The following is a 56,294-nucleotide window of genomic DNA, read 5'->3' on the forward strand; positions in this document are numbered from 1 at the left end:
CCCTTGACCAACGGACCTTGAGCTTTTCAACTCTTTCTATTATATACACTTTTTTTATCTTGTCAACTAGTTTGACTTGTTTTTTTATCTTTTTGGCGAAAAATCTTTTAGTACATCTCTTAACTCTTTTAACATCGCTTTTCTTCCTTTGAATCTTTCATCAGCAATCAATCTCTCATAAAGTTCCAATTTGTCTTTCCCTAAACTATCTCGATATCCTTTAAGTATTTCTTGTAAAGCGTACGATTCATCTAACTGAAGTCCTCCTTCGCCTAATCGGTGGCTAATTTCACTGACCTCTTCATAAGCTTGTCGATCTAATCTTCTTTTATAGCTTTCTTGTTTTCGCACTGCGTCTAAAATTCGATTTCGGAACTTTGTTTTGAAGTAGGTGTAGAATTGTTTATCCCTTCTTTCCTTGAATTCCGGATAACTTTCTAATAATTCGTTTAGACAAATCATGCCCTCTTGATCCCAATCTTCTTTTTCCCATAGATGTAGGTAATACTCTTTTCGACACTTGTGCACGATAGCTTTTACTTCATGGTAATATTTTTCTAACATCATTACCCTCCTTTTCCTTATCCAGTATATCAGTGTTAAGCTCTCCAGATTTCTTTATTCTTTATTTTGCTTTTATAGTTGTCTGAGTTTGTGCTTTAGAATTTATGATATTTCTTTTAGAACATTTTTTAGTCTTTTCAGGATACAAAAAATGACAAGAAATGATTCTTGTCACTCGAGGTTTATTGGAATAAATCTACGATTGTATCCCAGATAGTTTTAGCTTTTTCTTTAATTTTAGCATCAGAAATTGCTCGTTCTGCTTCATCTATAAGATTTCGAGCGCGCCCTTGGATATCATTTATAGAGTCATTTGACTGCCCACCACCATTGTCAGTTGACTGATTCGGAACATTTTCAGGAGCAATTCCATTTATTTTATAAGCATTTTCAACTGTAAATGTACTTCCTGGGGTATAAGGAAGAATTGTTTCTGCCATACTTCTAAAAATATGAGCGGCGCCATTTGATGTTGATCCCGCTAGATAATGATTTTCATCGGTAGTCGGGAAACCAAGCCAGTGACTAATGACTACATCAGGTGTGTACCCAATAACCCACTGGTCACTTGTATACACCGGGTTGAAAGCTGCTTCTGTTGTACCTGTTTTCCCCGCCATAACATAACCATCTGGTGACGAACTTATTCCTGTACCATTTGTAAAAGTTCCTAGCATCATACTAGTCATTTTATCCGCTACGGATTTATCTATCACTCGTTTTTGAGAATTCTTATGCGTAGCAATGACTTGCCCACTTGCGTTTTCAATGCGGGTAATAAAATGTGCTTCAGGCATCAAACCTTCGTTCGCAAATGCTGCATAAGCTTGTGCCATCTGGAGTGGATTCGTTTCCACACCACCTCCCAGAGCAACACCTAAGACACGATCTACATTCGTCAAGTTTAGTCCGAATTTCTCTCCTGATTCAAAAGCCTTATCAATACCAAGTTCCTTAACTGTCGCTACTGCAGGAAGATTTAGCGATTCAGCTAAAGCTTGATACATCGGAACTTCTGGAGACGTCTTGATTCCTGCGTAATTATCTACCTTGTAATCGCCATACTCCATGGTATGATTATCCAACTCTTTATTAAGAGCCCAGCCAGCTTCAACTGCTGGCGTGTAGACAACCAAAGGCTTAATAGTTGAACCCGGACTTCTTTTTGATTGAGTTGCATAGTTGAAATTTCGGAAGCCAGCTTTATCATCTCCCGCTACACGACCAACAACTCCTCGAACTCCTCCTGTTTTTGGCTCTAAAGCAACACTACCCGACTCAGCATGAGTTCCATCTTCTGCTGTCGGAAACAGAGAAGTGTTTTCATAAATGACCTGCATGTTAGCTTGATAATTCTGATCTAGTTCCGTATATATACGATAGCCGTTGTTCACAATTTCTTCTTCTGTTAGATTGTACTTTTCAATTGCTTCATTAACAACTGCATCAAAATAGGATGGATATCGGTAGTCTGAAACTTTCCCTTCATAAGCATCTTGTAGCTGAGATGCCATGTCAACACTCGAAGCTTCCGCTTCTTTGTCCTTATCAATATAACCAGCAGCCACCATGTTCTGTAAGACTGTATCCCTACGATTTGTTGAATCTTCAATCGAATTCAAAGGGTTATACAATTCTGGTCCTTTGAGCATTCCGGCTAAGGTTGCGGCTTCATCAAGCGTCAGTTGAGAAGCTGAAACTCCAAAGTATTTTTTACTTGCATCTTCAACACCCCAAACTCCGTTTCCGAAGTAGGCATTGTTCAAGTACATCGTCAGAATTTCTTTCTTACTATATTTTTTTGTTAACTCCAAAGCTAAAAAGAATTCCTTTGCCTTTCTCTGAACAGTCTGGTCTTGAGAAAGATAGGCATTCTTCGCTAATTGTTGGGTAATCGTGGAGCCACCACCTGAGCGCCCGCCCGTTACTATTGCTAGGAAGAAACGGGCATAATTAATACCATCGTTCTTATAGAAACTTCTATCTTCTGTAGCAATGACTGCATTTTGTAAATCTTCACTAATATCAGCAAGCTCAACATAGGTCCCCTTTTGTCCTGACAGAGCACCTGCTTCTTTTTCTTCCCTATCAAAAATCAAGGTCCTAGTTTTTAAAGCATTTTGCAGGTCGGTAACATTTGTCGATTTTGCCAAAGCAAATAGATAGACCCCAACAAACAAGCTGGCACTGAGTCCTAGAATCAGAAAAATTTTGGTCAAGTGATAGCGACGCCAAAATTTTCGAACAGGACCAACTGCACTGGCCTTCTTTCGCCCCCCTCTTGAACGTCTTAAATTACTTGACTCATTTTCTTCATAGTCAACTTCGTTAATCTCTGTTTCTTCCATTTCAGATTCTTCTTTCTTAAATAAGGAAAGAAATTTTTCAAATAATGTATCTAATTTCATGCGTATATTTTATCATCTTCCCTATAGGAAGACAAGAATTTAGCTGCTTCCCCTGTCCAAACACACCATTTTTTGTTACAATATCTGTATGAAATTTACCTTTATAATCCCAGATTCTCTACCTGAAATGACCGTCAAATTTTTCCTAGAAGAACAGCTGTTAATTCCTCGAAAAATCAGACACTTTTTAAGAATCAAGAAACACATTCTCGTTAATCAAAAAGAAGTCCATTGGCATCAAATGATCAAGGCTGGAGATGAGTGTCAACTGATTTTCGATGAGGAAGATTATCCTACAAAAGAAATTGTCTGGGGAAATCCCAAACTTGTAGAGGAAATCTATCAAGACCAACATTTAATTATCGTCAATAAACCCGAAGGTATGAAAACACACGGAAACCAACCAGAAGAAATCGCGCTTCTTAATCATGTCTCAGCCTATGTCGGACAAACCTGCTATGTTGTCCATCGCTTGGATAAGGAGACAAGTGGGCTCGTACTGTTTGCTAAGAATCCATTCATCCTTCCTATCCTTAATCGATTATTAGAAAAGAAAGAGATTTCTCGTGAATATTGGGCATTGGTAGATGGGGAAATAGAGACTAAAGAACTTATCTTTCGAGATAAAATCGGTCGAAATCGACATGATCGCAGAAAACGGATAGTTGACTCCAAAAATGGACAATATGCTGAAACCCATGTAACTCGATTGAAGTCATTTCAAAACAAAACCAGTCTCGTTCGCTGTAGATTGAAAACGGGACGAACTCATCAGATCCGAGTTCATCTATCACACCACAACCATCCAATCGCCGGAGACCCCCTCTATAATCCAAGTTCTAGAACTAGCAGACTCATGCTTCACGCATATAAACTATCCTTTAGCCACCCTCTGACTTTAAAACAATTAAGCTTTACCGCACTCTCAGATACATTTGAAAGAGAAATAAAACAAAATGAGAGTGGGACAGAAATCGGTCATTCGTTATAATTCGATTTCGTCGTCCCACCTCCGCACAGTTGAGTAGGGCTGTAAAAGCTGATGAAATCAGCCTAGTAGAGCCCACTCAACCACTGCGTCTTGCTCGACAATCCAAAGACAATTGAGAGGCTAGGACTTTTGTCCCAGCCTCATTTTTTCCTATATACAAAAAAAGCAAGACCAGTTGGCCTTGCTTTTATCGACTCAGAAATTATTTAGCAATTTTTGCGAAGTATTCAAGAGTACGTACAAGTTGTGCAGTGTAAGACATTTCGTTGTCATACCATGAAACAACTTTAACCAATTGTTTACCGTCAACGTCAAGAACTTTAGTTTGAGTTGCGTCAAATAATGATCCGTAAGACATACCTACAACGTCTGAAGAAACAATTGGATCTTCAGTGTAACCGTATGATTCGTTAGCAGCTGCTTTCATAGCTGCGTTTACTTCATCAACAGTAACGTTCTTTTCAAGAACAACTACCAATTCTGTAACTGAACCAGTTGGAGTTGGAACGCGTTGTGCAGCTCCGTCCAATTTACCGTTCAATTCAGGGATAACCAAACCGATTGCTTTAGCAGCACCAGTTGAGTTAGGAACGATGTTAGCAGCACCAGCGCGTGCACGACGAAGGTCACCTTTACGGTGTGGTCCGTCAAGGATCATTTGGTCACCAGTGTAAGCGTGGATAGTAGTCATCAATCCTTCAACAACACCGAAGTTATCTTGAAGAGCTTTAGCCATTGGAGCCAAGCAGTTTGTAGTACATGAAGCACCTGAGATAACTGTTTCAGTACCATCAAGAATATCGTGGTTAGTGTTAAATACGACTGTTTTAACATCTGATCCACCAGGAGCTGTGATAACAACTTTCTTAGCACCACCAGCATGCAAGTGTTTTTCAGCAGCTGCTTTAGTAGCAAAGAAACCAGTTGCTTCAAGAACGATATCTACACCGTCGTTAGCCCAGTCGATGTTTGATGGATCGCTTTCAGCAGAAACTTTAACGAATTTACCGTTAACTTCGAATCCACCTTCTTTAACTTCCACAGTACCGTCGAAACGACCTTGAGTTGTGTCGTATTTCAACAAGTGTGCAAGCATAACTGGATCTGTAAGGTCGTTGATGCGAGTAACTTCAACACCTTCTACGTTTTGGATACGACGGAAAGCAAGACGTCCGATACGACCGAAACCGTTAATACCAACTTTAACTACCATTAGTGATTTCCTCCTTATGAAAATCATGAAAATTTTATTGTGAAAAGAGTAACTTGAATCACTACAAATCACCTTTCAACAAACCTATTATATAACTATTTGAGTTTAATTGCAAGTGCGGGCGTTGATTTTCACTTTAGTTTTATACTTTTCAATTACTCTAACTTTACTAAGCTACCATAGTTAAAAGCGTTTACTCTATTTCATTCTAATTCCTAAAAAATCTTTTGATTACATAAAAAGAGACAGGAAATTCCTGCCTCTGGCTGATAATCAATTATTTACGACGTCCTGGTCTTTCTTTGTAACCATAGTAAGCATCTTCGATGATTTCTTGCATATGGTCAACCATTGGAAGACGTGGGTTTGCAGGTGAACATTGGTCTTCATAAGCAAGGAAGGCCAATTCACGTGAATGTTCTTTCCATTCTTTCTCGTCAACACCTTGTGCTTTGAAGTTCATTTCGATACCTACGCGCTCACCGAGTTCGTAAACAGCTTTTGCGAAAGATTCAACCCCTTCTTCTGGTGTAGAAGCTGGAAGACCAAGCATACGAGCGATATCTTGATATTTCTCGTCTGCACGGTAGTAATTGTACTTAGGCCATGTAGCTGTCTTAGCTGGGCGAGTACCATTGTAACGGATAACGTATGGAAGCAAGATTGCATTTGTACGTCCGTGAATTGTGTGGAATTGCGCACCAATCTTGTGAGCCATTGAGTGAGAAATACCTAGGAAGGCATTCGCAAAGGCCATACCAGCGATTGTTGAAGCGTTATGCATTTTCTCACGTGAGTGGAAGTCTGCATTCTTAACTGAACTTTCAAGGTTTTCGAATACAAGCTTGATGGCTTGAAGAGCAAGACCGTCAGTGTAGTCGCTAGCCATTTGTGATACGTATGCTTCAGTCGCGTGAGTCAATACGTCCATACCAGTATCAGCAGCTACAAATCCAGGAACTGTCAATACCAAAGCAGGGTCTACGATTGCCACAGTTGGTGTCAATGAGTAGTCAGCGATTGGGTATTTACGGTTGTTTGCTTTATCAGAGATAACGGCAAATGGAGTTACTTCAGATCCTGTACCAGATGTAGTTGGAATCGCAATGAATTTAGTCTTCTTACCAAGTAATGGGAATTTGAAGGCACGTTTACGGATATCCATGAATTTTTGTACTAGGTCACGGAAGTCCACTTCTGGTTGCTCATAGAAGAGCCACATTACTTTAGCAGCATCCATCGGTGATCCACCGCCAAGAGCGATGATTGTATCTGGTTTGAAGGCACGCATAATCTCAGTACCACGTTCAACTGTAGTGATATCTGGATCTGGTTCTACATCAGCAAAGATTTGGTAAACAACCTTATTGCGACGAAGGTCAAGTTGTTCGATGATACGATCTAGGAAACCAAGCTCTACCATAGCGTGGTCAGTAACGATCATGACACGCTCAACGTCACGACATTTTTGAAGGTATTGAATTGAATCACGTTCAAAGTATGTTTTTGAAGGAAGTTTCATCCATTGCATGTTATTTCTCCGTCTTCCGACTTTTTTGATATTCAAGAGGTTAATGGCGCTAACGTTATCCCCAACTGAGTTACGTCCGTAAGAACCACATCCGAGTGTCAATGATGGCAAGAAGGCATTATAAACGTCCCCGATACCACCGAAAGTAGAAGGTGAGTTACAGATAACACGAATAGCTTTAACAGCTTTACCAAATTCTTTGGTCAATTCTTCATCAGCAGTATGGATGGCAGCTGAGTGTCCAAGACCGTTAAATTCAACCATTTGACGAGCTTTAGCAATACCATCTTCACGGCTTTCAGATTTCAAAACTGCGATAACTGGCGACAATTTTTCACGAGTCAATGGCTCGTTTTCACCAACTTCTTTACATTCTGCAGCAAGAATGTTTGTTCCTTCTGGAACAGTAAATCCTGCTTGCTCTGCAATCCAAGTTGCTGGTTTCCCAACGATGTCAGCGTTCAATTTTGCACCAGCACAGTTTTTGCTGTTTGCTTTCACACCGAAGCAGAATTCTTCAAGAAGAGCTTTTTCTTTTTTGTTAACAAAGTAAGTATGGTAAGATTTGAATTCTTCAACAAACTCATCGTAGATTTCTTTATCGATGATGACCGCTTGTTCAGATGCACAGACCATACCGTTGTCAAATGATTTAGACATGACGATATCGTGAGCAGCTTGGCGAATATTAGCTGATTTTTCAACATAAGCTGGAACGTTTCCGGCACCTACCCCAAGAGCTGGTTTACCACATGAGTAAGCCGCTTTAACCATGGCATTACCACCTGTTGCAAGGATTGTCGCAACACCTTCGTGGTTCATAAGTGCACTAGTTGCTTCCATAGATGGTTCAGTAATCCACTGTACACAGTTCTCAGGAGCTCCTGCTTTAATCGCTGCATCACGAACGATTTGAGCAGCGTGAGCTGATGATTCTTGAGCCGATGGGTGGAAGGCAAAGACAATCGGATTACGAGTCTTCAATGAAATCAATGCTTTAAAGATTGCTGTTGAAGTTGGGTTAGTTGTCGGAGTGATCCCACAAACAACACCAACTGGTTCTGCGATAAGAGTCAATCCTGTTACATCGTCTTCTTCGATAACACCAACCGTTTTAGTGTGGCGCATGTTGTTTACTACGTGCTCACAAGCAAATAGGTTCTTGGTTGCTTTATCTTCAAATACTCCACGACCTGTTTCTTCAAAGGCATGTAAAGCCAATTCTCCGTGGGCATCAAGTGCTGCAACCGAAGCTTTAGCTACGATGTAGTCAACTTGATCTTGATCCAACTTACGCATTTCTTCAAGAGCAACCAAAGCTTTTTGTACCAAACCATCGACATGCTTTTCAGCAGCGAGTTTCTTTTCCTCTGGTGTTACAGTTTTTTTATCAGCCATATTTTCCTCCATAGCTTTCAAGGATCGGAAATCCTTTGTTAATTTTTTCACAATCTTATTATAACTCTTTCTTCAAGATTTGTAAACAGTTTCATAGAAATTTCACAAACTTTTTTTATTTGCTTGTGAAAACAGTTTTGAACACACCTACACATGCACTTTTGCTCATATACTTTGTGAATAATTCAATAAAATTTTTATTTTTCACAAACTTCATTGTAAAAAGGTATTGGAAAGCATCTTAATTTCCATGTAAGCGCTTTCTGTATACGCGGTATACTACCCCCTCTAAGAGGAGGTTATTGTGTTTGTTGAAAGAGACCTTGTTTAAAATCACCCTCATAGACAACATCTTGCTCGGTAGTCAGTTTTCCTTTACCTTCAGCCTGGCCATTAACAAAGTCACCTTCATAAACCCAGCCTTCCTTAGCTTGGTAGGTTCCTTTACCGTTAAATGCGCCATTTTTAAATTCCCCAGTATAGGTATCTCCGTTTGAGAAAGTCATCGTTCCTTTGCCATTCATTTTCCCACGAACGATACTTCCATCATATACTAGTGAATCGCCATCCAATTTCAATACTCCTTGCTTAGGCATGCTCCCTACAAATACAAAGATCGCGCAAAGAGCCATGACCACTACTGTCGCAATTTCTAAACGAGGACGTGTTATATAGACGCTGTATCTATCATAGAGTTTCTTTAAATTATCCATTTTTTGCCTCATTTTCTAAACGTGTTAACCAAGCTTTACAACCTGTTAAAACCCGATCATAAGTTTCATCAAAATCCCCTGTATACCAAGGATCCGGAACACTTTCAGAAGCGAATGCCTCTATCTTGTGCTTCTGGCTTTGAGGACACATGCGAGTCAGATCGAGAAGATTGGACTCATCCATTCCAATGATATAATCAAAATATTCAAAATCATTCTTAGTAATTTGTTGTGATGTTTTTGATGAATCATAAGGAATCTCGTGAGATTTAAAGATTTCTTGAGTCCCTTCGTGAATTGGATTCCCGTGTTCCCAAGAAGAAGTTGCTCTACTTTCAATCTCATAATCATCGGTTAAAGATTTCATAACAAATTCTGCCATAGGACTTCGGCAAATATTACCAAGGCAAACAAAAACAATCTTTTTCATCATTATTCCTCATCTTCATAGAAAAACGGGAATGAGATTCACCCCGTTTTATTCTTCAATCGCACTTTCACCTTCGACAACTGTACCTTCAGGTGTGACAGCTTCTTTAACTGGCAAAACTGTTCTAATTGCTCCTAATTCGAAAGTCAAGTAAACTCCGTCTACATCAAGTACGATCGTTCTGTTTTCGGTATCAACTTCATCAACTGTACCGTATAAACCACCGATAGTAATGACTTCATAGCCTTTTTGAAGTTTATTGAGACTCTCCATGCGTTTTTCAGCTTGTTTCTTTTGAGAACGTTGCATAAAGAACATCAAGGCAAACATCCCTACAAGCATAATCACAAATGTTAAATTTGGATTCATTGTATTTTCTCCTTTGTAATTCAGATAAGACTACTATATCAAATTTAAACTGTTTTTACAAGATTACACCTTGGTTTTAGGTTAATAAAAATCAGAGCAAAGCTCTGATCTTTATTATTTCAAGTTGTTTACGATTTCTACTAAGTTTTCAACTGTAAATCCATATTCTGCTAAAACTTTTGGAGCTGGTGCAGACGCTCCAAAGGTATCAATACCGAGAACTGCTCCATCAAGGCCAACATATTTGTACCAGTTTTGAGTTGCTCCCATTTCGACTGCCACACGACGACGAACTGCATTTGGTAGGATTTCTTCTTTGTAAGCTGCATCTTGCGCATCAAAGACGTCTGTAGATGGCATGCTAACTACGCGAACTTTCCCACCTTGACTTGCCAATTCCTTAGCAGCTGCAACAGCCAGATTCACTTCTGAACCTGTTGCAATCAAAATCGTGTCAAAATCTGCTGCATTTTCATAGACAACATAAGCACCTTTCGCAACTTTATCAAAGTCTGTTCCTTCCTCAACAGTCAAGTTTTGACGAGTCAAGACGAGGGCAGTTGGTGTTGTCTCACTCTTCACTGCTAGATACCAAGCTGCTTGAGTTTCACGCGCATCTGCAGGACGGAAAACATTAAGGTTTGGAACCGCACGGAGTCCTGCCAAGTGTTCAATTGGTTCATGAGTTGGACCATCTTCACCAACTGCGATTGAATCGTGTGTGAAGACATAGGTTACAGGAAGGCCTTGCAAGGCTGACAAACGAACCGCTGCTTTAAGATAGTCTGAGAATACGAAGAAAGTTCCTCCGTAAACACGAAGACCACCGTGAAGGGCCATTCCGTTCAAGACAGTACCCATTGCAAATTCACGAACACCAAATTGGATGTTACGATTCAAGCGATTTGCATCGTCTTGAAGCCCGTCTGTTTTGATGTAAGTCATATTTGAATGAGCAAGGTCGGCTGATCCACCCAAGAAGGTTGGTAACTTAGTTGCCACAACATTCAAAGCATCTTGGCTTGAGTTACGAGTCGCTTGAGAGAAGCCATTTTCTAAAGCTGGAAAGTCTTCTGGAGTCAATTCAACTGGATCGCGCCCTTCGATGATTGCTTCCACTTCTGCAGCAAGTTCTGGGTGAGCTTCTTTATAATCTGCAACTAGTTTTGTCCATGCTTCATAAGCTGAAGCACCACGGTCTGCAACATTCTCTTTAAAGTCTGCGTATACTTCTGCTGGAATTTCAAACGGTTCGTAGTCCCAACCAAGTGCTTGGCGAGTAGCGGCAGTTTCATCAGCTCCAAGAGGGGCACCGTGTACGGCATTCGTTCCTTGTTTGTTTGGCGAACCATAACCAATAACAGTTTTTACTTCAATCAAAGATGGTTTCCCTGAAGCCTTAGCTTCTTCAATAGCCACATGAATTGCTTCCAAGTCTGTCCCATCTTCAACCAAGGCTGTATGCCAACCATAAGCCTTGTAACGATCACGAACACTTTCTGTGAATGAATCTTTTGTCTCACCATCCAAGTTGATATCATTTGAATCATAAAGAACAACCAACTTGTCAAGTTTTTGCAAGCCTGCATAAGAAGCAGCTTCGCTTGAGACACCTTCCATCAAGTCGCCATCTCCACAGATAACATATGTATAGTGGTCAAAGATATTATATCCTTCACGGTTATACTTAGCTGCAAGGAAACGTTCTGCTTGTGCAAAACCTGTCGCAGTCGCGATCCCTTGTCCTAGAGGACCTGTTGTTGCATCAACCCCTGCAGTATACCCAAATTCTGGGTGACCTGGTGTTTTTGAACCCCATTGACGGAAGTTCTTTACCTCATCCATGCTCACATCTTCAAAACCAGAAAGGTGAAGAAGGGCATAAAGGAGCATTGAACCATGACCTGCTGAAAGAATAAAACGGTCGCGGTTGATCCAATTTGGTTGAGCTGGATTGATTCGAAGTTCTTTAGTAAATAGGCTGTATGCCATCGGAGCAGCACCCATCACCACCCCTGGGTGACCTGAGTTTGCTTTATTGATAGCGTCAATACCTAGAAAACGAATCGCATTAACAGATAAATTTGACATAGAATTTCCTTTCTCTTTGAGGTGATAAGTATACCACGTGTCCTATTTTACTATTATATGAAAAAATACCTAGAATAGCAATAAAACGATTTACTATAAAATGACTCAGCCGATTAGGTTAATTTCTAGTCGCTTGATAGTAAGGTAATAATGTTTCAAAACTTCTATCAAGTTCATTTAAAACCTTAGCTAGAGATTCTTCATTGGTTACTGGAACATCAGCTTTTACTAGAACCTTACGAATTTCCCGACTGGATAATTGCTGCCTCAAAAGCTGTCTATTGTCCTCAGTAGCCTCCACTCGATAACTCTCATCGTTTTTCTGAACCCAATAATAAATCCCCTCAACCACCGGCACATCCAAGACTTTAGCCTGTTTTGACAAGGTTCCTTCATCTTTCTTTCTCTCTATAAAGCTGACTTCTAGGGAAATTCCAAAATCATGCGGATTTCCGAATAAACGGAGCGCCATCATTGGCTCTGATACTTGACCTTCTCGCTGTAGATAAGCCCAGAAATGTGGTCGTAATCTTTGCGCTTGATTCATCCATTGACTGGTTGGATGTAAATCCCAATCAGAATGCCTCTCTTGAAAAAATTTGGCTATTTGCGTAAACCTTTTTCGTGCTTCCTGCCCTTTTTTACGCAAGGCAATCATTTTATCCTTTTTATCTCCAGCTTTGTCGGGATTCCGATACTGCTCCCCTTGATAAGTGAGATAATCCTTTATTTCTTTCATTTGATTCCTTCTTTAGTTAGAAAAAAATCAGGAAAAACCTGATTTTTCATTTTTTATTCTGTGTCAACTACAACGTAACGATTTGGTTCATCACCTTCAGAGTAGCTGGTAACACCTTCCATTCGTGAGATGATACGATGGATAATTTTACGCTCGCTGCTTGACATTGGATCTGTCATCTGACTACGGCCTTCTTCCAAGACACGTGTCGCTAATTTCTGGGCATAGCTCTGCAAAACTTCTGCACGATGCTCTACATAATCATTCACGTTGATAGTAATATAGAAGGTTCTTGAATAGCGGTTATAAAGATAATTTTGTGCTAAAAGTTGGAGAGATTTTAAGACCTTCCCGTGGTAACCGATGATACGACCCGGCTCATTGGTATCAATTTGCATATTGATCGAACGACGGTTAGAGGTGCTAGAAATCGTTCCTTCAACATCCATATCATCAATAATCGCCTGGACATAGCTGGTGACTTCTTCAACAACCTTTTCAGTATCATAAGTTGGCTCGACTTTTAAACCAAGATTTTCTAAATCACTGTCTTTTTCAACATCAACTTCATCTTGAGCTTCATCAGGTTGCAATTCCTTTAAAACTTCAATATGCCCTGTTTCTTCTAAAATCGTGCTAGCTTCTTTATCATTCTTAAGAATTTCAGCCTTGACTTCTTCAGAAATTTCTTGGCCTTCTTCTTCAATTTTCTTGATAGCTGCAACTACATGTCCCAAATCAACTGTCGCTTCGCTAACTGTTTTAACTGGATCGTTTTGATCATTAATTTCTTTTGGAACACCTTTGATTGCCTGCTGATTTGCTTTTACAACGGTCGTCTCACTGATTGCTTCGATATCAACTTGAGCTGGTTTTTTGCCAAAAAGTCCCAAAAATCCTTTTTTCTCTCTCGAAACAACTTTGATATGAGCCTTCATTCTCGGAATATTTAATTCATTCAATCCATTTTGGATTGCTTCTTCAACTGTTGAACCTGTAAATAATACCATTATCAGATTTCTCCTTATTTTTTCTTTTTCTGTGCTTTCTTTAGAGCTTTTCTTTTCTTAACTTCTAAATCCTTCTTAGCTTGTACATCCGCTTCACGCTCTGCAATGATTTTGAAGGGATTGTTCAAAAGGTAGGTTTGCAATACTTGATAAGCATTTGAAACCGCCCAGTAAAGAGCGACACCACTTGGAGCAGATATTGCAAACAAGAAGATGATAACAGGCATCCCATACATCATACCTGTCATTGCACCATTTTTCTCAGGCAAAGCTTTATTTGAAAGCCAGCTACTGAGGAAGGTGAATAGGGCAGCTAAAATAGGTAATACAAAAGTTGTATCAGCCCCACCTAAATTGAACCACAAGAAATGGCCTGTCTTCAAAAAATCTACGTTTGATAAAGCCTGGAACAGAGCCAAAAGAATCGGCATCTGAATCAATAGTGGCCAAAATGATGCAGATTGTTTAATACCTAATTCTTTAAACAGTTTACGTGTTTCCTGATCTAGCTTAGTACGACTTTCCATATCGCGACCTGGATAACGTTCGCGTAGTTCCTTTATGCGAGGTTGCGCTTCTTGCATTTTTCTAGATGCTACCATTTGTGTTTGAAAGACTGGTAGCAGTATTGTTCGAATCAAAACTGTGAAAAGAATAATCCCTAAACCAATGCTTACATCAAATGACAAAAAACGAATGGTTTCAGCAAAAAAATAAACAAGTCTACTCCAAAAATTTGTCGATTCAGCAGACACTTCACTAGTTGTACAAGCAGTCATTACCAATAAGGACAAACCTAACAAACTAGTCAATTGTAATTTCTTCTTCACTCTCATTTCCTTCCTGGTAAATCTTTGCTAATTTCAAAACATGAAGTAAATTTTTTTCAATTTCTGCATAATCTAGTACTTCAACGCCTTTTCGAGCAATGACAACAAAATCGACATTATCAACAATTTGATGACTATTTTGAATAAGAACATGTCGAATTCTTCTCTTGATCTGGTTTCTTGTCACAGCATTTCCTAACTTCTTGCTGACTGACAAGCCGGCTCGAAAATGATTTTCATTGTTTTCTAATCGATAAATAACAAATTTTCGATTAGCTACACTTGCTCCCTTTTTAAATATGGCGTCGAAATCTTTCTCTTTTTTTACACGAAAGTTTTTTCTCAAAAATTATACTCCATCTAATAAAACTACTACTATTATACCATAATTTTTCAAAAAGCCAATCATGACAAGGTTTTAGCCTGGTTTGACTAAAAAAAGTAACTAGAATAAATGAGATTTTCCTACTTTTTTTGAAAATACAAAACAAAAGCCACTCTTACGAGCGACTTTTGTAGGAGATTATTATGAAAAAGTTTAGGATTTCTATTAAATAAAGTTAGGAGGTCTTTATTTAATGATTATAGTATACTTACTTATCCTTAAATTGACCTTAAACCATTTCACTTTTTTATTAATTTTTAAAACTATGAATTGGAGCTGGAATTTGACCTCCACGAGCAATGAAGTCGACTGATGAAGCACCATTCACTTTCATAACTGGAGCTGTTCCCAGCAAGCCTCCAAATTCAATCATATCGCCTTCTTGGCCTTTTGGAATGATGCGAACAGCCGTTGTTTTCATATTAATGACACCAATTGCTGCCTCATCCGCGATCATAGCCGCAATGGTTTCGGCAGGTGTATCTTCTGGAATGGCAATCATATCCAAACCAACTGAACAGATAGCTGTCATAGCTTCTAATTTTTCAAGATTGAGAGAACCATTCTGCACTGCAGCAATCATCCCCTCATCCTCAGAAACTGGAATAAAAGCACCTGATAGTCCACCAACTTGATTGCAGGCCATCACTCCACCTTTTTTCACCTGATCATTTAAAAGAGCTAAAGCGGCAGTCGTCCCATGAGTCCCAACTGTTTCCAGTCCCATTTCTTCCAGAACCCGAGCTACAGAATCCCCCACTGCAGGAGTAGGTGCTAAACTCAAATCAACAATCCCAAAATCAACACCTAGTCTTTCACTGGCCATTTGTCCAACTAATTGACCAATCCGGGTAATCTTGAAAGCTGTCTTCTTAACAGTCTCAGCTACTACATCAAAGCTTTGGCCGCGAACTTTTTCTAAAGCACGTTTGACAACACCAGGCCCTGAAACACCTACATTGATAATGACATCAGCTTCGCCAACTCCATGAAAGGCTCCCGCCATAAAGGGATTGTCTTCAACTGCATTGGCAAAAACGACTAATTTCGCAGCACCCATATCAGAAAGACTAGCAGTTTCCTTAATGGTTCGTCCCATATCAGCAACTGCGGTCATATTGATCCCTGACTTGGTTGAACCGATATTGACAGACGAGCACACTTTGTCTGTCTCAGCTAAAGCACGCGGAATCGAATTGATGAGTATTTCATCACCTTTTTGATAGCCTTTCTGTACCAAAGCAGAAAAACCACCGATAAAGTCAACACCAATTTTTTTAGCGGCTCTATCGAGAGCTTTAGCTAATGGTACATAGTCCGTCGCATCTGTAGCCGCACCAATTAAAGAGATTGGTGTTACCGATACGCGTTTATTGACAATAGGAATACCTAACTCAGCGGCAATTTCATCACCGACAGTAACTAAATTCGCTGCCTTAGTAGTAATCTTTTCATATATTTTATCTGCAGCCTTATCAATATCTGGGTCTATACAATCAAGTAGAGAGATTCCCATGGTAATTGTTCTGATATCAAAATTCTGCTCCTCAATCATTGCGATTGTTTCGGTAACTTGTCTAATATCCATAAACACCTCCTAGATATTATACATAGCATCAAAAATTGCAGCACTCTGAATATTAATTTTAACATTCAAGGTCTGGCCAAAGGCTTCGAATTCTTTTCTTAAATAGGTAAAATCTTGTTTCTCATCACTAGATACTACAGCCATCATCGTAAAAAACTCGTCTAAAACAGTCTGTGAGATATCATCAATATTTAACCCTAATTCAGCAATCTTAGTTGCAACACCTGCAACAATACCAGCCTTATCTTTACCAACAACAGTTATAATAGCTTTCATATCAGCCCTCCATATTTAAAATCATAGAAAAACACTCTAACTTCATTTTTCTTTTTTCTCAGTATAGCACATTTACAATAAAAAAACTAAAAAACGCCTGCTTACGAAATTGTTCTTAAAAGAAAAACAATTTCGTAAACAAGCGTCTACCCGATCATCTTATGATGAGTGTTCCCGCTAGGACAAAAGTCCTAGCGGTAGACCAGAGCTAGACTAAGAGCACAAGGCTCCATCATCATAACACTCAACAAAATTGATGATTTTATACTAATTCGATGATCGCCATTGGCGCTGCATCACCACGACGTGGTTCAGTTTTAAGGATACGAGTGTATCCACCGTTACGGTCTGCGTAACGAGGTGCGATTTCTGAGAACAATTTTTGAAGCGCTGTAGTAGAAGTATACTTATCAGTTGCTTCATCATAGTTTTCAGATGCGATTTCATTGCGTACGAAAGCAGCAGCTTGACGACGTGCATGCAAATCACCACGTTTACCTAGAGTAATCATTTTTTCAACAGTTTTACGGATTTCTTTAGCACGAGCTTCAGTTGTCACGATTGATTCGTTGATCAAAAGGTCAGTTGTCAAATCGCGAAGCATTGCTTTACGTTGTGAGCTAGTGCGTCCTAGTTTACGGTAAGCCATGTATTCCTCCTTTATTTATCTTTTAATCCTAGACCCAAATCAATGAGTTTGAGTTTCACTTCTTCCAAACTCTTGCGTCCAAGATTTCTTACTTTCATCATCTCAGCTTCAGATTTTTCTGTTAAGTCATGCACCGTATTGATACCAGCGCGTTTCAAACAGTTATATGAGCGTACAGACAAGTCAAGTTCCTCAATCGTACGTTCCAAAATACGGTCGTCCGATTCAGTATCAGCTTCTTTCATCACTTCTGCAGTTTTAGCAATCTCTGTAAGATTTGTAAACAAATCAAGATGTTCTGTCAAAATGCGTGCTGAAAGCCCTAAAGCATCTTCCGGAATAATAGTTCCATTTGTCAAGATTTCAAGGGTTAATTTATCGAAACCATCATTGCTTCCTACACGAGCAGGTTCAACTTGATAGTTAACTTTTGTGACTGGTGTATAAATAGAATCTACAGCAAGTGTTCCAACTGGAGCATTATCTTTCTTGTTTTCATCAGCAGGTACATATCCACGACCACTGTTTACAGTCATAGTCGCTTTAAATGAAGCACCTTCTCCGATTGTGAAAAGATAATGATCTGGATTTACGATTTCGATATCACTGTCAGTCAAAATGTCTCCAGCTGTAACTTCAGCAGGACCTTCAACATCTAGTTCAATAGTCTTTTCGTCTTTTACATAAGATTTAACTGCAATACCTTTAATGTTCAAAATAATTTGCATCACATCTTCGCGAACACCAGGAATTGTATCAAACTCATGTAATACACCATCGATATCGATAGATGTAACAGCTGCTCCTGGAAGAGAAGCTAGAAGTACACGACGAAGAGAGTTACCAAGTGTTGTACCGTATCCACGTTCTAGTGGTTCGATTACAAACTTGCCATAATCTTTATTTTCATCAATTTTTGTTATATTTGGTTTTTCAAACTCGATCATTTAGTTACTCCCTCTTAAACGAAAAGCAGTGTAAAGGTAATGATTATACACGGCGACGTTTTGGAGGACGAGCACCATTGTGTGGCACTGGAGTCACATCACGAATTGCTGTTACTTCAAGACCAGCGGCAGCAAGAGCACGAATAGCTGACTCACGACCAGAACCTGGACCTTTTACAGTAACTTCAACTGATTTAAGACCGTGTTCTTGTGCAGATTTAGCAGCAGCTTCTGAAGCCATTTGAGCAGCAAATGGTGTAGATTTACGAGAACCTTTGAAACCAAGAGCACCAGCTGATGACCAAGCGATTGCATTACCATGCACATCAGTAATCATAACAATAGTGTTATTAAATGTAGCGTGAATATGAGCAATACCAGATTCGATATTCTTTTTCACACGACGTTTACGTGTTGGTTTAGCCAAGACTTTTACCTCCTATATTATTTTTTCTTACCAGCAATCGCAACAGCTTTACCTTTACGAGTGCGAGCGTTGTTTTTAGTGTTTTGTCCACGGACAGGAAGTCCACGACGGTGACGGATACCACGGTATGAACCGATTTCCATCAAACGTTTGATGTTCAAGTTCACTTCACGACGAAGGTCACCTTCAACTTTAATTGCATCCACTTCACGACGGATAGCATCTTCTTGATCTGATGTAAGGTCACGAACACGAATATCTTCTGAAACTCCAGCAGCTGCCAAAATCTTTTGAGATGTTGCAAGTCCGATACCATAGACATAAGTCAATGAGATAACTACACGTTTGTCATTTGGAATATCAACTCCAGCAATACGAGCCATGTTTTCTCCTTTCTATCTTATCCTTGACGTTGTTTGTGTTTTGGATTTGCTGGGCAAATTACCATAACACGACCATTACGACGAATTACTTTACAGTATTCGCAAATTGGTTTGACCGATGGTCTTACTTTCATTTCTTATCCCTCCAAGTTTTTCGATTATTTAAAGCGGTAAGTGATACGTCCACGTGTCAAGTCATATGGACTCATTTCAACAGTAACACGATCTCCCGCTAAAATACGAATATAGTTTTTACGAATTTTACCAGAAACTGTTGCTAAAATCTGATGTCCATTTTCAAGTTCAACCGTAAACATTGCATTCGGCATCGTATCGACTACTTTGCCTTCAACTTCAATCACATCGTCTTTTGCCACGCAAAAGTACCTCCCTAAATTTCGATTTGATGTCTCTAGACACAGAGACAACAATTATAAGTCAGACTAACTCAGTATAACATTTGTCAAGACATTTTGCAAGTCTGAAAAACGCTTTTATTTCAAATTTGTCAATACCTTTTCGATATCTTTAAAGACATCATTGATATCTTGGTTACCTTCGATATCATGTACTAGACCTTTAGCACGATAGTGAGCAATGATTGGTTCACCTTGAGCGATATTGACATCCAAACGACGTTTTACTGTCTCAGGTTTATCATCCTCACGTTGGTAGTAATCTTCCTCTTTGTAATCAACTGGTGGGTTGAATACTTTATGGAAAGTTTCGCCAGTTTCACGGTGAATGATACGACCACTCAAACGTTCAAGTAGGCAAGATGGATCTACTTCGATGTTGATAACACCTTCAAGTTTAATTCCAAGTTCAGCCAATGTTTTATCTAAGGCATGAGCTTGCTCAATTGTACGTGGGTAGCCATCCAACAAGAAACCAGTTTCTTTAATATCATCTTGAGAAAGACGCTCTTTTACAATTCCGTTTGTAACTTCATCCGGAACCAATTCGCCTTTGTCGATATAAGACTTAGCTAATACACCCATTTCAGTTTGGTTAGCCATTGCTGCACGGAACATGTCACCTGTTGAGATGTGGGCAACGTGAAACTGTTCAACAATTTTCGCTGCTTGTGTCCCTTTACCTGCACCAGGTAAACCCATAATCAAAAGATTCATGATTCAAACTCCTTTTTTATTTTTAAATAGAAGCAAAAATTCATTTCAACTCCTATTTAAGAACAAAATAGAAGAGAGGAGATAAAAATCTGACAATGTCTATGATTTTTACACTCCACTCTCTGAGCAATAGTGAATTTTATTTTCTATTACAATTATTCTGTTGTATCTAAGAAACCAACATACTTACGTTTCAATAGATAACCTTCCAATTGTTTAATTCCTTCGATACCTGTAGAGATAATGATTAGCAAGCTTGTTCCCCCAAAAGCGACAACTTCTGAAAGACCAAATAAATCTTTAGCTACAATAGGTAGGATAGAAATCACACCTAGGAAGATAGATCCGACTGTTGCGAGACGACGAAGAAGTTTTGACATATATTCTTCTGTCCCTTTACCAGGACGGACACCATGGATATAAGCTCCACTCTTTTGTAAATTTTCTGCTGCTTTCTCTGGATTGATCTGTACAAATGTATAGAAGAATGTAAAGAGAATAATCAACAGAGCATACAAAGCAACACCTGTCGGAGTTGAAGTAGACACCAACTCTTGAGCTGTTTTAACCCACTCCCAATCAAGACCAGATGCACTTACAAATTGTAAGATTGCAGCTGGTGCTGCTGTAATGGAACTAGCAAAGATAACAGGAATAACCCCAGCAGGGTTAATTTTCAAAGGAAGATAGGAACTTGATGGCGCACCTTGAGCTACCTTTGTATACTGAATTGGAATCTTATATTTAGCTTGTTCAACGTAAGTTGTAAAGTAAACAATCAACAAAACAGCGATGATTAAAATAGCGACAAAAATGAGAGACGATGTCATACGACTACTTGGTACATTGACAAAGTAATCCACATAAATGCCCTTAATCATGTCAGGAATTGAAGCAACAATCCCTGCAAAGATAATCATAGAAACACCATTCCCATACCCTTTATCTGTAATTTGCTCTCCTAACCAGGTTACAATCATGCTACCTGCTGTGAGGATTGCCCCAATCACAAGAAAGACCTGTGGTGTAAGTGGTACAGTCAAAAGTTTAGCTCCAGACAGAGCGTTAAAACCAGCAGTAATACCGACTGATTGAACAAATGCAAGCACTAGTGCAATGTATCGAGTTGCTTGGTTTAACTTTCTACGACCAACTTCCCCTTGTTTGCCCCACTCCACAAACTTTGGTAATAAATCCATTTGCAAGAGTTGGACGACGATAGAGGCTGTAATGTAAGGGCTAACTCCAAGAGCAAAAACTGAAAAGTTTTTCATGGCATTCCCTGACACCAAGCTCAACATATTCAAGAAGGATAGTCCACTCAAAGCGTTCAAGCTATTTGCATTTACCCACGGTACAGTGATACTAGTACCAATACGAAAAACAAACACGATAAAAATTGTAAATAAGATTTTTGATCGAACTTGCTTAACTTTGAGTGCTTCTCTCAATAATTTAAAAAACATAGGTCACCTCACTTAGATGACTTCAACTGAACCACCCTTAGCAGTGATAGCTTCCTCAGCAGATTTTGAGAATTTAGCTGCTTTCACAGTTAATTTCTTAGTCAACTCACCGTTACCAAGAATTTTAATACCTGATTTTTCAGATTTAACAATTCCTGATTCTACAAGTACCACTGGAGTTACTTCAGCACCGTCATCAAAGGCGTTCAATTGGTCAAGGTTAACAATCGCATACTCTTTAGCGTTGATGTTAGTAAATCCACGTTTTGGAAGACGACGGAACAATGGAGTTTGTCCACCTTCAAAACCAAGGCGTACTCCGCCACCACTACGAGCTTTTTGACCTTTTTGACCACGACCAGATGTTTTACCGTTACCTGATGAAGTACCACGACCTACACGGTTACGAGTTTTACGAGAGCCTTCTGCAGGTTTCAATTCATGAAGTTTCATTATATATTTTCTCCTCTTTTGTAAAATGCTAGCGCCGATAAGAGAGAAAAGGTTGTCTCTCCTATCAACTCGCCTATACTGAGTCATCAAAGATGACTATATCTAGTTTTAGGGGATGGTCTATTGCACATCCCCTAAAATTTTATTAGTTTACTTCTTCAACTGTTACCAAGTGAGATACTGCAGTAATCATTCCACGTACCGCTGGGTTATCTTCTTTAATAACAGAGCTGTTCAATTTGCCAAGTCCAAGTGCTACAACAGTTTTACGTTGTGATGGAATACGTCCGATTGGAGACTTAGTCAAAGTAATTTTAATTTGAGCCATTTTATCCCCTTTCTTATACCAAATCAGAAACTGAAATACCACGAAGAGCAGCAACTTCTTCAGCGCGTTTCAATTGTTTCAAACCTTCAACAGTTGCGCGAACAATGTTGATTGGAGTGTTAGAACCAAGTGATTTAGATGTAATATCTGCCACACCTGCCAATTCCACAACGGCACGAACAGCGCCGCCAGCGGCAACTCCAGAACCTTCCACAGCAGGTTTCAACAATACTTTAGCTCCACCGAATTCTGAAAGAACTTCATGTGGGATTGTTGTTCCTACCATAGGAACTTCGATCAAGTTTTTCTTAGCATCTTCTACTGCTTTGCGGATTGCTTCTGGAACTTCTTGAGCTTTACCAGTACCAAATCCTACACGACCATTGCGGTCACCAACAACTACAAGAGCTGCGAAACGAAGACGACGTCCACCTTTAACAACTTTTGTAACACGGTTAACAGCAACTACGCGTTCTTCAAGTTCTACTGCATTGTCTTTAAATGCCATTTTCTAGTGTCCTCCTATTAGAATTTCAATCCGTTTTCACGAGCTGCATCAGCCAAAGCTTTCACACGTCCGTGATATAGATATCCACCGCGGTCGAACACCACTTCTGAAATACCTTTAGCACTTGCACGTTCTGCAACGAGTTTACCGACAGCAACGGCTTGTTCAGTTTTAGTTCCTTTTGAAACTTCTTTGTCAAGAGTTGAAGCACTTGCGAGCGTTACACCCGCTACGTCATCAATCACTTGAGCGTAGATGCCTGTATTAGAACGGAATACGTTCAAACGTGGGCGATCAGCAGTTCCAGAGAGTTTTCCGCGAACGCGACGGTGGCGTTTTTGGCGGAGTTTGTTTTTATCTGGTTTAGAAATCACAGTTTTCACCTCTTTAATTTTAAATCGTGTGCTATGCACAAAGTTGGAAATGAGGTTGGTGGTTGACATTCAACCACTCAACATTATTTACCAGTTTTACCTTCTTTAAGACGAACATATTCGCCAACGTAACGGATACCTTTACCTTTATATGGTTCTGGTGAACGAAGGCTACGTACGTAAGCAGCTGTTTGACCAACTACTTCTTTTGAAATTCCGCTGATAACAATGTTAGTTGGATTTGGAAGTTCAAAAGTAATTCCTTCTGGAGCTTCAACTTCGTCTGGATGAGATTTACCAACAGCCAAGACAAGTTTGTTTCCTTGAAGTTGTGCACGGTAACCAACCCCACGCATTTCAAGTTGTTTCTTAAATCCTTCTGATACTCCAACAACCATGTTGTTCAAAAGGGCACGAGTAGTTCCGTGGATTGTTTTCATTTCTTTTGAATCGTTTGGACGGTGAAGAGTTACTTCAGTACCTTCCACACGGATTTCAATATCTTTTGAGAACTCACGAGTAAGTTCTCCCTTAGGTCCTTTTACAGTTACTACGTTGTCATTGTTGATGATTTCAACACCAGCAGGCAACACGATAACTTTATTACCAATACGTGACATGTTTTTATTCTCCTGTTAAATTGTCAGGCCTTTGAAGGCCAGTTTTCACGGGGTTAAATCGATTTCTCGATTAAAGAAACATTTAGGTTTCAATTTCAAAGTGAGTCAAGGCATCGTCTTGCAGGCATAACTTTGGGTTAGGCAAGAGACGATAACGAAGAGTCACAACGAAATTGGGAGCTAAATATTACCAAACGTAAGCGATAACTTCTCCACCAACATTCTTTTGGCGTGCTTCTTTATCAGTAAGCAAACCTTCAGAAGTTGAAAGGATAGCAATTCCAAGTCCGTTAAGAACTTTTGGAAGATCTTCACGTTTTTTGTAGACACGAAGTCCTGGTTTAGAAACGCGTTTCAAGTTAGTGATAACTCGTTCACCGTTTGCTCCGTATTTAAGGAATACACGGATGATGCCTTGTTTGTCATCTTCGATGATTTCTACGTTCTTTACAAAACCTTCGCGTTTAAGGATTTCAGCAATCCCTTTTTTGATATTTGATGCAGGTACTTCAAGTACTTCGTGTTTTGCTTGGTTAGCGTTACGAATACGAGTTAGGAAGTCTGCGATTGGGTCAGTCATAACCATTTTATTTTTCTCCTCTTACTAGTAGTTTGCAAGTTGCACTTGCTAGTTAATACATGATACAGAGAGCGTAACAGCAAGAGCAAAAATAGGCAATTTATTGCAGGAGCCATGCTCCAAAGTAAATTGGTCTTTTTTGCCAAAGCTGTAGCTCGTGTTCAAATTGGCTAGCCAAACTGAACTCGGGCTAAACTCTGTGTGAAAAAGATGAACTTTCCTAGAAACAAAAGTTTCTTCATCAAGTTCCCTATTTTCACTTGGAGTTTTGACGCCCTTAATATCTTAAATTACCAAGATGCTTTTGTTACACCAGGAATTTGACCTTTATATGCCAATTCACGGAAGCAAACACGGCAAAGTTTAAACTTGCGGTAAACTGAGTGTGGACGTCCACAACGTTCACAGCGAGTGTATGCTTGAGTAGAGAACTTCGCTGGGCGTTTGTTCTTAGCAATCATAGATTTTTTAGCCATTAGTTATACCTCCTATATTATTTTGCAAAAGGCATTCCAAGGCCTGTAAGCAATGCACGTGACTCTTCGTCAGTGTTAGCAGTAGTTACGATAACGATGTCAAGACCACGAGTTTTGTCAACGTCATCAAAGTTGATTTCTGGGAAGATCAATTGCTCTTTCACACCAAGTGTGTAGTTTCCGCGTCCATCAAATGATTTTGTAGGAACACCGTGGAAGTCACGTACACGTGGAAGTGATACTGAAACCAATTTATCCAAGAATTCGTACATACGTTCACCACGAAGGGTAACTTTTGCACCGATCGCAACACCTTCACGAAGACGGAAGCCGGCGATAGATTTTTTAGCTTTAGTGATAAGTGGTTTTTGACCTGAGATAAGTGCCAATTCTTCAGCAGCTTTTTCAAGGCTTTTAGCGTTTGATACAGCTTCACCAACACCCATGTTCAAAACGATCTTATCCACTTTAGGAACAGCCATCACTGATGAGTAGTTAAATTGTTCTGTCAAAGCAGGAACTACTTCATTAAGATATTTTTCTTTTAAACGATTTGCCATTATACTTCTCCTTTCCTTCGTGATTAATCAAGCACTTCGCCTGATTTTTTGTTGTAGCGAACTTTTTTACCGTCTACAAATTTGTAACCAACACGACCAGCTACACCATTTTTGTCCAAAACTTGAACGTTTGATACGTGGATAGCTGCTTCTTTCTCGATGATACCACCTTGAGGAAGTTCGTTAGTTGGACGTTGGTGTTTCTTAACGATGTTAACACCTTCAACGATAACTTTGTTTACTTTTGGAAGGGCAGTAAGGACAACAGCTTCTGTTCCCTTATCTTTACCAGCGATTACGCGAACTTTGTCGCCTTTTTTTACAAACATTTTTTTCTCCTTTTATTCTTACGCCCGATGGGCACCCTGGCTAGGCCAGGGGACTGTGTTTGTTTTTATTGATTAAAGTACTTCTGGAGCAAGTGACACGATCTTCATGAAGCCACCTTCACGCAATTCACGTGCAACTGGGCCAAAGATACGTGTTCCGCGAGGAGTTTTGTCGTCACGGATGATAACTGCTGCGTTTTCGTCAAATTTGATGTATGAACCATCAGCACGACGAGCACCTGATTTAGTACGAACGATAACTGCTTTAACAACGTCACCTTTTTTAACCGCACCACCAGGAGTAGCTTGTTTTACAGATGCCACAATAACATCACCGATGTTTGCAAATTTACGTCCTGAACCACCAAGAACTTTGATAGTCAAGATTTCGCGAGCACCGCTGTTGTCTGCGACTTTCAAACGAGTTTCTGTTTGAATCATTTCAGTTTTCTCCTTTCAGGCTTGATTAGATGATTACCGCTTCTTCAACAACTTCTACAAGACGGAAACGTTTTGTAGCTGAAAGCGGGCGAGTTTCCATGATACGTACGATATCGCCTTCTTTGGCAACATTGTTTTCATCATGTGCTTTGTATTTTTTAGAGTAGTTAATACGTTTACCATAGACTGGGTGGTTACGTTTTGTTTCAACTACAACTGTGATTGTCTTGTCCATTTTGTCAGATACAACACGTCCAACAAGAACTTTACGATTATTGCGTTCCATTGAAATTTCTCCTTCCCTAGTCTATTATTTCGCTTCAGATTGAACTGTTTTGATTCGAGCGATTTGTTTTTTAACTTCTTTCAAGCGAGCTGTTTGTTCTAATTGACCAGTAGCAGCTTGGAAACGAAGTTCAAACAATTCTTTTTTCAATTCGTTTTCGCGCTTCGCGAGTTCTTCTTGAGAAAGACCACGAAGTTCTTTAACAAATTCTTTTACTTCATTAAGTTTCATGCCTTCTCCTTATTCTGCTTCACGTTTTACGAATTTACATTTAACTGGCAATTTGTGGCTTGCAAGACGAAGCGCTTCGCGAGCAACTTCTTCAGATACACCAGCAACTTCAAACATTACTTTACCACGTTTAACTGGTGCTACCCAACCTTCAGGTGCCCCTTTACCAGATCCCATACGAACCCCGATAGCTTTAGCTGTGTAAGATTTGTGTGGGAAGATTTTAATCCAAACTTTACCACCACGTTTCATGTAACGAGTCATGGCGATACGAGCAGCTTCGATTTGGCGGTTAGTGATCCAGTGGCTAGTTGTAGCTTGAAGACCGTATTCACCAAAAGCTACTTCTTTTCCACCTTTAGCTTCACCGCGCATTTTACCACGGAATTCACGACGGTGTTTAACACGTTTAGGTACTAACATTGGTTATTTACCTCCTTTAGTGTTTTTACGAGCTGGAAGAACTTCACCACGGTAGATCCATACTTTAACACCAAGTTTACCGTATGTAGTATCTGCTTCTTCCCAAGCATAATCGATATCCGCACGAAGTGTGTGAAGCGGAACAGTTCCTTCAGAGTATCCTTCAGCACGGGCGATATCTGCACCGTTCAAACGACCTGATACTTGTGTTTTAATTCCTTTAGCTCCAGCACGCATTGCACGTTGGATTGCTTGTTTTTGTGCACGACGGAAAGCAACACGTTGCTCCAATTGACGAGCAATTCCTTCACCAACAAGGTGAGCATCCAAATCAGGTTGTTTGATTTCGATGATGTTGATGTGTACTTGTTTTCCAGTCAATTTGTTAAGTTTAGCACGGAGTGCATCAACGTTAGCACCACCTTTACCGATAACCATACCTGGTTTAGCAGTGTGAAGTGAAACGTTAACTTTGTTTACTGCGCGTTCGATTTCAATAGTTGAAACCGCTGCGTCAGCAAGTTCTTTTTGAACGAATTTACGGATTGCAAGATCTTCATGAAGGTAATCCGCGTATTCTTTTTCAGCATACCATTTGGCATCCCAATCACGGATGATGCCGACACGCATACCAATTGGATGTACTTTTTGACCCACGATTTTACCTCCTTATTTTTCTGCAACAGCTACAGTGATGTGAGCTGTACGTTTGTTGATTGGTGAAGCTGAACCTTTCGCACGTGGACGGAAACGTTTCATAGTTGGTCCTTCGTTTGCGAATGCTTCAGATACTACCAAGTTAGCTTTATCCAAACCAAAGTTGTTTTCAGCGTTAGCTACAGCTGAGTTCAAAACTTTCAAGATGATTTCAGCAGCTTTGTTTGGAGTGAATGTCAAAATTGCGATTGCATCGGCTACGCTTTTACCACGGATGTTGTCAAGAACAAGACGTGATTTACGAGGTGAAACACGTACTGTGCGAGCCATTGCTTTAGCTGAAGTAATTTCTGCCATTTATGTTCTCCTTATTTTCTACGTGTCTTCTTGTCGTCTGCGGCGTGACCTTTGTAAGTACGAGTTGGTGCAAATTCACCAAGCTTGTGACCTACCATGTCTTCTTGGATGTAAACAGGTACGTGTTTACGTCCATCATAAACTGCGATAGTGTAACCAATGAAACTTGGGAAGATCGTTGAACGACGTGACCAAGTTTTGATAACTTTTTTCTTTTCGTCGTTAGCTTGAGCTTCAACTTTTTTCATCAAATGCTCATCGACGAAAGGTCCTTTTTTAAGACTGCGTCCCATTTTTATATTTTCTCCTTTAAATATAGTACCACAGCGGCTTGCGCTCTCAACGAGCGCTACCGAGCTGGCGGATTATCTAGCGCTTAAGCGACTAGTTTTAAATTATTTCTCGTTGCGACGACGAACGATAAGTTTGTCAGATTTCGCTTTCTTGTTACGAGTTTTAAGACCAAGAGCAGGTTTGCCCCATGGAGTTGATGGTGCTTTACGACCAACTGGTGCTTTACCTTCACCACCACCGTGTGGGTGATCGTTAGGGTTCATTACAGAACCACGAACTGTTGGGCGGATACCTTTCCAACGGCTACGTCCTGCTTTACCAAGGTTAACAAGTCCATGTTGTTCGTTTCCGACAACACCAACTGTAGCACGACAAGTTCCAAGAATCATACGAACTTCGCCTGATTGAAGACGAACAAGAACATATTTACCTTCTTGACCCAATACTTGAGCAGAAGCTCCAGCAGCACGAACCAATTCACCACCACGACCTGGTTTCAACTCAATGTTGTGAACCAAAGTACCAACTGGGATGTTAGCAAGTGGAAGAGCGTTACCTACTTTGATATCAGCTTCAGGACCTGAAACGATACGTTGACCAACTTCAAGACCTTTTGGAGCGATAATGTAAGCTTTCACACCGTCAGTGTAGTGTACAAGAGCGATGTTTGCAGAACGGTTTGGATCGTACTCGATAGTTTTAACAACTGCTTCAACGTTATCTTTGTTACGTTTGAAGTCAACCAAACGGTAGAAACGTTTGTGCCCACCACCTTGGTGACGAACAGTGATACGACCGTTGTTGTTACGACCAGCCTTGTTCTTCAAAGCAACAAGCAATGATTTTTCTGGTGTGCTTGTTGTGATTTCAGCGAAATCCAAAGAAGTCATATTACGGCGACCGTTTGTTGTTGGTTTATAAACACGAATTCCCACGATATTTCCTCCTTAGATTATTCAGCTTCAGCTGCAAACAACTCGATTGCTTTTGAATCAGCTGTAAGAGTGATGATAGCTTTTTTAGTTTTGTTAGTAAAACCAGTGTAACGTCCAACACGTTTAGCTTTTGGTTTTACGTTGATTGTGTTAACATTTGCAACTTTAACACCTTCGAAAGCAGCTTCAACAGCTTGCTTGATCAAAAGTTTGTGTGCACGAGTGTCAACTTCAAATACATACTTCCCTGCTTCAAGTTGAGCCATTGAGCTTTCAGTGATAACAGGTTTTTTGATAACATCATACAAATTCATTATGCAAGAACCTCCTCGATTTTAGAGATAGCTGCTTGAGTAACAAGAAGTTTGTCACTATTTGCGATGTCAAGAACACTTGCAGTTGTAGCAGTCGCAACTTTCACGTTTGGAAGGTTACGAGCTGAGAGAGCTGCGAATTCGTTTCCTTCTTCAAGAATAACAAGGACTTTAGAATCGATGCTCAAAGCTGCAAGAACTTTTGCAAATTCAGCAGTTTTTGGAGCTGTAAATTCAAGAGAATCAACGGCTACAAATTTATTTTCAGCAACTTTTTCTGAGTAAACAGATTTAAGCGCAAGGCGACGAACTTTTTGAGGAAGTTTGTACGCATAGCTACGTGGAGTTGGTCCGAAGACAATTCCACCACCACGCCATTGTGGAGAGCGGATAGAACCTTGACGAGCACGTCCAGTTCCTTTTTGACGCCATGGTTTGCGTCCGCCACCTGAAACAGCTGAGCGGTTTTTAACTGCGTGAGTTCCTTGACGAAGGCTAGCACGTTGGCTGATGATCACATCAAACACAACAGATTGGTTTGGTTCGATACCAAAGATTGCATCGTTAAGAACAACTTCGCCCGCTTGTTTACCAGTTTGGTCGAATAATGTTACATTTGCCATTTTGACTGTATTCCCCTTTCCTTATTATTTACCAGCTTTAACTGCTGACTTGATAGTGATAAGAGATTTCTTAGCACCTGGTACGTTACCTTTAATAAGGATAACGTTCTTTTCTGGAACAACTTGTACAACTTCAAGGTTTTGAATTGTTACGCGGTCGCCACCCATACGTCCTGCAAGGTTTTTACCTTTGAATACGCGGTTAGGTGCAACAGGTCCCATAGAACCTGGACGACGGTGGTAACGAGAACCGTGAGCCATAGGTCCACGTGATTGTCCGTGGCGTTTGATAACACCTTGGAAACCTTTACCTTTAGATGTACCAGTTACATCAACAATGTCTCCAGCTGCGAAAGTTTCAACTGTGATTTCAGCACCAACTTCCAAGCCTTCAACGTTTTTGAATTCACGAATGAAGCGCTTAGGAGCCGTGTTAGCTTTTGCTACATGTCCTTTAGCAGGTTTGTTGCTCAATACTTCGCGTTTGTCATCGAAACCAACTTGGATAGCGTTGTAACCATCTGTTTCAACAGTTTTAACTTGAAGAACAACGTTTGGAGTTGCTTCGATAACTGTTACAGGGATCAATTCGCCAGCTTCAGTGAAGATTTGAGTCATTCCCACTTTTTTCCCTAAGATTCCTTTTGTCATGAGAAAATAGTTCCTTTTCTATATTTTTTATTCAAAAAGTTTTTAACGAGCGTTTTTTATGCTCAAGGTTTCAAACTTTAGATTAAAGTTTGATTTCTACGTTTACACCACTTGGAAGATCCAATTTCATCAAAGCGTCAACTGTTTTTTGAGTTGGGTTGATGATATCGATCAAACGTTTGTGTGTACGCATTTCGAACTGTTCGCGAGAATCTTTATATTTGTGAGTCGCACGAATGATTGTGTAGAGGCTACGCTCAGTTGGAAGTGGGATTGGACCCGCAACTTGTGCACCTGTACGAGTAGCTGATTCTACGATTTTTGCAGCCGCTGTGTCAAGCGTACGGTGTTCGTAAGCTTTCAAACGGATACGGATTTTTTTGTTTGCCATCTTTTTCTCCTTTTCGTCTATTTAAGATAATAGGCTAGCTCCACAAGAAAACCGACGCGCGTTGCGTGGCAATGCAACCGAGCGTGTCGCAACCTCTTGCATCAAAGCTAAGGCTGTCATTTACAGCACCATAATAGAATAACACAAAGCCCCTGCGATTGCAAGGGATTTGACAGGATTTTTTAATTTTTTTAGATGAAACTGTTTTCTTTTTATAAATGGCGAAATTACTCCCTTTCTTGAGAGTAATTTTGAAGTTTTCTTCTTTATAACATAACAGTCAATATTTGATGATAAATTGATTCCCTGATTGATCCACCAAAATATCTGCTGTAGATTCAGTTTCTTTATAATAGCGATTATACTGATTTCGTCTTTCTTTGTGAGTATTTAGGATAAAGCTAGCATCACGATTTCTCACAGTCGTATCTCGAGATAGCCGCCGCTTTAATTCTGTCTCCTCATCTGTGTAAAAACAAATGGTTTTGTCAAAGAGCTCCTTGGGTAGAAAACCTACAGACATCCCTTCGACTATCAGAATTGGTTTTTCGCCTGATAAGACTTCACTGGGTTTCCAAGGTTCAGCAATCGTTAAGATATCCATCCCAGCATTTAAAGCGAGAATGTCTCTTTCTAAACTTACCAGTTCATGAGTCACAGGTAAACAAGCGGTCACTTTTTGATCAGGAGACTCCTTTGACACCACTAAATGACGGTTTGAAGTAATGTAAGGATCGGTTTCTAATAAGTTTACTTTTGCAGAATCTAGGGCTTGGTACAATTCTTGAGCAAAAGTCGATTTACCTGATGCTCCATGGCCATAGATACCCAGTGTTTTTACTTTGCCCGACTCTATTTCTGATACTAGTCTTTCGATTAACTCTTTTTTCTTCATTCCCTTTTCACCTGCTCGTAGCTTTCTTTTCCGTCATTGAGTTTATCCCAAATAACTACTTTCCCACTTTGCAGAGATTTTTGCACATCGATAATGCGTTGATTGGAGGAACCTCGGAACTGGAGCATAAGATTGCGCTTGCTTTTGTCATAACGTCCATCGACCAGGATATCAATCAGTGACAAGAGTTCCAGTTTATCTGGTGTCTCCAACATCATTTCCTCCCAAGTATAGCCCGTCCACGACCAGATGTCCTTGTCTGGTAATTCCTTTCGGATACGTTTGACGAGGGGCAAGAGGATTCCTGTATTCAGAAAAGGTTCTCCTCCTAGCAAGGTCAATCCTTGAACATAGGGTTGAGCCAGGTCTGCCATAATCTGTTCTTCCAACTCGGGTGTATAAGGAATTCCTGCATTAAATGACCAGGTCGCTACATTATAACACCCCTCACAGTGAAACATGCAACCTGCTACGTAGAGGGAATTACGCACGCCTTCTCCATCGACAAAGTTAAAAGCCTTATAGTCAATGATGCGCCCTTGGCTGAGCTCTTCACTCTTCCACTCGCCAGGCTTTGGTGTATTCCATGTCATCCTTCTACTCCAACTCTATCCAATAACGCTCCGTTCCATTACGAACATCCTCTAACTTCCCACCATTAGCTAAGATAACCGCTCGGCTGGCAGGATTTTCAGTGCTACAAGTCACAAGCGCTCGTTTGATATTCTTTTCCTTAGCCACTTGCAGACCTTGGCTGAGGGCCTCTTTAGCATAACCCTTGCCCCTTTCAGATGGACGAATAGAGTAGCCAATGTGGCCAGCATAGTTCAGCAAACCCTCATTCAGTCTCAATCGCAGATTCAAAAATCCTAGAGCAACACCTACATCATCAAATGATACAAATTGAATAGAAGGAACACGATTTTCAGGCAAATTTATTCCCATTTCTTTCTGCATATTTGCCTCCAACCAGTCTTCGTAGTCAAAGTTCTCAGTATCCCAAAATCCGCCATCGTGGGCTGATTGAGTCTGTTCAAACTCTGCCATCATCTCTAAAACTGTTTCTTTATCTGCCAATCTTGGTCTGCGTAGTATCATTTTTACCTCCAGCTAAGAGAAAAGCGAGAGGCAACTCTCACTTTTTCTTGTTCTTGTTTAAAAATTGTTCTCTAAGGCTAGCCACTCGGTCTTTTTTATTGACCCCACCCTTTGAATGTTTCTCGTGGAAGCGTTGGACCAAGGCCTTGCCTTTATCGTCTAATTGATATTTTCCCATTCTTTTTCTTTCTAATTTCTCACTTCATGTCCAGCCGTTTTAATAGTAGAACCGTTCATATGTTTGACACGCGCAGCAATTTCCTTATGACGTCCATTGACCATCGGACGAGCTTGAGGATTTCCGAGATAGCCACAAGTTCGTTTAACAACGTCTACTGTTTTAGGATCATTATTCCCACAGTTAGGACAAGCAAAGCCTCTCTCTGTCGGTTCAAAATCTCCTTCAAAATCACACTTGTAGCAACGGTCAATCGGAGTATTGGTCCCGAGATAACCGACACGGTCATAAGCATAATCCCACACAGCTTCCAAAGCTTTTGGATTTTGTTGGAGAACTGGGTACTCACAGTAGTGGATGAAGCCACCTGAGGCACCTGCTTCTGGATAGACCTTCTCAAAGTCCAACTTTTCAAATGGTGTTGGATTTTTGCGGACATCATAGTGGAAGGAATTTGTATAGTATTCTTTATCTGTAATATCTGGAATAGAGCCAAATTTCTCTGTATCTAAACGGCAGAAACGGTCTGTCAAACTTTCAGATGGTGTCGAATAGATAGAGAAGTGATAACCATATTGGTCAGACCACTCTTCTACTCGGCGCTTCATATCACGAATAATATCCAGTGTAAATTCCTTGGCTTCTGGATTGCTTTCCCATTGATTGCCAAAGAAAACGGTCGCCACTTCGTACAAGCCAATATAGCCTAGAGAGATGGTCGCACGACGATTCTTAAAGAGTTGGTCAACGCTTTCTTCTTTTCCAAGGCGACGTCCGAAGGCTCCGTATTGATAAAGAATTGGGGCATTGGCTGGAGTGGCTTCCTTGGTTCGCTCCACACGATAAACAAGAGCATCTTCCGCGATATTCATACGCTCGTTGAAGATTTCCCAGAACTTATTCATGTCTCCTTCAGATTCGAGGGCGATACGAGGAAGATTGACCGTCACGACACCTAGGTTCATACGGCCCGAATTAACCTCTACTCCATTCTCATCCTTCCAACCTTGAAGGAATGAACGGCAGCCCATAGGAACCTTGAAGGAGCCTGTTAACTCGACAATCTTATCGTAAGACAAGACATCCGGATACATGCGCTTAGTTGCGCACTCAAGAGCCAACTGCTTGATATCGTAGTTAGGTGAATCTTCTTCCAAGTTAAGTCCTCTTTTTAGGGTGAAGATGAGTTTAGGGAAGATGGCTGTACGGTGTTCTGAACCCAGCCCCTTGATTCGAATGTTTAAAATTGCCTTTTGAATTTCACGTTCAAAGCGACTGGTTCCTAGCCCGAAACCAAGAGAAGTAAATGGCGTTTGTCCATTTGAAGTGAAGAGGGTATTGATTTCATATTCCAAAGATTGCATGGCATCATAGATGTCTTTTTGCGTTTTTTTCCAAGCGTATTCTTGGCGCTTGTCAGGCAGAACCCATTCCTCTGCATCTTTGAGATGCTTTTGGTAATTTTTCTCTGCGTATGGAGCCAAGACTTCATCAATCCGGTCTGCTGAACAACCACCGTACTGGCTAGAAGCAACATTGGCGATGATTTGAGAAATCTGCGCCGTCGCAGTTTGGATAGATTTAGGACTTTCTACCTCAGCATTCCCAATCTTAAAGCCATTTTCCAACATGCCCTTGAAATCAATCAAACAGCAGTTAGTCATAGGCGTGTAGGGGCTATAGTCCAAATCGTGATAGTGGATATCTCCTTTTTGATGAGCGTTAGCCACATGTTTAGGAAGCATTTGAAGGCCGATTGATTTTCCAACAATCCCTGCCGTCAAGTCACGCTGAGTATTAAAGACGTCACTGTCCTTATTGGCATTTTCATTGACAACTGCCTGATCTTTATTGAGCAGTTTATGAATACTGAAGTTGATGTCTGTCGCTTTAGAGCGCTCAAAATCACGCTGGGTCCGATAAGTAATATACTCCTCGGCCAAGGCGTATTCTTTAGCTTCCAACAACTCGTGTTCTACGATATTTTGGATTTCGTAGATTTTTACACCTTGCGGGAAACGACTATGAATCTCTTCAACGATACGTTCAACTAGGGTGCTAAGTCGCTTTTCAACCAAAGGGGTTACATCCATAACCTTTTCAGCAGCCTTATGAAGCGCTTTGTCAATCTTGTCTACATCAAAAATTACACGTCTACCGTCACGCTTTTCGACGAATAAAGTCGGATCAGGGACAGCCTTCTCTTCCAGTACAATCATATCCATACCCTTTTCTTAAATATAATATTGATTCTAAAAAGTATTATATCACTAAAAAAATAAAAATCAATATCTTGTGTCAAAAAATAAAAATTTTTTAAAATTACACAAGATATTGATAATTTTTATTTTAATTTGTAGAGTTTAAAGTCTTTGAATTCACTTTGAACCGCTTGATAATTTTCAGCTAAAAGTTGCTCAACTTCTGTCCATAGGGTTGTTTTTGTATTTACTACAATCATCTTTGGTTGATTATCTCGTAGATCATTTACAAGCTTGGTACGATTTGCATCAAGTCCTGTATGCAATCTCGGTGATAACAACTGACTAGCAGCCAAGCGTTCACTTGCCTTATAACTACTTGTCTGATCATCCCAAACATAGATACGATCTGTAGCCTGCGTTTCCCCTTTAACCTTAGCTTCAATACTAGTTCGTTCTTGATATTGTGCAGTATGGAGCAAATATCGCGATACTAGAGGAGCTGAAAATAGATAAATGAGAGCTAAAATTGGTAGGTAGGCATTCCCTTTTACAAAAGTACCCCATACTGAAGTTTCTTCTCTAGATCGTCTACGACGATTGGCCCCTTCTGCTTTCTCTGTAGGAATTCCAGCAAGTAAAAGAAGGGACAAGAAAGGAAGTAACTCAACCATGCGACTGCCGTGGATTTGGTCTGTAGAAAAAATTTCTAAAACCAATACCAAAATGACAGCTATTGCAGCAAAGATTGATAAGACTGACTGTTTCAATGGCTTAGATTGGAAGAGACCTGTAAATGCCATCGTCAACGCTCCAAGAGCAATGGCTAACAATCCATAGAAAAGGATGTTGTCTAGCAATCCCGGGTTAGACATAAAGTTCAAACTATCTACTGGGTAGAGTATTTGACTAATCGCATTTCCAAAACTGCCTTTATAAACCGTGTAGTAACCAATTGGATAAAAGAAAATTGAAAAACCAAGGCCCGCAGCAAAAAATTGATAAAGGCCATGAGTCAATTTATTGCGCCCAACATTAAAAGCTGTTACTGCAAAAAACAAGACGAATGCATACAAGATTGTAACCAAAGGTGCAAAGAAAAATGCTAGAGCTAAGCTAGCTCCAATACGCAAGAAACCTTTATCTTGGTTTGGTTCTGCCAAATAAGCCGTCACTAAACTTAGAGCATAGAACAAGAATGGGAGAGCAAGAATAGTTGCATAGCCGCCACCAAAGCTAAGAGCACTAGCCAGGATATAAAAGACTGTCAATACTTGTTGTGATTGTTTATTTTGTTCCGTCAGATTGTAAGCCGAACGAAAAAGAAAGAGTCCAGCACCTACTAAAGCTAACCAATTAAAGACGGCAAACAAAATACTTCCCTGAGTTACATACTGTAAAAAATAATAGAGGAGACCACTAGTTCCAAAATAATCTGTGTAGATATCTCCGCTCTGATGCATAGCCCATCCAATATAAAAATCCTGAGACTGCTCAGGACTTATCAATCCTAAGAAGAAGGGGAGGATTACGGACACAAGCACCACTATAGTACTCAAAATGAGAATATTAAAAAATGGTAAGCGGGCAGGTTGACGAGTCTCAACCTCAAGTTGCTCCTCATTCTCTACTGAATCATCCTGGATTCCCATCCAAGTTGGAGTTGGTTCGTCTTCTAATCTACCATATACACTCATACATTCTCTCCTATATCTTAATTTGTTCTAGTATATCAAAAAGTCTAGTTCTTGTCAGCCTGTGGCGGACGTTTACACAACTTTTCAGACAAGGAAGCAAAGCGTTCGACCTCATAAAAACGGTGATATAAAGCTTTTTTATAGTGAGCTAAAAAAGTTTTTTCTTCTACTGTGAGCATTATCATTTCTCCTTTTCTTTTTTATTCGAAAAAAGAAGAAAAAATCTAAAAAAGCTGAATTCCCAAAAAGAGAATTCAGCGCTTTGTTTTTAATCAGCTTTCTTTTCTAAATTTTTTGAAATGCTTCGATTTTTGCCTTCTAGATACACCATAAGAATGGAGATATCTGCTGGGTTAACTCCAGAAATACGGCTGGCTTGCCCAATGGTTTCTGGATTGATGAGTTTGAACTTCTGGCGCGCTTCTGTCGCAATAGAGTCAATGTCATCCCAGTCGATGTTGGCTGGAATGCGTTTTTCTTCCATACGCTTCATCTTGGCAACCTGATCCATGGCTTTTGAAATGTAGCCTTCGTACTTGATTTCTGTTTCAATCAATTCGATAATTTTGTCATCTAGCTCTTCAGCAGCAGGCCCGATAAAGGCCACTACATCTTGGTAAGAGACTTCTGGGCGACGGAGAAATTCCTTGGCTGTCACTGCATCTGTCAACGGCTTGAATCCCATCGCTTCAACCTTAGTGTTGGTTTCCTTAACTGGCTTGAGTTTGATACTGTCTAAACGCTTCATCTCATTGTCAAATTGATTTTTCTTGATTTCAAAACGAGCCCAGCGTTCATCGTCAACAAGACCAACCTCACGACCCATCTCAGTCAAACGCATATCCGCATTGTCATGACGGAGAATAAGACGGTATTCTGCACGACTGGTCAAGAGACGGTAAGGTTCAATGGTTCCCTTGGTCACCAAGTCGTCAATCATTACTCCGATATAACCGTCGCTTCGTTTTAGAATCAACTCAGGCTTGCCTTGGATTTTCAAAGCCGCATTGATACCAGCGATAATCCCTTGGCCAGCAGCTTCTTCGTAACCTGACGTTCCATTTGTCTGACCAGCAGTAAAGAGACCTGAAATTTTCTTGGTTTCCAGAGTTGCACGCAACTGATGCGGCAAGACCATATCATACTCGATTGCATAGCCAGTTCGCATCATCTCTGCATTTTCCAAACCTTTGATGGAATGAACCAAGTCACGTTGGACATCCTCAGGAAGACTGGTTGAAAGTCCTTGAACATAAACTTCTTCTGTGTTTCGTCCTTCTGGTTCAAGGAAGAGTTGGTGGCGTTCCTTGTCCGAAAAGCGAACAATCTTGTCCTCAATCGACGGACAGTAACGAGGTCCTACTCCCTTGACCACACCTGTAAACATAGGCGCACGGTGGAGGTTGTTTTGGATAATCTCATGGCTGGTACCATTGGTGTAGGTCAACCAGCACGGAACTTGGTCTTTAACATAATCTTCATCACGTGAAGTGTAAGAGAAGTGATTTGGTGTTTCATCTCCTGGTTGAATCTCTGTCACATCGTAGTTGATAGAGGAAGCCTTGACACGTGGAGGTGTTCCTGTCTTAAAACGACCAATTTCAAGACCCAATTCCTTGAGATTATCAGCTAGGTTAATAGAAGCCAGACTGTGGTTTGGACCTGATGAATACTTGAGGTCTCCGATGATGATTTCCCCACGGAGAGCTGTCCCTGTGGTTACGATAACGGCCTTGGCAGCATACTCTTGATGGGTAGCTGTACGAACACCGACAACCTTGCCTTCTTCCACCAAAATCTCATCAATCATAGTTTGACGAAGAGTGAGATTCTCTTGATTTTCAACCGTTTTGCGCATTTCCTTAGAGTAAAGTTCCTTATCAGCCTGCGCACGAAGGGCACGAACGGCCGGCCCTTTACCAGTGTTGAGCATCTTCATCTGGATGTAGCTCTTGTCAATGGTCCTAGCCATCTCCCCACCCAGGGCATCGACCTCACGCACGACAATCCCCTTGGCAGAACCACCGATAGAAGGATTACAAGGCATGAAAGCCAGCATTTCAATGTTGATAGTCGCAAGCAAGACCTTGCAACCCATACGGCTAGCGGCCAAGGAAGCCTCAACCCCAGCGTGTCCCGCACCGATTACAATAATATCGTATTCTTCAATAAAATTATAAGTCATTTTCTCTCCTATTCTTCAAGATGGATGTGTCTTAGTTGGCCGTCCCAATCTGGTAAGGCTGTTTTTAAAAAGGCTGGAACTAGCTGGATATCCTCGAGTTTATCCAAGTCAATCCATTCACAGGGTTGCGTTTTCTCATCTTCCTGCATGGTCAACGGGGCATTCTCAAGTAAGTCTACCAAATAATGAAACTCGATATTGTGATAATATACGCCGTCTTGTTCAAAACGATTTTCAACTATAAAAGCTAGCTGTCCAGTTTGAGCTTTGACACCCAATTCTTCACCCACTTCACGGATCACCGCATCTTCTGTACTTTCATTAACTTGGATCGCTCCGCCGATAGTGTAATACTTGCCCTTATCTTTGGTGACTAGGAGCTTGCGGTTTTGAAGAATCAAAGCTGTCGCCCGAACGCCAAAAACTGTATTTCCTACTTTTGTCCGAAAGTCTTGTTGAATCATCTTGCCCTTTCCTTAAAACGACACAAAAACAGTCAAAACTCCAAAGAAGTGCAGGACAAAAAAGCCTGCAACATCCATGAGCTTTGACCATCATTTCTATTGCTGTTATTATTGTAGCAGATTGAGCAAATTTGTCAATCTATATGTACTGACACACCTTGCCGTCACGGTAGGCGTTATCAATCAAACCACCACCAAGACATTCTTCACCGTCGTAAAAGACAACTGCCTGTCCTGGTGTGATTGCGCGCTGTGGTTCTGCAAAGATGACCTCTGCCTTGTCTCCTTTGACATGAACCGTCACCTTAGAGTCAGGCTGACGGTAGCGGAATTTAGCCGTGCATTCTAATGTAAATTCCTCTGGCATCTCACGAGTAAAGTGAACCTGACTAGCCTCTAAGCTAGTTGACATGAGCGAATCATGGTAGAATCCTTGGCCTACATAGAGGATATTCTTGCTGAGGTCTTTTCCGACAACAAACCAAGGGGCATTGTCACCGCCGTGTTGCCCACCGATACCGAGTCCACCACGCTGACCGATCGTATAATACATCAGACCGGCATGCTCACCCATATCACGACCATCCACAGTCATCATACGACCAGGCTGGGCTGGTAGATAGTTGCTGAGAAATTCTTTAAAGTTCTTTTCTCCAATAAAGCAAATCCCTGTCGAGTCTTTCTTCTTAGCAGTCGCAAGACCTGCTTCTTCTGCTAGTTTGCGAACTTCAGGCTTTTCCAAATGTCCCAATGGGAACATAGTCTTTTGGAGTTGTTCTTGCGAAAGCTGGCTGAGGAAATAGGTCTGGTCCTTGCCATTGTCCACACCACGAAGCATATGAACAATCCCATCCTCATCACGCGCCACACGGGCATAGTGCCCAGTTGCTACATAGTCTGCTCCCAAGGTCATAGCATAGTCCAAAAAGGCCTTAAACTTGATTTCCTTGTTACACATCACATCTGGATTTGGCGTGCGTCCTGCACGATATTCCGCTAGGAAATACTCAAAAACGCGGTCCCAGTACTCTTTTTCAAAGTTGACAGAGTAGTAAGGAATACCTAGTTGGTCCGCTACCGCAGCCACATCCTTGTAATCTTCGGTCGCCGTACAGACGCCGTTTTCATCTGTGTCGTCCCAGTTCTTCATGAAGATACCGATCACGTCGTAGCCCTGCTCCTTGAGCAAGAGAGCCGTCACCGACGAATCAACACCACCACTCATCCCCACGACAACACGTGTTTTAGAGTTATCACTCATGGTAGTTCTCCCATCTATTCGTTTATTCACGATTGAAGGTCGTGTTTGCTATCACGATTGAAGGTCGTTTGAGCAATTTTCATTATAACACGCTTAGATAGAGAAGACAAGGAAGATGCTGACAAACCTAGCCACCTCTTTTATAAATACATGAAGATAGGATACAAAAGAAATTAATTCATCCCTAAACCCCTATTCTCTTTAAAAACTTATTTTTAAAATCAATTAAAAATGATATACTGTTATAAGGAGGAATACGCATATGATTCCTTACATATATCATCATTCATGTGCGTAAAATAAAACGATTGTGAACAACTACAAAGATATACTAAAATCAAAAAATACCATTTTTACTATTATAATTGTTGCAGGGTTTGGACTTTTGGCAGGCTTAGTCATTCATCAAGAGCGTGTTCAAGCAGAGAGAGGGAACGTTGCTCTCATCAAACAACAAAAAAATCAACAAGATGTCGAACAAGTAAAAAACGCTATTAAAGACTTTAATATCGATTCTGAAACCATTATAGATGATTGGAAAAAAATTCAAGAATTAAAACCAACTACTGATGAAGGCAAAAAGACATTAGCAGACTTTCTCGCTTCTACTGCCGATAAAGTCACAAATCATTATAGTGAAAAAGCTTTGAAATTAGATATAAAGGATTCTGATAGCCAGTTTCAAGATAAACAAACACTTGAGACAGCCATTACTTCCTTGCAAAAAATAATAGACATCATTAAAAACATTAATTCTGCCAGCGACCAAGCTGCTCTTGAAGAAAAGATAAAACCAATTCAAGAACTAATCTCTAAATTCCAAAAACAAGTTGAAGTCTTGACCAAAAAAGAAGAAGAAAAAACTACCCAAACAGAAACGACTACTAGAGATGCCGGACTAGAAGCCAGCCGTTCAGAAGATAGTAGCTATATTCAAAGCTATCCAGAAACAAATGGAAGCATATCTAATTCCCAAGCACCTGCAACAGACCAATACTCAACTGATAATGCTAGCAGTGGAGGAGGTCAAACTGCTGATTCTTCAGGTTCTCAATCAGAGTCTAATAGCAATACAACCAGTTCATCTAACTAATAATCTAGATGGCGAAATTCCATAAACTTGTAAGCCCTCAACACCAATGTTTATAATGATCTCTCATCAAATGCAAACACACAAAAAGAGCCTTAAACGGCTCTTTTTTAGGGCTTTATAATATTTGTAGTGGGTAAATTCCCTATAGATATTATGGAGCCAATTATTGATAAAAACTTTAGTCATCTTCGTCTCTATAAAAATATTTTCTATACACCCTTGATAATACCAAAATTAATGCCAATATCATACCAAGAGCCATAATAATAGAATTTATTAGATTTATTTTAGTATGTCCAATCACTAGTCCAATAATTGGACTAGTAGACATGCTTAGATATAATAAAAATAACAAAAAATGAATTTCACCAATTCCTGCAAAAAAATGTTTCATGTAACGATTCTCCTTTACATACTAAAATACAAAATATTTTTTATTTGTTTTATATATTCTTATGATACAATATTTTTAATAGAATTCAATTTTTTGTTAACTTTTTTCACGAACAAGGAGGAGAACATGCGCTACGATTTTGGAAATGTTTATAAAGAAATCCGTGAGTCAAAAGGATTAACCCAAGATGAAGTTTGTGAAGGGGTTCTCTCAAGAACTAGCCTATCAAAAATCGAAAGTGGAAAAACAACTCCAAAATATGAGAATATGGAGTTTCTTCTCCGGCAAATCAATATGAGTTTTGAAGAGTTTGAATATATTTGTCATCTCTACCACCCAAGCGAACGATCAACTATCATGCAGACTTTTCTAAAAATGGCTTCTATTAGTGGTACGAACGACTTAAGTAAATTACTCAAAGAATGCCAACATTATCTAAAAACACACCATGATTTCCCCATCCAGCAGTTACAAGATATGCTCGAAATCGTTATCTACATCCGTAAAAATGGGATAGAAAAATTGTCAAGTAAGATTGACAACATTGTAAACAGACTATGGGATAATATTGAGAAACAAGATACCTGGTATGAGAGCGACCTCAAAGTCCTTAATACCATTCTCTTTGCTTTTCCTATGGAGTATATTCATCAGATTACTGAAAAAATTCTAGAACGACTAGAGGTTTATAAACACTATAGTCCTGTCTTTCAACTTCGTATGATGTTGCTTCTGAATCTCTCAACTCTTTATCTTTACAATGGTGATAAGTTGCTTTGCAAACAGCTTTGCTACACTCTCTTAGAGGAGGCAAAAGTAAGCAAACAGTATGATACACTTGCGTTTTCCTATATTCGTATTGGCATTGTGATAATGATGCTCAGTTGATACAAAATGGACTCTCCTTAGCTAAACTAGTAGAAGATGAACACTTACTAACAGAGCTAGAGCGAGAAGTTGACATCTTTATAAACAAAAAAGAAAGCCATTGAGACTTCCTTTTCTATATCTTCTTAGTACCAACCGTTGTTAAGCCAGAAGTTCTTAGCAGCTGTCCATGAACCGTAACGTCCTGCAACATAAGCATCTGCTACACGTTCTTGGTTTTCAGCTGAGTAGTCACCGTTCAAGTATGAATCTGTCAATTGGTAACGTCCGATGTAACGTCCGTTTGTAGCTGTGTAGCTACCGCCTGATTCTTTTTGAGCAATCCACTCTTTAGCTTCTGCTTCAGATCCGCTTACAGTTGCTGCTGGAGCTGAGTAGCTTTCTGCTGCTGCAGGTGCTGGAGCTTCGTAAGCAGCTTCGTAAGCAGCTTCATAAGTTGCTTCATATGTAGTTTCTTCTACAGCAGTTTCAGCAACTGCTGGAGTTTCTTCAACTTCTGCTACAGGTGCTTCTGTTGTTGTAGTTTGGGCAACTGGAGCTTCCCCATCGATAACCAATACTTGGTCAATAAAGATAAGGTCAACATTTTTAATGTTGTTCAATTTAGCTAATTTTTCAACTGTTGTGTTGTATGTCTCAGCAATTTCTGAAAGAGTGTCTCCAGGTTTAACTGTATAAGTTTTTGTTTCTTGTGCAAAAGTAAATGATGGTGCAAGGAAAGCAAGTACAACTGCAAATCCTGCAAGTTTAGTCTTCATGTTAAATTTCATTTAAAAAAGTTCTCCTTTTTTCTTATACTACCATGATACCTTTCTAATGTTACTATTTGTTAACGAATTTGTGTAGAAATGTTACAAAACTGTGATTTATTTACTTAAAAAAGCCACTTTTTGTTACAAAACCCTTGTTATAAAAGCTTTTTAATCTTTTTATATATTTCAGAATGTAAATAAGCACTTACATCTAAACTTTGCTATAATAGAGGTAAGAAACTTTTTAAGGGGAAACAGATGCAATCACTTCGTTTTCAATCTGTCTTTGATATCATTGGACCAGTCATGATTGGGCCATCTAGTAGTCACACGGCAGGAGCTGTTCGTATCGGTAAAATCGTTTCATCTATCTTTGATGATACTCCAACGGAGGTTGAATTCCAGCTTTTTAACTCTTTTGCAAAAACCTATCGTGGACACGGGACAGACCTTGCCCTTGTAGCTGGTATTTTGGGAATGGATACGGATGATCCTGAAATTCCAAATAGTTTAGAAATTGCCCACAAGCGTGGCATTAAAATCGTGTGGACCATCCAAAAGGACAGTAATGCTCCCCACCCAAATACTACGAAAATCACTGTTAAGAACGATCGTAAGACTATCAGCGTAACAGGAATTTCAATCGGCGGTGGAAATATTCAGGTGACAGAATTAAATGGCTTTGCCATATCTCTCAACATGAACACCCCTACCATCATCATCGTTCATCAAGATGTTCCTGGTATGATTGCTCATGTGACAGAAGCTCTTTCTCGCTTTGATATCAACATCGCCCAAATGAATGTCACTCGAGAAAAAGCTGGCGAGAAAGCAATCATGATCATCGAAGTTGATAGTCGCAACTGTGAAGAATCTATCGAAGAGATTCGAAAAATTCCTCATTTGCACAATGTCAATTTCTTTCAATAGGAGAAAATATGTTTTACTCTATCAAAGAATTAGTCGAACAAGCCGAACTTGATTTCCAAGGAAATGTTGCCGAACTCATGATTAAGACTGAATTTGAGCTAACTGGTCGTGAGCGTGGAGAAGTTCTTCTCCTCATGGAGCGCAATCTTGAAGTCATGAAGGCATCTGTTGAACTCGGACTCAACGAAAAGAAATCTCGTAGTGGTTTAACAGGTGGTGACGCTGCAAAGCTAGACCACTACATCAAAAAGGGAAAGACCTTATCAGACTTTACTGTCTTGTCTGCTGCTCGTAACGCTATTGCCGTTAATGAGCACAATGCCAAGATGGGCCTTGTTTGTGCAACACCAACCGCTGGTAGTGCAGGTTGTCTTCCAGCAGTTCTCACATCCGCTATTCAAAAATTGAATCTAACTCATGAACAACAACTAGATTTCCTCTTTGCTGCTGGTGCTTTTGGGCTCGTCATTGCTAACAACGCTTCTATCTCGGGAGCCGAAGGCGGTTGCCAAGCGGAAGTGGGGTCAGCTTCAGCCATGAGTGCTGCCGCTCTAACCCTCGCTGCAGGCGGAAGTCCTTACCAAGCGAGTCAGGCCATCGCCTTCGTTATCAAAAATATGCTCGGTCTTATCTGCGATCCAGTTGCAGGTTTAGTTGAAGTTCCATGTGTTAAGCGTAATGCCATGGGAGCAAGCTTCGCCTTCATCGCAGCTGATATGGCTTTAGCTGGCATCGAATCAAAAATCCCAGTTGACGAAGTCATTGATGCCATGTACCAAGTGGGCTCTAGTCTCCCAACTGCCTTTCGTGAAACTGCTGAAGGTGGTCTCGCAGCCACACCGACAGGTCGTCGTCTTCAAAAAGAAATCTTCGGCGACTAATTTCAAGATTACTAGGAGAATTAATGTCATCCTTATCAGCCATCTTTTTCGACTTAGATGGAACCCTTGTGGATAGCTCTATCGGTATTCACAATGGCTTCACCTATACTTTTGAACAACTTGGAGTCCCTAGTCCAGACGCAAAAACCATCCGTGGTTTTATGGGTCCTCCACTGGAGACTAGTTTTGCTAGTTGCCTCTCGCCCGATCAGATTGAGCTAGCTATTCAGCTATATCGCTCCTATTATAAGGAAAAAGGAGTTTACGAAGCCCAGCTATTTCCACAAATCAAGGAAATACTCGCTGAACTAGCTCAACAATATCCTCTCTATATCACGACAACAAAAAATACTCCGACAGCAGTCCATATGACCGCTCATTTTGAAATCGATCATTTCTTTGCCGGCATCTATGGTTCAAGTCCTCAAGCAGTGCACAAGGCAGATGTCATCCGTCAAGCTTTGGCAAGTCATAACTTGAACCCAGAAAAAGTGGTCCTTATAGGAGATACTAAGTTTGATATGATTGGCGCCCAAGAAACTGGCATTAAAAAACTAGCTGTTACTTGGGGATTTGGTGAACAAGCTGAACTTCTAAGCTATCAGCCGGACTGGGTCGCTCATCAACCAGCAGACATTTTACGTCAACTACAATCGAAAACCTAAACAAAAACACTCCAATTAAATTGGAGTGTTTTTAAACTAGTGATTACTTCAGTCTATCATTTATTAGCCAGACACTTCCTTGGTTGGCATTGCCATCAGAACTAAAAGGATAACACCATCCAGAGAAAGCACAGGAAGAAAGACAAAACCACTTAAGATAGCTAGCAGTGGAATCAATTCGAAAAAAATGAAAGCCCAATGGAGGCCAGCATCACGTAAACGACGAACTTTTAGAGCAAGGCTAGGAATAAATAACACCATAAACAAAATGATATAAAGACTTAAGAAGGCTACGCCTGAAATTGGGTCTATTTCTTTTCCGTCATTCGAAATCATTTGAAAATAGATAATATAAAGTGGGATACAAAAAATATTATTCATCAACCAAACCCACCAGAAATCAGAACGTGTTGATCGACCTGAAAAATCTAAAAAGCCTTTGAAAAAATTCTTATAAGCTTGAATCATAACCTACTCCCCTGTTATTGTTTTTCTCGTTTAGGATACTTAATAAGATTAGTAGAGCAACTGTAATAGACATAAAACACTCCCAAATCTTAAATTTAGACCTGGGAGTATTTTTAGGAACTAGCTTTACAACCTTAAAAGATCTTGTAAGCTAGAAATACTTTAACAGTTTTATTTTAGTTCTTGTCTATTTCTTCAAAAGGTGAGACTTCTTGAGCTTCAACCGCTTCAATTGCCTCTACAACTTCTACAGCTTCTTCATCTTGAACTTCTTTGACTTGGTTTATAACTGGAGTTGCTTCTTCCTTTGTTGGCATAGCTAGGAGCACCAAAAGTGCGATACCTCCAACCATTGGAATAAAGGCAACAAAGATGAGTGCCCAATGGAAACCAGCGTCTCGTAAACGACGAACTGTCAAAGCAAGTGACGGCAAGAAAATTGCTAGCCCAAAAATAAAATAGATAATAGCGGTAAAGCCCAAAGTAATAAGAGCACTCTCGTTTCGTGAGTTAGCCAGAGCATTTCCGTATGCTGAGAAGAAAGGAATATAAAGAATCATATTTCCAAGCCAAACCCACCAGTATTCTGAACGTGTTGAACGGCCTGCAAAATCTACATAGCCTTTAAAGAAACTTTTATAAGCGTTAATCATAAGATACTCCCTATTATTGTTATTTATTATATTTTACCATATCTGTTCACTTAGAGCAAATATGTTTAAAATTAGCTGAAAATTCCTCTAAATATAGAAAAAAGATATTACCTGTCACCTCCACTTAAAGAAGATTTGACGGATAATACCTTATTTTTTATATTTAATCCACATGTGTTGTTTCATTAGCAAAAGCTATGATTGCCCTCTTCAATTCAGAACCCTGCAAAGTACGGAATTCTTCAATCTTCTGATCGATCATCTCAAGAGGCATGACATTTACTTTACCAACAAAGATTTTGTCCATTACTTGGTTCTCAACTAACTCAGTAGACACAAGCAACTCTTCATAAAGCTTCTCACCTGGGCGAATACCTACTTCTACGATTGGAATTTCATTTTCAGTATGTCCGCTGAGTAGAACCATTTTCTTAGCCAAATCGTAAATGCGTACAGGTTTGCCCATATCAAGGATAAAGACTTCCCCATCCTTGGCATAAGCACCTGCATGAATCACCAAGCGACTAGCTTCTGGAATGGTCATAAAGTAACGAGTCATTCGGAAGTCTGTCACCGTTACAGGCCCACCTTCAGCAATCTGACGTTCAAAAACAGGAATCACACTACCACGACTACCCAGTACGTTACCGAAGCGAACCGCACAATAAGTAGATTGACTACGTTGATTAAATCCAGTGACAATCAACTCAGCCACACGTTTAGTTGCTCCCATTACGTTTGGTGGATTTACGGCCTTATCTGTCGAAATCATAACCATTTTTGGAACTCGTGCGGCGTCAACTGCCTTAGCAACATTATAAGTTCCAAGGATGTTATTCTTGAAGGCTTCTTTTGGATTACGCTCCATCATAGGAACATGTTTATGAGCTGCAGCATGGTAAACAATGGCTGGTTCATACTGCTCAAAAACTTGAAGCAAACGATCGTAATCTTGAATATCGGCAATGACAGGAACAAAATCAATTTCCTGGAATTTGCGAATTAATTCATGGTAAATCAGATAAATAGAGTTTTCTCCATGACCGAGCAAAATGACACGTTCAGGGTTGAATCGACTGACTTGACGGCAGATTTCTGAACCAATGGAACCTCCGGCACCAGTCACCAAGATTGTTTTGCCAGTGATTTCAGAACCCAGGCGTGATTCATCCAGCTGAATCTCCTTACGTCCCAACAGGTCCGTGATATCAATCTTCTGGAAACCACCTGCTTGAGGTTGGATACCTTGTACAACCGACTCAATCATCGGCATCTTAAAGCATTTTATACCGATACGATTACACATTTGCAGGATTCGTTCATATTCAGATGGATCTAGAGACGGAATCGCAACGATAACTTTTTCAACTCTGTAGCGTTTAGCCAATTCTGGTAGATCATCATAAGAACCCAAAACTGGGACTTTCCCAAGCTTTTGGCCTTTTTTCTTTTCATCATTATCCAAAATCCCAACTAGTTCAAGGTCACTAGTAGGATGTTGGTAGCTGTTCATAAAGAGCGCACCACCATCACCAGCACCAATCAAGAAGGTACGACGGTGTTCTCCATCTCCATTTCCCTTTTTACGTCTTGAGTAAATCAACTGCCAAGTGATACGAGGAAGTAGAATCAAGAAGGTGGTTAATAGGATAAAGAGTACGATAAAGCGGATAGAAAAGAGCGGCAAGAAAGCATAGCAGATCACATAAGATAAGATACTACTGATAGTTACTCCGAAGAAAATCTTCATAAAATCTGTGATTTTGCTATATCGACTAATACTAGCATTAAGCCCCCAGAAGCCAATCATCAGTTGGTAGAAAAGGAAGGTTAGAGCTGTGTAAATGACATAATCTACCGGGGTTGGATTAATCAAGCCATAAAATAGAATATAGGAAACAATAATTGATAAGACCATACTGGCAATATCAAAAAATCCCCAAAATATTTGTTTCTGTTGTTTATTTAATACTTCAACCAGATCAATTACGTAATCTGTTATTTTTTTATTCATGTGAATGGTATCCTCCTACACAGAATCACATTTTCTAGTAATCTTCAGATAAATTTTTAAAATCTAATTGGCTACAATTACTTGCTTTTTCTTAGAAGTTTTAAAAATATAAACTGTCGCACAAAGCCTGGACACAGAGCAACGACAACCTGAATTAAAACACTTTTCAGGTATTCACCATAAGAAATCTGTCCACGCGCGTGCATTCTTTTACGTGCTTGTCGATAGAGCTTGAGATAGCGAAGACCTCCACGGCGTTCAAACATCCCTGCTCCCACTCGTACCTTACATAGGATTTGATCCACATTTCCAGTTCGAGCTCCAGCACTAATCATATTAAGCCAGAGAAGATCATCCTCCATATAAAGGCCATCCTCATAATTACCAGCCTTGAGCACCATTTCTTTTTTAAACATAACAGTCATGTGATTAAAGGCGCTTCTCATACGCTGGTAGGCAACGATATCCTCATGCTTAATCGGCACACGACGATAAGACACAATCTCGTCTGGTTGATCGATAAATTCTGCAATATGACCACCCAGCAAATCCAAATTCTCTGTTTCCATCAATTCGAACTGTTGTTCGAAACGGTCTTCGACAGCAATATCATCTGTATCCATACGAGCAATGACGTCATATTGGCACTGTAAGACGCCGTACTGAAGCGCTAAACCTAAGCCACGATTTTGCTCAAGTGGGCAACGTTTGATTGGAATACTAGACTGTGCTTCCAATTTCTCCAAAACTTGATACAGTTCAGGTGTCAGCGGACCATCTTCGACGATGACCACCTCGCTAGGTTTGAGCGTTTGATGTATGATACTCTCTACCGCCTCTTCTAGAAAGACTGGGTTTTCTTTAACATAGACTGACATCAAGACGCTAAATTTACGATTTTCAGACACAGCACTTCTCCAATGTATAGATTTTCTTTCACTATTTTATCACAATTTTTCAGACTTTCCTATTTTTATTTGAATAGCAGAAAAAAACTAGTAAATATATTGTCCTTCCTTACTATGATTTCTGTTGGGAAAGTCGAGGATTACCTCACGTTAGCTTGACATCTTTAGGGAAAAAAATTAAAATAAGCTGTTATCAAAATCAGCTTATTGAGGTTCACATGAAAAAACGATCACTCTTTTTTATTCTAGGAATTATCTTAATTGGAGCGGTCTTAAGAGCTCCTTTTACAGCCCTACCGACTATTTTAGGAGATATTGCTCAAGGTTTAGGCGTGGAAGTTAGTTCACTTGGTGTTTTGACCAGTCTCCCTCTCTTGATGTTTGCCCTCTTCTCCTCTTTTGCGACCCGTTTGGCTCAAAAGATAGGACTCGAGCACCTTTTCACCTATAGTCTTATCGTATTGAGCATAGGTTCAGTGATTCGTATCTTTAATCTTCCTCTACTCTATCTGGGAACTTTACTCATCGGAGCAAGTATTGCGATCTTTAACGTGCTCCTTCCTAGCGCTATTCAGGCCAATCACCCACAAAAGATTAGCTTCCTGACAACAGTATATGTGACCTCTATGGGTATTACAACGGCTCTTGCTTCCTATCTCTCTGTACCCATTACTCAGGCGACCTCTTGGAAAGGTTTAATTCTCTGCCTATCCTTTGTCTGCCTACTCACTTTGGGTGTCTGGTTGCCCAATCATGGTCACAATCATTTTCTAGAAGGACATGAGAAAAAACAAAAGAAAGAGAACATTCTAAGAGACAAACAAGTTTGGGCTATTATTGTATTCGGTGGGCTCCAATCCCTACTCTTTTATACCAGTATGACTTGGTTACCAACCATGGCCATCAGTGCAGGACTATCTCATACAGACGCTGGCCTTTTGGCTTCTATCTTTTCACTGATCAGTATCCCCTTCTCGATGACCATTCCAAGTTTAACAACTCGTCTGTCCAATCGTCACCGTCAAATCATGCTGACAATCATCTCTCTGGCTGGAATGCTTGGAATTGCTATGCTCCTATACCCGAGCAAGAGCTTCCTTTACTGGTTAGTCACACATCTCTTGATTGGTACTGCCTGTAGCGCTCTTTTCCCTTATCTCATGGTCTGCTTCTCTATCAAAACTAGCTCTCCTGAAAAGACAGCCCAATTATCTGGACTTGCCCAGACAGGTGGTTACATCCTGGCAGCCTTTGGACCAACTCTGTTTGGTTATAGCTTTGACATCTTCCATTCTTGGAGCCCAGCCGTACTGACTCTTTTAATGATTGATATCATCATGACAATCTCCCTCTTTATGGTGGATCGAGCGGATAAAATCCTCTAAAAAGGTTTTTAGAATTTGCCACAAATAAACACACTTTGAAAGCCAGACTGAGTCTGGTTTTTTTGGATCTTCACAACATTTTACAAAGTATAGATTTACCAAGCATACTACTGTTCCTCCGCGCAAAAATGGTATAATAAAGCTAGGAAAACTCCGGTTACAATTTATTAGGAGTAGCACTGTCTGGGTACATAAAAGATTATTACTTTGGGAATTGATAGTTGAATCGATGCTAAAGTTGAAATTATAAACGTCTACATTTATAATTGTTTTAACACCATTAAGAAATTTTGATTGGATAAAAAATCTCGATTAACCAAGGACCATTGAATCATGTAAGGAGAAATTTGTATGCTAGCAAAAGCAGGGGACGTCTATTGTGTTTACAATTTCCATCTAAAAAAATACACAGCTTGTCAGATAACCAAGATAGAAGAGGGGGAGAAAAAGCCGCAAGCTGTCCTACTGTCTTTAGACTGGTCAGGAGATCAACCTCTTAGAGAAGAAGAACTATCTTCTTTGAAGCCACTCTATATAGATTTTATGTACTGGGAAAGAAACTTACATCTCAGTAATGTTGATATTCATGTACCGTCACATTATATTTTTATTGGTAATACAACACCATTAACAACCGAAAGCACAAACACATATGCTATGTTTTGGGGGAATGGTTACGATATTTATAGGCAACTGAAATGGCAAGAAATACCAAAAGAAAAAAGGGATTTATTTAAGAAAGCAGATAAAAGCAAGGAAAAAGTTTCATTTGCAGGAAATGAGTGCCGTATTTCTAAACACAATATCAATGACGAGTGGACGCCTTTTGAAGACGCATTAGAATTAAAAGTCTTCCCTTGTTTATCTAAGTTGACATTAACGAGATGGCACAAAAATATATATGAGTATTTGCAGTCAACTCCTTTTATTACAGAACTAGTTCTTAAAAATCATGGACAAACAAAACTGGATTTTTCTAAGACATCCATACATCGGCTTGCCATTGATTTGACAGGCGTAGAGGAACTTAGATTGAACGATGATTTGGAGGAGCTAGTCTTATTAGGAGACATGAACAACAATTGTCAAATACTTGTAAAGGACCATGGAGCCAGCTTACGATTACAACTTGATAGTTCTCTACCTAAGGTACTGGGATTAAAAGATTTAGGAGCCATCCATTGTTCTAACATCCTTGAAATAGACTTTGCACAAATCTTGAATAACTATCCAAGACTTAGGGAATTAAGATTGTGGGGGAAACCTGGTCATATTCTCAATTTCCATAAATTATCAGAGTTCAAAGAGTTAGTCAATTTTTCAACTGTTGATTTGTTTGGCTTTACTGCAGAGGATATTCCCAAACCAGAAGATTTACCTCGATTAAGCATGTTTTGGATGAGCAGCTTACCAGAAGAGGCCGCTAAAGTAGCCAAAAAATATTATAAAAAACAGCAGGACAAGGGACTGAATCTTTGGATAACAAAACCGAGAAAAGCTGAATGGCTAGCCCAAAACCTAGACAATCCATTTCGCTCATGGGATGGACAAGAGAATATTTCAACCGCAAACGCAAAAAAAGCAGCCTCTCTATATAGAAAGACTAGAGCAAGTGTTAGAAAGCTTCTAGAAAACCCCAACGAGGATACTATGAAACACATAGAAGACCTCATAAGAGAATATACTCAAGGTTTCAATAAAATGGACAAGCGTAACTGTTTTATTGAAACAATCGAGAGAGAGGATATCTATGATGCCCTGGTCGAGATCTTAGATTTACTACCTGAAGATTTAGGGATGGACAAAGAAAAATTTATAGAAATCTTTGATGAGCTAAAAGATTTTTAAATGAGAAGCCTTTCTAGTTCATTCTTGAAACGGAGATTATTATGACTAACTTTATACAGACTATCACAGTAGAAAATCGGCAGGTCGACAAAGAAAATTACTTTACAATTGGCTACTCTCCAGAGATAGAAAAATCTTTACTGTGTGTTTATATTTCTTGGATTGCTGGTTATGACCGCTATTACGAGTTAGATGACGGAGATTTGCCTCTCTTTGAAAGCAAACGAGAAGAATTTCTCAAAAAATATGAAAAAGAAATCAAGGCTTATCGGACTGAAAGATTGATTGGTTCTGGGGCCTTGAGGGATTACAATTTTAGTTCTTTGCCTGAGAATATCCTAGAAAACTTGGATAGCTATCCTCCATTTAACGGATATGTCTATCAAGATGGCATCCTCTGTGCTAGAATCAAGATCGAAGACAAGTATTTTTATCTTCCGCCCATTTATGATGAGGATTACAGATAAGCATTGCCCCAAATTGATACAAAACATCCTCTAATCTTCTAGTTTTTGCTAGAAGATTTTTTATATGTAAAAATTTTATACATATTGCTTGACAGGGCTTACATTTAGATGTATGATGTATGTGTAGAATAATTATATATAAAATTTTTATATACTAAAAAGGAGGTGCCCCATGTATTTTCCAACATCAGCGGCTTTGATTGAATTCCTCATCTTGGCCATCCTAGAACAAGGGGATTCCTATGGTTATGAAATTAGTCAAACCATTAAACTCATCGCCAAAATCAAGGAATCGACTCTCTACCCCATCTTGAAAAAACTGGAAACCAACCGCTACCTGACTACATACTCTCGCGAATACCAAGGTCGGATGCGGAAATACTATTCCTTAACAGAAATTGGAGAGGAGCAACTTTTTGCCCTTCGAGAAGAATGGACACTCTACACTGACACTATCAACGGCATCATAGAAGGGAGCGTTCGCCATGACAAGAACTGAATATTTGAATCAGCTTGAAACCTATCTGATGAAGCTTCCTCAAGCTGATCGCATCGAAGCCATGGACTACTTCAAAGAACTCTTTGATGATGCCGGTCCAGAAGGTGAGGAAGAACTCATAGCTAGCCTCGGTAGTCCAAAAGAGGCTGCCCATGACATCCTGACTACACTTCTTGATAAAAAAATCAACGAAGAAAATTCCAATAAGAACAACCGTCAGGTTTTACAAATCGCAATCCTCGCACTTCTGGCTGCACCTATTGGGATTCCAGTCGGGATTGGTCTTCTCATGGCTATCATCGGGATTTTTATCGCTACGGTTAGTATACTTTTAGCCTTCTTTGCTGTATCAGCAGCTGGACTAATCCTAGGAGGCGTTCTCCTATTTGAAAGCTTCTACGTTCTGGCTGAATCGACATCTGCCTTTACGCTGATTTTTGGTGGAGGTTTGCTAGCTATTGGAGCTTCATCCCTAGTCTTGCTAGCGACTTCCTATGTGACCCGTTTCTTTGGAATACTAATCCTTCGACTTATTCAGTGGATTCTTAATAGAGGAAAGAGAGGTGAAAGTCATGCGTAAATTAACAAAAGGATTTCTTATCTTTGGTGTTGTTACCAGTATCATAGGTTTTTCAATGATGATCATCGGCATCCAAACAGACGGTGTCAGAAGCCTCCTTGCAATGTCACAAAATCCAGTATTTGAAAGTCGAATGGAAGAGCTCGTTTTCAATCAAGATATCGAAAATCTTAACATCTCACTAACACAACATTCGCTCGTCATTACGGAGTCAAACGATGATAAGATCCACATCCAGTATCATCCAACCATCTCTGAAAAAGAAAATCTTCAACATTTTATCAAAGAAAAAACTCTTGAGATTTCAGACACCAAGTCAACGACACGTCATTCTCTAGGTTCTAGTATCGAGGGAATCCTATTTATCGCAAGCGGAGTCTCTAGACGTAATGATGAAGTCGTTCTATCACTACCGAAAGGAAGAGAGTTAAAAAACCTAACAGCCCAGGTCGACCATGGTGTCCTTTCGATTGCCAATGCAAAAGTCAGCAATGCCAAGATTCTGTCAAATGGCTATC

At 40.0% G+C, this 56,294-nt stretch carries 70 protein-coding genes and 1 pseudogene (1 of these 71 running past the window's edge); 12 read left to right on the plus strand and 59 right to left on the minus strand.

What is annotated here, in order from left to right; translation table 11 throughout:
* Positions 1-84 precede the first annotated feature (84 nt).
* Entirely contained in the window at positions 85-567 is a 483-nt protein-coding gene (locus ACVC7R_RS05420) for a sigma-70 family RNA polymerase sigma factor (RefSeq protein WP_447263874.1), read from the minus strand.
* A gap of 179 nt (positions 568-746) precedes the next feature.
* Entirely contained in the window at positions 747-2,972 is a 2,226-nt protein-coding gene (gene pbp2a / locus ACVC7R_RS05425) for a penicillin-binding protein PBP2A (RefSeq protein WP_447263875.1), read from the minus strand.
* Positions 2,973-3,060: 88 nt separating this feature from the next.
* Here pbp2a and ACVC7R_RS05430 point away from each other — a divergent pair, with 88 nt between their 5' ends.
* On the plus strand, positions 3,061-3,963 hold the full coding sequence (locus ACVC7R_RS05430) for an RluA family pseudouridine synthase (RefSeq protein WP_447263876.1): 903 nt from the start codon (positions 3,061-3,063) through the stop codon (positions 3,961-3,963).
* A 202-nt stretch (positions 3,964-4,165) separates the two neighbouring features.
* Here ACVC7R_RS05430 and gap read toward each other — a convergent pair whose 3' ends face one another.
* The 51 genes from gap to mnmA form a co-directional block, all read right to left on the minus strand.
* Positions 4,166-5,176 (minus strand): type I glyceraldehyde-3-phosphate dehydrogenase, encoded by a 1,011-nt coding sequence (gene gap, locus ACVC7R_RS05435; RefSeq protein ID WP_447263877.1) that lies wholly within the window; start codon positions 5,174-5,176, stop codon positions 4,166-4,168.
* A 277-nt stretch (positions 5,177-5,453) separates the two neighbouring features.
* Entirely contained in the window at positions 5,454-8,105 is a 2,652-nt protein-coding gene (gene adhE / locus ACVC7R_RS05440) for a bifunctional acetaldehyde-CoA/alcohol dehydrogenase (RefSeq protein WP_447263878.1), read from the minus strand.
* A 299-nt stretch (positions 8,106-8,404) separates the two neighbouring features.
* Positions 8,405-8,818, minus strand: coding sequence for a hypothetical protein (locus ACVC7R_RS05445; RefSeq protein ID WP_447263879.1), 414 nt, complete (start codon positions 8,816-8,818; stop codon positions 8,405-8,407).
* Complete coding sequence (locus ACVC7R_RS05450; protein WP_447263880.1) at positions 8,811-9,248, minus strand: low molecular weight protein-tyrosine-phosphatase; 438 nt, start codon at positions 9,246-9,248, stop codon at positions 8,811-8,813. The genes ACVC7R_RS05445 and ACVC7R_RS05450 overlap by 8 nt, the downstream gene beginning before the upstream one ends.
* A gap of 48 nt (positions 9,249-9,296) precedes the next feature.
* A complete protein-coding gene (yajC, locus tag ACVC7R_RS05455; protein ID WP_447263881.1) occupies positions 9,297-9,617 on the minus strand; it encodes a preprotein translocase subunit YajC in 321 nt (106 codons plus the stop codon).
* Between the two features lie 114 nt (positions 9,618-9,731).
* On the minus strand, positions 9,732-11,708 hold the full coding sequence (gene tkt / locus ACVC7R_RS05460; RefSeq protein WP_447263882.1) for a transketolase: 1,977 nt from the start codon (positions 11,706-11,708) through the stop codon (positions 9,732-9,734).
* A 118-nt stretch (positions 11,709-11,826) separates the two neighbouring features.
* Complete coding sequence (locus ACVC7R_RS05465) at positions 11,827-12,447, minus strand: ribonuclease P (RefSeq protein WP_447263883.1); 621 nt, start codon at positions 12,445-12,447, stop codon at positions 11,827-11,829.
* A 53-nt stretch (positions 12,448-12,500) separates the two neighbouring features.
* Positions 12,501-13,457: an RNA-binding cell elongation regulator Jag/EloR gene (gene jag, locus ACVC7R_RS05470; protein WP_447263884.1), complete on the minus strand. Its 957-nt coding sequence runs from the start codon at positions 13,455-13,457 to the stop codon at positions 12,501-12,503.
* Positions 13,458-13,471: 14 nt separating this feature from the next.
* Complete coding sequence (locus ACVC7R_RS05475; RefSeq protein WP_447263885.1) at positions 13,472-14,287, minus strand: YidC/Oxa1 family membrane protein insertase; 816 nt, start codon at positions 14,285-14,287, stop codon at positions 13,472-13,474.
* Positions 14,262-14,633, minus strand: a complete 372-nt coding sequence (gene rnpA / locus ACVC7R_RS05480; RefSeq protein WP_447263886.1) for a ribonuclease P protein component — start codon at positions 14,631-14,633, stop codon at positions 14,262-14,264. The genes ACVC7R_RS05475 and rnpA overlap by 26 nt, the downstream gene beginning before the upstream one ends.
* Positions 14,634-14,922: 289 nt before the next feature.
* Entirely contained in the window at positions 14,923-16,260 is a 1,338-nt protein-coding gene (locus ACVC7R_RS05485) for a PFL family protein (protein ID WP_447263887.1), read from the minus strand.
* A 9-nt stretch (positions 16,261-16,269) separates the two neighbouring features.
* Positions 16,270-16,536, minus strand: coding sequence for an ACT domain-containing protein (locus ACVC7R_RS05490; protein ID WP_447263888.1), 267 nt, complete (start codon positions 16,534-16,536; stop codon positions 16,270-16,272).
* Positions 16,537-16,798: 262 nt separating this feature from the next.
* Positions 16,799-17,185, minus strand: coding sequence for a 50S ribosomal protein L17 (gene rplQ / locus ACVC7R_RS05495; RefSeq protein WP_004251124.1), 387 nt, complete (start codon positions 17,183-17,185; stop codon positions 16,799-16,801).
* 11 nt (positions 17,186-17,196) lie between these two features.
* The gene (locus ACVC7R_RS05500; RefSeq protein ID WP_006153389.1) at positions 17,197-18,132 is read right to left on the minus strand and encodes a DNA-directed RNA polymerase subunit alpha; all 936 of its coding nucleotides are present in this window, start codon (positions 18,130-18,132) and stop codon (positions 17,197-17,199) included.
* Between the two features lie 43 nt (positions 18,133-18,175).
* Complete coding sequence (gene rpsK, locus ACVC7R_RS05505; protein ID WP_001118385.1) at positions 18,176-18,559, minus strand: 30S ribosomal protein S11; 384 nt, start codon at positions 18,557-18,559, stop codon at positions 18,176-18,178.
* Between the two features lie 17 nt (positions 18,560-18,576).
* Positions 18,577-18,942: a 30S ribosomal protein S13 gene (gene rpsM / locus ACVC7R_RS05510; RefSeq protein ID WP_004251117.1), complete on the minus strand. Its 366-nt coding sequence runs from the start codon at positions 18,940-18,942 to the stop codon at positions 18,577-18,579.
* Between the two features lie 17 nt (positions 18,943-18,959).
* Positions 18,960-19,076 (minus strand): 50S ribosomal protein L36, encoded by a 117-nt coding sequence (gene rpmJ / locus ACVC7R_RS05515; RefSeq protein WP_001808836.1) that lies wholly within the window; start codon positions 19,074-19,076, stop codon positions 18,960-18,962.
* Positions 19,077-19,100: 24 nt separating this feature from the next.
* Positions 19,101-19,319 carry a translation initiation factor IF-1 gene (infA, locus tag ACVC7R_RS05520; RefSeq protein WP_001029883.1) on the minus strand — a complete coding sequence of 73 codons (219 nt, stop codon included), beginning with the start codon at positions 19,317-19,319 and terminating at the stop codon, positions 19,101-19,103.
* Positions 19,320-19,436: 117 nt separating this feature from the next.
* Positions 19,437-20,075, minus strand: coding sequence for an adenylate kinase (locus tag ACVC7R_RS05525; RefSeq protein ID WP_004251114.1), 639 nt, complete (start codon positions 20,073-20,075; stop codon positions 19,437-19,439).
* Between the two features lie 155 nt (positions 20,076-20,230).
* The gene (secY, locus tag ACVC7R_RS05530) at positions 20,231-21,541 is read right to left on the minus strand and encodes a preprotein translocase subunit SecY (RefSeq protein WP_447263889.1); all 1,311 of its coding nucleotides are present in this window, start codon (positions 21,539-21,541) and stop codon (positions 20,231-20,233) included.
* A gap of 12 nt (positions 21,542-21,553) precedes the next feature.
* Positions 21,554-21,994: a 50S ribosomal protein L15 gene (rplO, locus tag ACVC7R_RS05535; RefSeq protein WP_004251104.1), complete on the minus strand. Its 441-nt coding sequence runs from the start codon at positions 21,992-21,994 to the stop codon at positions 21,554-21,556.
* Positions 21,995-22,139: 145 nt separating this feature from the next.
* Complete coding sequence (rpmD, locus tag ACVC7R_RS05540) at positions 22,140-22,322, minus strand: 50S ribosomal protein L30 (protein WP_000057243.1); 183 nt, start codon at positions 22,320-22,322, stop codon at positions 22,140-22,142.
* A 13-nt stretch (positions 22,323-22,335) separates the two neighbouring features.
* Positions 22,336-22,830 carry a 30S ribosomal protein S5 gene (gene rpsE / locus ACVC7R_RS05545; RefSeq protein ID WP_195183502.1) on the minus strand — a complete coding sequence of 165 codons (495 nt, stop codon included), beginning with the start codon at positions 22,828-22,830 and terminating at the stop codon, positions 22,336-22,338.
* A 17-nt stretch (positions 22,831-22,847) separates the two neighbouring features.
* Positions 22,848-23,204, minus strand: coding sequence for a 50S ribosomal protein L18 (gene rplR / locus ACVC7R_RS05550; protein ID WP_004251098.1), 357 nt, complete (start codon positions 23,202-23,204; stop codon positions 22,848-22,850).
* Between the two features lie 83 nt (positions 23,205-23,287).
* Positions 23,288-23,824 (minus strand): 50S ribosomal protein L6, encoded by a 537-nt coding sequence (gene rplF, locus ACVC7R_RS05555; RefSeq protein WP_414271112.1) that lies wholly within the window; start codon positions 23,822-23,824, stop codon positions 23,288-23,290.
* Between the two features lie 187 nt (positions 23,825-24,011).
* A complete protein-coding gene (rpsH, locus tag ACVC7R_RS05560; protein WP_004251095.1) occupies positions 24,012-24,410 on the minus strand; it encodes a 30S ribosomal protein S8 in 399 nt (132 codons plus the stop codon).
* A 284-nt stretch (positions 24,411-24,694) separates the two neighbouring features.
* Positions 24,695-24,880, minus strand: a complete 186-nt coding sequence (locus ACVC7R_RS05565; protein ID WP_001085699.1) for a type Z 30S ribosomal protein S14 — start codon at positions 24,878-24,880, stop codon at positions 24,695-24,697.
* A 17-nt stretch (positions 24,881-24,897) separates the two neighbouring features.
* The gene (gene rplE, locus ACVC7R_RS05570; protein WP_000013542.1) at positions 24,898-25,440 is read right to left on the minus strand and encodes a 50S ribosomal protein L5; all 543 of its coding nucleotides are present in this window, start codon (positions 25,438-25,440) and stop codon (positions 24,898-24,900) included.
* Between the two features lie 23 nt (positions 25,441-25,463).
* Positions 25,464-25,769 carry a 50S ribosomal protein L24 gene (rplX, locus tag ACVC7R_RS05575; protein ID WP_000497691.1) on the minus strand — a complete coding sequence of 102 codons (306 nt, stop codon included), beginning with the start codon at positions 25,767-25,769 and terminating at the stop codon, positions 25,464-25,466.
* Between the two features lie 72 nt (positions 25,770-25,841).
* Positions 25,842-26,210, minus strand: coding sequence for a 50S ribosomal protein L14 (gene rplN / locus ACVC7R_RS05580; protein ID WP_002928796.1), 369 nt, complete (start codon positions 26,208-26,210; stop codon positions 25,842-25,844).
* 25 nt (positions 26,211-26,235) lie between these two features.
* Positions 26,236-26,496: a 30S ribosomal protein S17 gene (rpsQ, locus tag ACVC7R_RS05585; RefSeq protein ID WP_000440801.1), complete on the minus strand. Its 261-nt coding sequence runs from the start codon at positions 26,494-26,496 to the stop codon at positions 26,236-26,238.
* A gap of 24 nt (positions 26,497-26,520) precedes the next feature.
* Positions 26,521-26,727: a 50S ribosomal protein L29 gene (gene rpmC / locus ACVC7R_RS05590; RefSeq protein ID WP_000772918.1), complete on the minus strand. Its 207-nt coding sequence runs from the start codon at positions 26,725-26,727 to the stop codon at positions 26,521-26,523.
* Positions 26,728-26,736: 9 nt separating this feature from the next.
* Complete coding sequence (gene rplP / locus ACVC7R_RS05595) at positions 26,737-27,150, minus strand: 50S ribosomal protein L16 (RefSeq protein WP_002928793.1); 414 nt, start codon at positions 27,148-27,150, stop codon at positions 26,737-26,739.
* A gap of 3 nt (positions 27,151-27,153) precedes the next feature.
* Positions 27,154-27,807, minus strand: a complete 654-nt coding sequence (gene rpsC / locus ACVC7R_RS05600) for a 30S ribosomal protein S3 (protein ID WP_000529936.1) — start codon at positions 27,805-27,807, stop codon at positions 27,154-27,156.
* Positions 27,808-27,819: 12 nt separating this feature from the next.
* Positions 27,820-28,164 carry a 50S ribosomal protein L22 gene (rplV, locus tag ACVC7R_RS05605; protein ID WP_000818137.1) on the minus strand — a complete coding sequence of 115 codons (345 nt, stop codon included), beginning with the start codon at positions 28,162-28,164 and terminating at the stop codon, positions 27,820-27,822.
* An 11-nt stretch (positions 28,165-28,175) separates the two neighbouring features.
* Positions 28,176-28,457 carry a 30S ribosomal protein S19 gene (gene rpsS / locus ACVC7R_RS05610; RefSeq protein ID WP_000533766.1) on the minus strand — a complete coding sequence of 94 codons (282 nt, stop codon included), beginning with the start codon at positions 28,455-28,457 and terminating at the stop codon, positions 28,176-28,178.
* A gap of 102 nt (positions 28,458-28,559) precedes the next feature.
* On the minus strand, positions 28,560-29,393 hold the full coding sequence (gene rplB / locus ACVC7R_RS05615; protein ID WP_223338591.1) for a 50S ribosomal protein L2: 834 nt from the start codon (positions 29,391-29,393) through the stop codon (positions 28,560-28,562).
* 17 nt (positions 29,394-29,410) lie between these two features.
* Positions 29,411-29,707, minus strand: coding sequence for a 50S ribosomal protein L23 (locus tag ACVC7R_RS05620; protein ID WP_001055347.1), 297 nt, complete (start codon positions 29,705-29,707; stop codon positions 29,411-29,413).
* Positions 29,707-30,330, minus strand: a complete 624-nt coding sequence (gene rplD / locus ACVC7R_RS05625; protein WP_000024549.1) for a 50S ribosomal protein L4 — start codon at positions 30,328-30,330, stop codon at positions 29,707-29,709. The genes ACVC7R_RS05620 and rplD overlap by 1 nt, the downstream gene beginning before the upstream one ends.
* Positions 30,331-30,354: 24 nt before the next feature.
* Positions 30,355-30,981, minus strand: a complete 627-nt coding sequence (gene rplC, locus ACVC7R_RS05630; RefSeq protein ID WP_004251088.1) for a 50S ribosomal protein L3 — start codon at positions 30,979-30,981, stop codon at positions 30,355-30,357.
* An 82-nt stretch (positions 30,982-31,063) separates the two neighbouring features.
* Positions 31,064-31,372, minus strand: coding sequence for a 30S ribosomal protein S10 (gene rpsJ / locus ACVC7R_RS05635; RefSeq protein ID WP_003009585.1), 309 nt, complete (start codon positions 31,370-31,372; stop codon positions 31,064-31,066).
* 280 nt (positions 31,373-31,652) lie between these two features.
* Positions 31,653-32,267, minus strand: coding sequence for a uridine kinase family protein (locus ACVC7R_RS05640; protein WP_447263890.1), 615 nt, complete (start codon positions 32,265-32,267; stop codon positions 31,653-31,655).
* Positions 32,264-32,860 carry an anaerobic ribonucleoside-triphosphate reductase activating protein gene (gene nrdG, locus ACVC7R_RS05645; RefSeq protein ID WP_447263891.1) on the minus strand — a complete coding sequence of 199 codons (597 nt, stop codon included), beginning with the start codon at positions 32,858-32,860 and terminating at the stop codon, positions 32,264-32,266. The genes ACVC7R_RS05640 and nrdG overlap by 4 nt, the downstream gene beginning before the upstream one ends.
* A gap of 4 nt (positions 32,861-32,864) precedes the next feature.
* Positions 32,865-33,365 (minus strand): GNAT family N-acetyltransferase, encoded by a 501-nt coding sequence (locus ACVC7R_RS05650; RefSeq protein ID WP_447263892.1) that lies wholly within the window; start codon positions 33,363-33,365, stop codon positions 32,865-32,867.
* A 37-nt stretch (positions 33,366-33,402) separates the two neighbouring features.
* Entirely contained in the window at positions 33,403-33,543 is a 141-nt protein-coding gene (locus ACVC7R_RS05655) for a hypothetical protein (RefSeq protein WP_000521611.1), read from the minus strand.
* Between the two features lie 11 nt (positions 33,544-33,554).
* Positions 33,555-35,762, minus strand: coding sequence for an anaerobic ribonucleoside-triphosphate reductase (gene nrdD / locus ACVC7R_RS05660; RefSeq protein WP_447263965.1), 2,208 nt, complete (start codon positions 35,760-35,762; stop codon positions 33,555-33,557).
* A gap of 125 nt (positions 35,763-35,887) precedes the next feature.
* A complete protein-coding gene (locus ACVC7R_RS05665) occupies positions 35,888-37,441 on the minus strand; it encodes a damage-inducible protein CinA (RefSeq protein WP_447263893.1) in 1,554 nt (517 codons plus the stop codon).
* Positions 37,442-37,485: 44 nt separating this feature from the next.
* Positions 37,486-37,620 carry a hypothetical protein gene (locus tag ACVC7R_RS05670; protein ID WP_414265908.1) on the minus strand — a complete coding sequence of 45 codons (135 nt, stop codon included), beginning with the start codon at positions 37,618-37,620 and terminating at the stop codon, positions 37,486-37,488.
* A gap of 89 nt (positions 37,621-37,709) precedes the next feature.
* Positions 37,710-39,626: a tRNA uridine-5-carboxymethylaminomethyl(34) synthesis enzyme MnmG gene (gene mnmG / locus ACVC7R_RS05675; RefSeq protein WP_447263894.1), complete on the minus strand. Its 1,917-nt coding sequence runs from the start codon at positions 39,624-39,626 to the stop codon at positions 37,710-37,712.
* An 8-nt stretch (positions 39,627-39,634) separates the two neighbouring features.
* Positions 39,635-40,090 (minus strand): NUDIX hydrolase, encoded by a 456-nt coding sequence (locus ACVC7R_RS05680; protein ID WP_447263895.1) that lies wholly within the window; start codon positions 40,088-40,090, stop codon positions 39,635-39,637.
* A 139-nt stretch (positions 40,091-40,229) separates the two neighbouring features.
* Positions 40,230-41,351 carry a tRNA 2-thiouridine(34) synthase MnmA gene (mnmA, locus tag ACVC7R_RS05685; RefSeq protein WP_254724763.1) on the minus strand — a complete coding sequence of 374 codons (1,122 nt, stop codon included), beginning with the start codon at positions 41,349-41,351 and terminating at the stop codon, positions 40,230-40,232.
* Positions 41,352-41,661: 310 nt separating this feature from the next.
* On the opposite strand from mnmA, the gene ACVC7R_RS05690 reads away from it, so the two are divergent.
* Positions 41,662-42,444, plus strand: coding sequence for a hypothetical protein (locus ACVC7R_RS05690; RefSeq protein WP_447263896.1), 783 nt, complete (start codon positions 41,662-41,664; stop codon positions 42,442-42,444).
* A gap of 178 nt (positions 42,445-42,622) precedes the next feature.
* Here the strand turns inward: ACVC7R_RS05690 and ACVC7R_RS05695 are convergent, their stop codons facing one another.
* Complete coding sequence (locus ACVC7R_RS05695) at positions 42,623-42,838, minus strand: hypothetical protein (RefSeq protein WP_414316856.1); 216 nt, start codon at positions 42,836-42,838, stop codon at positions 42,623-42,625.
* 126 nt (positions 42,839-42,964) lie between these two features.
* Here ACVC7R_RS05695 and ACVC7R_RS05700 point away from each other — a divergent pair.
* Positions 42,965-43,830 (plus strand): annotated as a pseudogene (locus tag ACVC7R_RS05700) (helix-turn-helix domain-containing protein).
* 21 nt (positions 43,831-43,851) lie between these two features.
* On the opposite strand, the gene apf reads toward ACVC7R_RS05700, so the two are convergent.
* Entirely contained in the window at positions 43,852-44,496 is a 645-nt protein-coding gene (gene apf / locus ACVC7R_RS05705) for an aggregation-promoting factor (protein WP_447263897.1), read from the minus strand.
* A gap of 240 nt (positions 44,497-44,736) precedes the next feature.
* Here apf and sdaAB point away from each other — a divergent pair, with 240 nt between their 5' ends.
* Genes sdaAB through ACVC7R_RS05720 form a run of 3 tightly spaced genes read left to right on the plus strand, consistent with a single transcriptional unit; the run spans position 44,737 to position 46,954 of the window.
* Positions 44,737-45,408, plus strand: coding sequence for an L-serine ammonia-lyase, iron-sulfur-dependent subunit beta (gene sdaAB / locus ACVC7R_RS05710; RefSeq protein WP_006153350.1), 672 nt, complete (start codon positions 44,737-44,739; stop codon positions 45,406-45,408).
* Between the two features lie 8 nt (positions 45,409-45,416).
* Positions 45,417-46,289, plus strand: a complete 873-nt coding sequence (gene sdaAA / locus ACVC7R_RS05715; protein WP_447263898.1) for an L-serine ammonia-lyase, iron-sulfur-dependent, subunit alpha — start codon at positions 45,417-45,419, stop codon at positions 46,287-46,289.
* 23 nt (positions 46,290-46,312) lie between these two features.
* Positions 46,313-46,954, plus strand: a complete 642-nt coding sequence (locus ACVC7R_RS05720) for an HAD-IA family hydrolase (RefSeq protein ID WP_447263899.1) — start codon at positions 46,313-46,315, stop codon at positions 46,952-46,954.
* Positions 46,955-47,017: 63 nt separating this feature from the next.
* Here the strand turns inward: ACVC7R_RS05720 and ACVC7R_RS05725 are convergent, their stop codons facing one another.
* The 4 genes from ACVC7R_RS05725 to ACVC7R_RS05740 form a co-directional block, all read right to left on the minus strand.
* Entirely contained in the window at positions 47,018-47,422 is a 405-nt protein-coding gene (locus tag ACVC7R_RS05725; protein WP_447263900.1) for a DUF805 domain-containing protein, read from the minus strand.
* Between the two features lie 176 nt (positions 47,423-47,598).
* Entirely contained in the window at positions 47,599-48,075 is a 477-nt protein-coding gene (locus ACVC7R_RS05730) for a DUF805 domain-containing protein (RefSeq protein WP_447263901.1), read from the minus strand.
* Between the two features lie 163 nt (positions 48,076-48,238).
* On the minus strand, positions 48,239-50,089 hold the full coding sequence (locus tag ACVC7R_RS05735) for a polysaccharide biosynthesis protein (protein WP_447263902.1): 1,851 nt from the start codon (positions 50,087-50,089) through the stop codon (positions 48,239-48,241).
* A gap of 77 nt (positions 50,090-50,166) precedes the next feature.
* Entirely contained in the window at positions 50,167-50,997 is an 831-nt protein-coding gene (locus ACVC7R_RS05740; protein WP_447263903.1) for a glycosyltransferase, read from the minus strand.
* Between the two features lie 218 nt (positions 50,998-51,215).
* Between ACVC7R_RS05740 and ACVC7R_RS05745 the strand changes: the two genes are divergently transcribed.
* From ACVC7R_RS05745 to ACVC7R_RS05770, 6 genes are all read left to right on the plus strand, one after another.
* A complete protein-coding gene (locus ACVC7R_RS05745) occupies positions 51,216-52,382 on the plus strand; it encodes a CynX/NimT family MFS transporter (protein ID WP_447263904.1) in 1,167 nt (388 codons plus the stop codon).
* 351 nt (positions 52,383-52,733) lie between these two features.
* Positions 52,734-54,230: a gliding motility protein gene (locus tag ACVC7R_RS05750; RefSeq protein ID WP_447263905.1), complete on the plus strand. Its 1,497-nt coding sequence runs from the start codon at positions 52,734-52,736 to the stop codon at positions 54,228-54,230.
* Between the two features lie 41 nt (positions 54,231-54,271).
* Positions 54,272-54,697, plus strand: a complete 426-nt coding sequence (locus ACVC7R_RS05755) for a hypothetical protein (RefSeq protein ID WP_447263906.1) — start codon at positions 54,272-54,274, stop codon at positions 54,695-54,697.
* Positions 54,698-54,869: 172 nt separating this feature from the next.
* A complete protein-coding gene (locus tag ACVC7R_RS05760) occupies positions 54,870-55,196 on the plus strand; it encodes a PadR family transcriptional regulator (RefSeq protein WP_447263907.1) in 327 nt (108 codons plus the stop codon).
* Positions 55,183-55,776, plus strand: a complete 594-nt coding sequence (locus tag ACVC7R_RS05765) for a DUF1700 domain-containing protein (protein ID WP_447263908.1) — start codon at positions 55,183-55,185, stop codon at positions 55,774-55,776. Before ACVC7R_RS05760 ends, ACVC7R_RS05765 begins: the two co-directional genes overlap by 14 nt.
* Positions 55,769-56,294 carry the 5' portion of a DUF4097 family beta strand repeat-containing protein gene (locus ACVC7R_RS05770; protein WP_447263909.1) on the plus strand. The gene runs 425 nt beyond the window's last position, so the window shows 526 of its 951 coding nt (coding positions 1-526); it begins with the start codon at positions 55,769-55,771; its stop codon lies off the right edge, out of view. Before ACVC7R_RS05765 ends, ACVC7R_RS05770 begins: the two co-directional genes overlap by 8 nt.

The organism is Streptococcus sp. Z554, assembly GCF_053010305.1.

Bases quoted from the DNA above. Each gene is read 5' to 3' on its own strand.
- rplD (WP_000024549.1), bottom strand. From the start codon at position 30,330: ATGGCAAATGTAACATTATTCGACCAAACTGGTAAACAAGCGGGCGAA.
- rpsE (WP_195183502.1), bottom strand. From the start codon at position 22,830: ATGGCATTTAAAGACAATGCAGTAGAACTTGAAGAACGCGTAGTTGCT.
- ACVC7R_RS05640 (WP_447263890.1), bottom strand. From the start codon at position 32,267: ATGAAGAAAAAAGAGTTAATCGAAAGACTAGTATCAGAAATAGAGTCG.
- ACVC7R_RS05695 (WP_414316856.1), bottom strand. From the start codon at position 42,838: ATGAAACATTTTTTTGCAGGAATTGGTGAAATTCATTTTTTGTTATTT.
- ACVC7R_RS05745 (WP_447263904.1), top strand. From the start codon at position 51,216: ATGAAAAAACGATCACTCTTTTTTATTCTAGGAATTATCTTAATTGGA.
- gap (WP_447263877.1), bottom strand. From the start codon at position 5,176: ATGGTAGTTAAAGTTGGTATTAACGGTTTCGGTCGTATCGGACGTCTT.
- rpmD (WP_000057243.1), bottom strand. From the start codon at position 22,322: ATGGCTCAAATTAAAATTACTTTGACTAAGTCTCCAATCGGACGTATT.
- ACVC7R_RS05665 (WP_447263893.1), bottom strand. From the start codon at position 37,441: ATGAGTGTATATGGTAGATTAGAAGACGAACCAACTCCAACTTGGATG.
- ACVC7R_RS05500 (WP_006153389.1), bottom strand. From the start codon at position 18,132: ATGATCGAGTTTGAAAAACCAAATATAACAAAAATTGATGAAAATAAA.
- ACVC7R_RS05525 (WP_004251114.1), bottom strand. From the start codon at position 20,075: ATGAATCTTTTGATTATGGGTTTACCTGGTGCAGGTAAAGGGACACAA.
- rplC (WP_004251088.1), bottom strand. From the start codon at position 30,981: ATGACAAAAGGAATCTTAGGGAAAAAAGTGGGAATGACTCAAATCTTC.
- jag (WP_447263884.1), bottom strand. From the start codon at position 13,457: ATGGTATTATTTACAGGTTCAACAGTTGAAGAAGCAATCCAAAATGGA.
- ACVC7R_RS05765 (WP_447263908.1), top strand. From the start codon at position 55,183: ATGACAAGAACTGAATATTTGAATCAGCTTGAAACCTATCTGATGAAG.
- rplX (WP_000497691.1), bottom strand. From the start codon at position 25,769: ATGTTTGTAAAAAAAGGCGACAAAGTTCGCGTAATCGCTGGTAAAGAT.
- sdaAB (WP_006153350.1), top strand. From the start codon at position 44,737: ATGCAATCACTTCGTTTTCAATCTGTCTTTGATATCATTGGACCAGTC.
- ACVC7R_RS05465 (WP_447263883.1), bottom strand. From the start codon at position 12,447: ATGAAAGAAATAAAGGATTATCTCACTTATCAAGGGGAGCAGTATCGG.
- rplF (WP_414271112.1), bottom strand. From the start codon at position 23,824: ATGTCACGTATTGGTAATAAAGTTATCGTGTTGCCTGCTGGTGTTGAA.
- rplN (WP_002928796.1), bottom strand. From the start codon at position 26,210: ATGATTCAAACAGAAACTCGTTTGAAAGTCGCAGACAACAGCGGTGCT.
- ACVC7R_RS05730 (WP_447263901.1), bottom strand. From the start codon at position 48,075: ATGATTAACGCTTATAAAAGTTTCTTTAAAGGCTATGTAGATTTTGCA.
- rpsQ (WP_000440801.1), bottom strand. From the start codon at position 26,496: ATGGAACGCAATAATCGTAAAGTTCTTGTTGGACGTGTTGTATCTGAC.
- mnmA (WP_254724763.1), bottom strand. From the start codon at position 41,351: ATGAGTGATAACTCTAAAACACGTGTTGTCGTGGGGATGAGTGGTGGT.
- rplE (WP_000013542.1), bottom strand. From the start codon at position 25,440: ATGGCAAATCGTTTAAAAGAAAAATATCTTAATGAAGTAGTTCCTGCT.
- ACVC7R_RS05720 (WP_447263899.1), top strand. From the start codon at position 46,313: ATGTCATCCTTATCAGCCATCTTTTTCGACTTAGATGGAACCCTTGTG.
- ACVC7R_RS05620 (WP_001055347.1), bottom strand. From the start codon at position 29,707: ATGAATTTGTATGATGTTATCAAAAAACCTGTTATCACTGAAAGCTCA.
- ACVC7R_RS05485 (WP_447263887.1), bottom strand. From the start codon at position 16,260: ATGGATATTAGACAAGTTACCGAAACAATCGCAATGATTGAGGAGCAG.
- nrdD (WP_447263965.1), bottom strand. From the start codon at position 35,762: ATGATTGTACTGGAAGAGAAGGCTGTCCCTGATCCGACTTTATTCGTC.
- tkt (WP_447263882.1), bottom strand. From the start codon at position 11,708: ATGTCAAATTTATCTGTTAATGCGATTCGTTTTCTAGGTATTGACGCT.
- ACVC7R_RS05655 (WP_000521611.1), bottom strand. From the start codon at position 33,543: ATGGGAAAATATCAATTAGACGATAAAGGCAAGGCCTTGGTCCAACGC.
- ACVC7R_RS05755 (WP_447263906.1), top strand. From the start codon at position 54,272: ATGACTAACTTTATACAGACTATCACAGTAGAAAATCGGCAGGTCGAC.
- ACVC7R_RS05680 (WP_447263895.1), bottom strand. From the start codon at position 40,090: ATGATTCAACAAGACTTTCGGACAAAAGTAGGAAATACAGTTTTTGGC.
- rpmJ (WP_001808836.1), bottom strand. From the start codon at position 19,076: ATGAAAGTAAGACCATCGGTCAAACCAATTTGCGAATACTGTAAAGTA.
- ACVC7R_RS05670 (WP_414265908.1), bottom strand. From the start codon at position 37,620: ATGCTCACAGTAGAAGAAAAAACTTTTTTAGCTCACTATAAAAAAGCT.
- rpmC (WP_000772918.1), bottom strand. From the start codon at position 26,727: ATGAAACTTAATGAAGTAAAAGAATTTGTTAAAGAACTTCGTGGTCTT.
- ACVC7R_RS05735 (WP_447263902.1), bottom strand. From the start codon at position 50,089: ATGAATAAAAAAATAACAGATTACGTAATTGATCTGGTTGAAGTATTA.
- ACVC7R_RS05750 (WP_447263905.1), top strand. From the start codon at position 52,734: ATGCTAGCAAAAGCAGGGGACGTCTATTGTGTTTACAATTTCCATCTA.
- rpsJ (WP_003009585.1), bottom strand. From the start codon at position 31,372: ATGGCAAACAAAAAAATCCGTATCCGTTTGAAAGCTTACGAACACCGT.
- ACVC7R_RS05490 (WP_447263888.1), bottom strand. From the start codon at position 16,536: ATGAAAGCTATTATAACTGTTGTTGGTAAAGATAAGGCTGGTATTGTT.
- ACVC7R_RS05650 (WP_447263892.1), bottom strand. From the start codon at position 33,365: ATGATACTACGCAGACCAAGATTGGCAGATAAAGAAACAGTTTTAGAG.
- rpsS (WP_000533766.1), bottom strand. From the start codon at position 28,457: ATGGGACGCAGTCTTAAAAAAGGACCTTTCGTCGATGAGCATTTGATG.
- rplP (WP_002928793.1), bottom strand. From the start codon at position 27,150: ATGTTAGTACCTAAACGTGTTAAACACCGTCGTGAATTCCGTGGTAAA.
- rpsH (WP_004251095.1), bottom strand. From the start codon at position 24,410: ATGGTTATGACTGACCCAATCGCAGACTTCCTAACTCGTATTCGTAAC.
- pbp2a (WP_447263875.1), bottom strand. From the start codon at position 2,972: ATGAAATTAGATACATTATTTGAAAAATTTCTTTCCTTATTTAAGAAA.
- rplO (WP_004251104.1), bottom strand. From the start codon at position 21,994: ATGAAACTTCATGAATTGAAACCTGCAGAAGGCTCTCGTAAAACTCGT.
- mnmG (WP_447263894.1), bottom strand. From the start codon at position 39,626: ATGACTTATAATTTTATTGAAGAATACGATATTATTGTAATCGGTGCG.
- nrdG (WP_447263891.1), bottom strand. From the start codon at position 32,860: ATGACATGGAATACACCAAAGCCTGGCGAGTGGAAGAGTGAAGAGCTC.
- rplV (WP_000818137.1), bottom strand. From the start codon at position 28,164: ATGGCAGAAATTACTTCAGCTAAAGCAATGGCTCGCACAGTACGTGTT.
- adhE (WP_447263878.1), bottom strand. From the start codon at position 8,105: ATGGCTGATAAAAAAACTGTAACACCAGAGGAAAAGAAACTCGCTGCT.
- ACVC7R_RS05565 (WP_001085699.1), bottom strand. From the start codon at position 24,880: ATGGCTAAAAAATCTATGATTGCTAAGAACAAACGCCCAGCGAAGTTC.
- rpsM (WP_004251117.1), bottom strand. From the start codon at position 18,942: ATGGCTCGTATTGCTGGAGTTGATATTCCAAATGACAAACGTGTAGTT.
- yajC (WP_447263881.1), bottom strand. From the start codon at position 9,617: ATGAATCCAAATTTAACATTTGTGATTATGCTTGTAGGGATGTTTGCC.
- sdaAA (WP_447263898.1), top strand. From the start codon at position 45,417: ATGTTTTACTCTATCAAAGAATTAGTCGAACAAGCCGAACTTGATTTC.
- ACVC7R_RS05445 (WP_447263879.1), bottom strand. From the start codon at position 8,818: ATGGATAATTTAAAGAAACTCTATGATAGATACAGCGTCTATATAACA.
- ACVC7R_RS05760 (WP_447263907.1), top strand. From the start codon at position 54,870: ATGTATTTTCCAACATCAGCGGCTTTGATTGAATTCCTCATCTTGGCC.
- secY (WP_447263889.1), bottom strand. From the start codon at position 21,541: ATGTTTTTTAAATTATTGAGAGAAGCACTCAAAGTTAAGCAAGTTCGA.
- ACVC7R_RS05420 (WP_447263874.1), bottom strand. From the start codon at position 567: ATGATGTTAGAAAAATATTACCATGAAGTAAAAGCTATCGTGCACAAG.
- ACVC7R_RS05430 (WP_447263876.1), top strand. From the start codon at position 3,061: ATGAAATTTACCTTTATAATCCCAGATTCTCTACCTGAAATGACCGTC.
- rplQ (WP_004251124.1), bottom strand. From the start codon at position 17,185: ATGGCTTACCGTAAACTAGGACGCACTAGCTCACAACGTAAAGCAATG.
- apf (WP_447263897.1), bottom strand. From the start codon at position 44,496: ATGAAATTTAACATGAAGACTAAACTTGCAGGATTTGCAGTTGTACTT.
- ACVC7R_RS05725 (WP_447263900.1), bottom strand. From the start codon at position 47,422: ATGATTCAAGCTTATAAGAATTTTTTCAAAGGCTTTTTAGATTTTTCA.
- ACVC7R_RS05450 (WP_447263880.1), bottom strand. From the start codon at position 9,248: ATGAAAAAGATTGTTTTTGTTTGCCTTGGTAATATTTGCCGAAGTCCT.